The 56,744-nt window shown below is 69.4% G+C and carries 54 protein-coding genes and 1 pseudogene (1 of these 55 running past the window's edge); 38 read left to right on the plus strand and 17 right to left on the minus strand.

Going from position 1 to position 56,744, the window contains the following annotated elements; all coding sequences use genetic code 11:
- Positions 1-504: hypothetical protein (locus NM1_RS12975; protein WP_068018858.1), on the minus strand; the 504-nt coding region annotated here is incomplete at its 3' end.
- Positions 505-790: 286 nt separating this feature from the next.
- On the opposite strand from NM1_RS12975, the gene NM1_RS12980 reads away from it, so the two are divergent.
- Positions 791-1,246: an SRPBCC family protein gene (locus NM1_RS12980; protein WP_068018860.1), complete on the plus strand. Its 456-nt coding sequence runs from the start codon at positions 791-793 to the stop codon at positions 1,244-1,246.
- 29 nt (positions 1,247-1,275) lie between these two features.
- Here the strand turns inward: NM1_RS12980 and NM1_RS12985 are convergent, their stop codons facing one another.
- From NM1_RS12985 to NM1_RS12995, 3 genes are all read right to left on the minus strand, one after another.
- Positions 1,276-2,499 carry a PucR family transcriptional regulator gene (locus NM1_RS12985; protein WP_068018863.1) on the minus strand — a complete coding sequence of 408 codons (1,224 nt, stop codon included), beginning with the start codon at positions 2,497-2,499 and terminating at the stop codon, positions 1,276-1,278.
- 168 nt (positions 2,500-2,667) lie between these two features.
- Positions 2,668-3,057 carry a VOC family protein gene (locus NM1_RS12990; RefSeq protein WP_068018868.1) on the minus strand — a complete coding sequence of 130 codons (390 nt, stop codon included), beginning with the start codon at positions 3,055-3,057 and terminating at the stop codon, positions 2,668-2,670.
- Between the two features lie 3 nt (positions 3,058-3,060).
- On the minus strand, positions 3,061-3,384 hold the full coding sequence (locus NM1_RS12995) for an ArsR/SmtB family transcription factor (protein ID WP_068018872.1): 324 nt from the start codon (positions 3,382-3,384) through the stop codon (positions 3,061-3,063).
- A gap of 104 nt (positions 3,385-3,488) precedes the next feature.
- Here NM1_RS12995 and NM1_RS13000 point away from each other — a divergent pair, with 104 nt between their 5' ends.
- From NM1_RS13000 to NM1_RS13030, 7 genes are all read left to right on the plus strand, one after another.
- Positions 3,489-4,454, plus strand: a complete 966-nt coding sequence (locus NM1_RS13000; RefSeq protein ID WP_068018874.1) for an SDR family NAD(P)-dependent oxidoreductase — start codon at positions 3,489-3,491, stop codon at positions 4,452-4,454.
- Positions 4,455-4,530: 76 nt separating this feature from the next.
- On the plus strand, positions 4,531-5,907 hold the full coding sequence (locus tag NM1_RS13005) for a HupE/UreJ family protein (protein WP_147289177.1): 1,377 nt from the start codon (positions 4,531-4,533) through the stop codon (positions 5,905-5,907).
- 80 nt (positions 5,908-5,987) lie between these two features.
- Complete coding sequence (locus NM1_RS13010) at positions 5,988-7,211, plus strand: acyl-CoA dehydrogenase family protein (RefSeq protein ID WP_068018880.1); 1,224 nt, start codon at positions 5,988-5,990, stop codon at positions 7,209-7,211.
- Complete coding sequence (locus NM1_RS13015) at positions 7,208-8,641, plus strand: LLM class flavin-dependent oxidoreductase (RefSeq protein ID WP_068018883.1); 1,434 nt, start codon at positions 7,208-7,210, stop codon at positions 8,639-8,641. The genes NM1_RS13010 and NM1_RS13015 overlap by 4 nt, the downstream gene beginning before the upstream one ends.
- Positions 8,642-8,704: 63 nt before the next feature.
- Positions 8,705-10,093: a styrene monooxygenase/indole monooxygenase family protein gene (locus NM1_RS13020; RefSeq protein WP_068018886.1), complete on the plus strand. Its 1,389-nt coding sequence runs from the start codon at positions 8,705-8,707 to the stop codon at positions 10,091-10,093.
- A gap of 193 nt (positions 10,094-10,286) precedes the next feature.
- Positions 10,287-11,420, plus strand: a complete 1,134-nt coding sequence (gene sfnG / locus NM1_RS13025; RefSeq protein ID WP_068018890.1) for a dimethylsulfone monooxygenase SfnG — start codon at positions 10,287-10,289, stop codon at positions 11,418-11,420.
- Complete coding sequence (locus NM1_RS13030) at positions 11,417-12,829, plus strand: acyl-CoA dehydrogenase family protein (protein WP_084519535.1); 1,413 nt, start codon at positions 11,417-11,419, stop codon at positions 12,827-12,829. Before sfnG ends, NM1_RS13030 begins: the two co-directional genes overlap by 4 nt.
- A gap of 15 nt (positions 12,830-12,844) precedes the next feature.
- On the opposite strand, the gene NM1_RS13035 is transcribed toward NM1_RS13030, so the two are convergent.
- A complete protein-coding gene (locus NM1_RS13035; protein WP_068018893.1) occupies positions 12,845-13,222 on the minus strand; it encodes a DUF5313 family protein in 378 nt (125 codons plus the stop codon).
- Between the two features lie 58 nt (positions 13,223-13,280).
- The gene (locus tag NM1_RS13040; RefSeq protein ID WP_068018896.1) at positions 13,281-13,748 is read right to left on the minus strand and encodes a MarR family winged helix-turn-helix transcriptional regulator; all 468 of its coding nucleotides are present in this window, start codon (positions 13,746-13,748) and stop codon (positions 13,281-13,283) included.
- Positions 13,749-14,015: 267 nt separating this feature from the next.
- Here NM1_RS13040 and NM1_RS13045 point away from each other — a divergent pair, with 267 nt between their 5' ends.
- Together NM1_RS13045 and NM1_RS13050 are read left to right on the plus strand one after the other, a co-directional pair.
- Positions 14,016-15,263 (plus strand): MFS transporter, encoded by a 1,248-nt coding sequence (locus tag NM1_RS13045; protein WP_068019077.1) that lies wholly within the window; start codon positions 14,016-14,018, stop codon positions 15,261-15,263.
- Positions 15,260-16,621, plus strand: a complete 1,362-nt coding sequence (locus tag NM1_RS13050) for an LLM class flavin-dependent oxidoreductase (protein ID WP_068018898.1) — start codon at positions 15,260-15,262, stop codon at positions 16,619-16,621. Before NM1_RS13045 ends, NM1_RS13050 begins: the two co-directional genes overlap by 4 nt.
- Positions 16,622-16,643: 22 nt before the next feature.
- On the opposite strand, the gene NM1_RS13055 is transcribed toward NM1_RS13050, so the two are convergent.
- Positions 16,644-17,930 (minus strand): beta-ketoacyl [acyl carrier protein] synthase domain-containing protein, encoded by a 1,287-nt coding sequence (locus NM1_RS13055; protein WP_068018901.1) that lies wholly within the window; start codon positions 17,928-17,930, stop codon positions 16,644-16,646.
- A 143-nt stretch (positions 17,931-18,073) separates the two neighbouring features.
- Here NM1_RS13055 and NM1_RS13060 point away from each other — a divergent pair, with 143 nt between their 5' ends.
- From NM1_RS13060 to NM1_RS13070, 3 genes are read left to right on the plus strand one after another with little or no spacing between them, the layout of a single operon-like run.
- Positions 18,074-19,111, plus strand: a complete 1,038-nt coding sequence (locus NM1_RS13060) for a GlxA family transcriptional regulator (RefSeq protein ID WP_068019080.1) — start codon at positions 18,074-18,076, stop codon at positions 19,109-19,111.
- Positions 19,108-19,344 carry an RNA polymerase sigma factor gene (locus tag NM1_RS13065; RefSeq protein WP_068018904.1) on the plus strand — a complete coding sequence of 79 codons (237 nt, stop codon included), beginning with the start codon at positions 19,108-19,110 and terminating at the stop codon, positions 19,342-19,344. Before NM1_RS13060 ends, NM1_RS13065 begins: the two co-directional genes overlap by 4 nt.
- Positions 19,345-19,379: 35 nt before the next feature.
- Entirely contained in the window at positions 19,380-20,396 is a 1,017-nt protein-coding gene (locus NM1_RS13070; RefSeq protein WP_068018907.1) for an NADP-dependent oxidoreductase, read from the plus strand.
- 11 nt (positions 20,397-20,407) lie between these two features.
- On the opposite strand, the gene NM1_RS13075 is transcribed toward NM1_RS13070, so the two are convergent.
- A complete protein-coding gene (locus NM1_RS13075; protein ID WP_068018910.1) occupies positions 20,408-21,196 on the minus strand; it encodes a carbon-nitrogen hydrolase family protein in 789 nt (262 codons plus the stop codon).
- A gap of 32 nt (positions 21,197-21,228) precedes the next feature.
- Between NM1_RS13075 and NM1_RS13080 the strand changes: the two genes are divergently transcribed.
- Entirely contained in the window at positions 21,229-21,888 is a 660-nt protein-coding gene (locus NM1_RS13080; RefSeq protein ID WP_068018912.1) for a GntR family transcriptional regulator, read from the plus strand.
- Here the strand turns inward: NM1_RS13080 and NM1_RS13085 are convergent.
- Positions 21,860-23,227, minus strand: a complete 1,368-nt coding sequence (locus NM1_RS13085; RefSeq protein ID WP_068018914.1) for an MFS transporter — start codon at positions 23,225-23,227, stop codon at positions 21,860-21,862. The genes NM1_RS13080 and NM1_RS13085 overlap by 29 nt on opposite strands.
- 168 nt (positions 23,228-23,395) lie before the next feature.
- On the opposite strand from NM1_RS13085, the gene NM1_RS13090 reads away from it, so the two are divergent.
- A complete protein-coding gene (locus NM1_RS13090; RefSeq protein ID WP_068018917.1) occupies positions 23,396-24,079 on the plus strand; it encodes a DUF2848 domain-containing protein in 684 nt (227 codons plus the stop codon).
- A 120-nt stretch (positions 24,080-24,199) separates the two neighbouring features.
- A complete protein-coding gene (locus NM1_RS13095) occupies positions 24,200-25,678 on the plus strand; it encodes an FGGY-family carbohydrate kinase (RefSeq protein ID WP_068018920.1) in 1,479 nt (492 codons plus the stop codon).
- A gap of 21 nt (positions 25,679-25,699) precedes the next feature.
- Here the strand turns inward: NM1_RS13095 and NM1_RS13100 are convergent, their stop codons facing one another.
- Positions 25,700-26,461 (minus strand): SDR family NAD(P)-dependent oxidoreductase, encoded by a 762-nt coding sequence (locus NM1_RS13100; protein ID WP_246011784.1) that lies wholly within the window; start codon positions 26,459-26,461, stop codon positions 25,700-25,702.
- Positions 26,462-26,615: 154 nt separating this feature from the next.
- A complete protein-coding gene (locus NM1_RS13105; protein ID WP_068019082.1) occupies positions 26,616-27,605 on the minus strand; it encodes a sugar-binding transcriptional regulator in 990 nt (329 codons plus the stop codon).
- Positions 27,606-27,723: 118 nt separating this feature from the next.
- On the opposite strand from NM1_RS13105, the gene eltD reads away from it, so the two are divergent.
- The 9 genes and pseudogenes from eltD (at position 27,724) to NM1_RS13150 (ending at position 37,644) form a co-directional block, all read left to right on the plus strand.
- Positions 27,724-28,800, plus strand: coding sequence for an erythritol/L-threitol dehyrogenase (gene eltD / locus NM1_RS13110; protein WP_373864038.1), 1,077 nt, complete (start codon positions 27,724-27,726; stop codon positions 28,798-28,800).
- Positions 28,801-28,874: 74 nt separating this feature from the next.
- Positions 28,875-30,296, plus strand: a complete 1,422-nt coding sequence (locus NM1_RS13115; protein ID WP_246011783.1) for an ABC transporter substrate-binding protein — start codon at positions 28,875-28,877, stop codon at positions 30,294-30,296.
- Between the two features lie 31 nt (positions 30,297-30,327).
- Positions 30,328-31,287, plus strand: coding sequence for a carbohydrate ABC transporter permease (locus tag NM1_RS13120; protein WP_068018927.1), 960 nt, complete (start codon positions 30,328-30,330; stop codon positions 31,285-31,287).
- Positions 31,288-31,290: 3 nt separating this feature from the next.
- On the plus strand, positions 31,291-32,157 hold the full coding sequence (locus NM1_RS13125; protein WP_068018930.1) for a carbohydrate ABC transporter permease: 867 nt from the start codon (positions 31,291-31,293) through the stop codon (positions 32,155-32,157).
- Positions 32,157-33,287, plus strand: coding sequence for an ABC transporter ATP-binding protein (locus NM1_RS13130; protein WP_068018933.1), 1,131 nt, complete (start codon positions 32,157-32,159; stop codon positions 33,285-33,287). The genes NM1_RS13125 and NM1_RS13130 overlap by 1 nt, the downstream gene beginning before the upstream one ends.
- The gene (locus tag NM1_RS13135) at positions 33,284-34,441 is read left to right on the plus strand and encodes an ABC transporter ATP-binding protein (RefSeq protein ID WP_084519539.1); all 1,158 of its coding nucleotides are present in this window, start codon (positions 33,284-33,286) and stop codon (positions 34,439-34,441) included. Before NM1_RS13130 ends, NM1_RS13135 begins: the two co-directional genes overlap by 4 nt.
- A 10-nt stretch (positions 34,442-34,451) precedes the next feature.
- Positions 34,452-36,320, plus strand: a pseudogene (locus NM1_RS13140) (dihydroxyacetone kinase family protein); the annotation flags it as partial.
- A gap of 158 nt (positions 36,321-36,478) precedes the next feature.
- Complete coding sequence (locus NM1_RS13145; protein ID WP_068018939.1) at positions 36,479-36,940, plus strand: ribose-5-phosphate isomerase; 462 nt, start codon at positions 36,479-36,481, stop codon at positions 36,938-36,940.
- Positions 36,941-36,957: 17 nt separating this feature from the next.
- Positions 36,958-37,644: a GOLPH3/VPS74 family protein gene (locus tag NM1_RS13150; protein ID WP_068018942.1), complete on the plus strand. Its 687-nt coding sequence runs from the start codon at positions 36,958-36,960 to the stop codon at positions 37,642-37,644.
- An 82-nt stretch (positions 37,645-37,726) separates the two neighbouring features.
- Here NM1_RS13150 and NM1_RS13155 read toward each other — a convergent pair whose 3' ends face one another.
- A complete protein-coding gene (locus tag NM1_RS13155) occupies positions 37,727-38,404 on the minus strand; it encodes a TetR/AcrR family transcriptional regulator (protein WP_068018945.1) in 678 nt (225 codons plus the stop codon).
- Between the two features lie 93 nt (positions 38,405-38,497).
- On the opposite strand from NM1_RS13155, the gene NM1_RS13160 reads away from it, so the two are divergent.
- The 3 genes from NM1_RS13160 to NM1_RS13170 are packed head-to-tail and all read left to right on the plus strand — an operon-like array spanning position 38,498 to position 41,312.
- Positions 38,498-39,928 carry an MFS transporter gene (locus NM1_RS13160; RefSeq protein ID WP_246011782.1) on the plus strand — a complete coding sequence of 477 codons (1,431 nt, stop codon included), beginning with the start codon at positions 38,498-38,500 and terminating at the stop codon, positions 39,926-39,928.
- Between the two features lie 44 nt (positions 39,929-39,972).
- The gene (locus NM1_RS13165; protein WP_068018951.1) at positions 39,973-40,827 is read left to right on the plus strand and encodes an alpha/beta fold hydrolase; all 855 of its coding nucleotides are present in this window, start codon (positions 39,973-39,975) and stop codon (positions 40,825-40,827) included.
- 53 nt (positions 40,828-40,880) lie between these two features.
- A complete protein-coding gene (locus NM1_RS13170) occupies positions 40,881-41,312 on the plus strand; it encodes a pyridoxamine 5'-phosphate oxidase family protein (protein ID WP_068018954.1) in 432 nt (143 codons plus the stop codon).
- Between the two features lie 13 nt (positions 41,313-41,325).
- On the opposite strand, the gene NM1_RS13175 is transcribed toward NM1_RS13170, so the two are convergent.
- Entirely contained in the window at positions 41,326-42,210 is an 885-nt protein-coding gene (locus tag NM1_RS13175; protein ID WP_068018957.1) for an NAD(P)H-binding protein, read from the minus strand.
- 68 nt (positions 42,211-42,278) lie between these two features.
- On the opposite strand from NM1_RS13175, the gene NM1_RS13180 reads away from it, so the two are divergent.
- Together NM1_RS13180 and NM1_RS13185 are read left to right on the plus strand one after the other, a co-directional pair.
- A complete protein-coding gene (locus NM1_RS13180; RefSeq protein ID WP_068018960.1) occupies positions 42,279-43,085 on the plus strand; it encodes a LysR family transcriptional regulator in 807 nt (268 codons plus the stop codon).
- A 105-nt stretch (positions 43,086-43,190) separates the two neighbouring features.
- Positions 43,191-44,696 carry an alpha/beta hydrolase gene (locus NM1_RS13185; protein ID WP_068018963.1) on the plus strand — a complete coding sequence of 502 codons (1,506 nt, stop codon included), beginning with the start codon at positions 43,191-43,193 and terminating at the stop codon, positions 44,694-44,696.
- Between the two features lie 101 nt (positions 44,697-44,797).
- Here NM1_RS13185 and NM1_RS13190 read toward each other — a convergent pair whose 3' ends face one another.
- The 3 genes from NM1_RS13190 to NM1_RS13200 form a co-directional block, all read right to left on the minus strand.
- Positions 44,798-45,637, minus strand: a complete 840-nt coding sequence (locus NM1_RS13190) for an AraC family transcriptional regulator (protein ID WP_068018966.1) — start codon at positions 45,635-45,637, stop codon at positions 44,798-44,800.
- A 34-nt stretch (positions 45,638-45,671) separates the two neighbouring features.
- Positions 45,672-46,484 carry an alpha/beta fold hydrolase gene (locus NM1_RS13195; protein WP_211339605.1) on the minus strand — a complete coding sequence of 271 codons (813 nt, stop codon included), beginning with the start codon at positions 46,482-46,484 and terminating at the stop codon, positions 45,672-45,674.
- A 99-nt stretch (positions 46,485-46,583) separates the two neighbouring features.
- Complete coding sequence (locus tag NM1_RS13200; protein ID WP_068018969.1) at positions 46,584-47,897, minus strand: PucR family transcriptional regulator; 1,314 nt, start codon at positions 47,895-47,897, stop codon at positions 46,584-46,586.
- Positions 47,898-48,195: 298 nt separating this feature from the next.
- On the opposite strand from NM1_RS13200, the gene NM1_RS13205 reads away from it, so the two are divergent.
- From NM1_RS13205 to aztD, 7 genes are all read left to right on the plus strand, one after another.
- Positions 48,196-48,588, plus strand: a complete 393-nt coding sequence (locus tag NM1_RS13205) for an RsbRD N-terminal domain-containing protein (protein ID WP_068018972.1) — start codon at positions 48,196-48,198, stop codon at positions 48,586-48,588.
- An 82-nt stretch (positions 48,589-48,670) separates the two neighbouring features.
- Complete coding sequence (locus NM1_RS13210; RefSeq protein WP_246011595.1) at positions 48,671-49,630, plus strand: alpha/beta hydrolase; 960 nt, start codon at positions 48,671-48,673, stop codon at positions 49,628-49,630.
- Between the two features lie 2 nt (positions 49,631-49,632).
- Entirely contained in the window at positions 49,633-50,553 is a 921-nt protein-coding gene (locus NM1_RS13215; RefSeq protein WP_068018976.1) for an SDR family NAD(P)-dependent oxidoreductase, read from the plus strand.
- Between the two features lies 1 nt (position 50,554).
- Complete coding sequence (locus NM1_RS13220; RefSeq protein ID WP_068018979.1) at positions 50,555-51,475, plus strand: ferritin family protein; 921 nt, start codon at positions 50,555-50,557, stop codon at positions 51,473-51,475.
- Complete coding sequence (locus NM1_RS13225; RefSeq protein WP_068018982.1) at positions 51,472-52,989, plus strand: flavin-containing monooxygenase; 1,518 nt, start codon at positions 51,472-51,474, stop codon at positions 52,987-52,989. Before NM1_RS13220 ends, NM1_RS13225 begins: the two co-directional genes overlap by 4 nt.
- Before the next feature lie 189 nt (positions 52,990-53,178).
- On the plus strand, positions 53,179-53,937 hold the full coding sequence (locus tag NM1_RS13230; RefSeq protein ID WP_068018985.1) for a MerR family transcriptional regulator: 759 nt from the start codon (positions 53,179-53,181) through the stop codon (positions 53,935-53,937).
- Positions 53,938-53,946: 9 nt separating this feature from the next.
- A complete protein-coding gene (gene aztD / locus NM1_RS13235) occupies positions 53,947-55,119 on the plus strand; it encodes a zinc metallochaperone AztD (RefSeq protein WP_084519541.1) in 1,173 nt (390 codons plus the stop codon).
- A gap of 7 nt (positions 55,120-55,126) precedes the next feature.
- Here aztD and NM1_RS13240 read toward each other — a convergent pair whose 3' ends face one another.
- Complete coding sequence (locus tag NM1_RS13240; protein ID WP_147289103.1) at positions 55,127-55,444, minus strand: hypothetical protein; 318 nt, start codon at positions 55,442-55,444, stop codon at positions 55,127-55,129.
- 287 nt (positions 55,445-55,731) lie between these two features.
- On the opposite strand from NM1_RS13240, the gene NM1_RS41035 reads away from it, so the two are divergent.
- Positions 55,732-56,744: the 5' portion of a sensor histidine kinase gene (locus NM1_RS41035; RefSeq protein ID WP_246011597.1), read on the plus strand. 619 nt of this gene lie beyond the right edge of the window; only the first 1,013 of its 1,632 coding nucleotides appear in the window; it begins with the start codon at positions 55,732-55,734; the stop codon falls past the right edge of the window.

Here is a 56,744-nt window from a genome sequence, read left to right on the forward strand (position 1 = left end):
TGCGCGGGCCCAAATCTCGCGGACGGCGACTGCCGCGAGGGTGAGTATCAGGGCGGGGATCGGGCTGAGGTCGACGTTCCAGCCGCCGGAGGTGGCGAAGGTGATCCCGGCCGCGGCGATCACCGGTGCTCCGACCGTGAGCAGTCCGGCGGGGATCCGTCGCACCGTGAACGCCTCGATGACGGCCGCGAGTACGACGGCGACGAGCGTGAGCGCGCCGTAGAAGGCGGGGGAGACCAGCACATCGGAGCTGCCGTCGGTGAGGACGTAGTCGGCGTAGTGGCGGTATTCCGCCAGGTCGTTGTAGGCGACCCAGCCGAAATCGCCTCTCCCGTAACCGGTTCCCGCTCCGAAGCGCCACCCGCCGGAGTCGAATCGATACACCCCTCCGGCCATCACGGTGGCGATCACGAACACCCACCAGCACACGTGCTCGCTCACCCGGGCTATGCGGAACAGCCGGTATCGACGCCCGGGAGTGGTCTGCTCGTCGTGTGTGTCCATATCCACCTTCGCTGTCGAACGAGCTGTCAGGAATCCAACGTGGCGGGGAAACCGCACTGCCGCGTCAGGTTCGCGTCGGCGGCCAGGTCATGACCATACGACTGCACTCGCGGCCCGCACTCGGTGATCCTCGCCGCACACTCGGCTGCCTCAGGTCCAGCCGTACGCGGATCCGGCCCGGACGGACACAATCCGGTCCGAGACGGCGAATTCGACCGCGAAGCGGCGAACGGTGTCCGCGCAGGCCGGGTGGCGCCACCCTGCGGCCGGATGCTTCGATCGGGGTATGACCGCGGAACAGCACATCGTCACTGCCAGCCGGGAAATCGCCGCCGGGGCGGACCGGATCTTCGATCTGATCGCCGACCCGTCCCAGCAGCCGCGCTGGGACGGCAACGACAATCTGGCGGAATCGGCTGCGGGACAACGGCCGACAGCCGTCGGTGACGTCTTCACCATGACGCTGACCAACGGTCACGTCCGGGAGAACCACGTGGTGGAGTTCGACGAGGGCCGCCGGATCGCCTGGCGGCCTTCGGAACCCGGCGCCGAGCCGCCCGGGCACCTGTGGCGCTGGGAGCTCGAGCCGGTGGACGACACGCGCACCCGGGTCACCCACACCTACGACTGGTCGCAGTTGACCGACGAGAAGCGCCTTGTTCGCGCCCGCGCCACCACGGCCGACAAGTTGCAGGCGTCGGTCGACCGGCTGACCGCTATCGCCGAAGGGTCGGTTTCCTGAAGGTGGCCCGCCGAAAACTCTTCGGCCCGTTAGCGATTGGTGCGGTAGCTGCTCGCGACCAGGGCGGAGCGCAGGTACCACAGCCCGGCCGGTTGGGTGGGGTCGAGGCCGGTCAGCTGGGCGACGCGCTTGAGCCGGTAGTCGACGGTGTTGGTGTGCACGTGCAGGGCCCGCGCGGTCTGCTGGCGATTGAGGTTGGTGCCGATGTGCCTGCGGAGGGTGTCGAGCAGTTCGGGGTGCGTGTCGAGCGCGTCCAGCAGCGCGCCGAGGTGTTCGCGGCCCGGCCCCGGCCGGGTGAGCTGGTATTCGAGCGCGAGCTCGTCGAAGCGGTACAGCCCGGGGCTGCACTGCAGGCGCTGCACCATGTCGAGCAGCTCGTGCGCGCGGCGGGCGGCCGTGGGAATGTCGGCGGCGTCGGCGTCGACCACGGCCGCGGTGACCGGCACCTGCGCATTGCGGGAGACGAACGCCACGAATTCGTCGAGATCGCCGTCGGCGAGCGTCTCGGCGGGAATGAGCAGGGTGCCGCCGTCGACGCTGAGCAGCGACAGCGCGGTATCGGCGCAGCGGTCGGCCAGCGCCGCCTGCACCCGGCGGAGTTTGCGCCGCGCGACCACCTGCCCGTTGATCGCCGGATTGCGTTCGTCGGGATGCTGCGGAAGCGCAACGGCCACAACGTGGTACGCCTCCGCGATCTCGATCCCGGATTCGCGGGCCATCACCGAGGTGGGATGCCCGGCGAGCAGGGCCGAGGTGAGCGTGTGCACTGCGGTGTGGTGTTCGCCCACGACGCCGCGCAATTCGCGAACGTAGGCGCGCGACACCGTGGCGTTGATGGTGTCGAGCACGTCGAGCAGCCGCCGTGACGCCCCCTTGACGCTGTCGATGTCGTCGGGGGTGGCGCGGTCGAGGATGAGATCGAAGCCGATCTTGAAGCCCTCGTGCAGGGCGTGCTGGATGGTGTCGATCGGGATCCCCTCGCGGGCCCAGTTGGCGGCGGCGTGCTCGAGCCGGGCCGTCTTGTCGGGGACGTCGGTGCCGTCGAGCATGCTGATGGCCAGCTCCAGGCAGGCGCGGGTGACGGCCGTGATGTCGCCGCGCAGCGCGTCGCCGGGCAGCGTCCGGCACGGTGCGACCGTATCGACGAAGTGGCCCACCATCTTTCGCGCGAGTGCCCGCACGTCCTTGAGCGGCGAGGTGACCGGCTGCCCCGACATCGTGAGGTCCCGGTGGGCGGTGCTGATGGCCGTCATCGTCGATTCCCTTCCGCTGCCGCGGCATTCGCGTAGCACCTCACGGTAACGCTTCGGTCACGGTTCGAAACACCGACCGATGAAGGTTCTGTGACCAGGGCGGGACCCCGGTGACGCGGGGTTGTGAGCCGTCACTAGCGGCGGGAATGTTTGTGAGAGTTCACAATGTCAGGCCTTGTGCTGGGCGATCTGGATGAGGTTGCCGCAGGTGTCGTCCAGGACGGCGGTGACGACGACGCCGTGGTCGAGCGGCTGCTGGGTGAACTGCACGCCCAGCCCGGACAGCCGCTCGTATTCGGCCTGGATGTCGTCGACGGCGAAGGAGGTGTACGGGATGCCGTCCTCCACCAGCGCCTGTTTGAACGGCCCCGCCGCGGGATGGCCGTCGGGCTCGAGCAGCAGTTCGACGCCGTCCGGATCCTGCGGGGACACGACGGTGAGCCACTTGTATTCCCCGACCGGGACGTCGGTCTTCTTCACGAAACCGAGCACCTCGGTATAGAAGCGCAGGGCCCTGTCCTGGTCGTCGACCAGCACGCTGGTCACGTTGATGCGCATGTTCTACTCCTTCAGCCAGCGGTCGGTGAGATTCCGCAGTGGTTCGCGATTCAGGTGATGGAATTTGTACCGGCCCTCCCGGCGGGCGGTGATCAGCCCGGCGGCGGCGAGCACGTCCAAGTGCTGCGAGATGGCCTGCCGTGTGGACGACAGTTGATGCTTCATGGTCAGTCTGCCGCACAGCTCGAACAGGGTCTGTCCGTCGCGCTCGGCGAGTTCGTCGAGAATCACCCGCCGCGTGCTGTCGGCCAGCGCCTTGAACACCTCGCCGGTATCGAGGTCGTTGTCCACGAGGCCAGTATAGGCAAGTCGATACTTGCCTGTCATGTCGTGGTGATTCCGCGCCGGGAGAGGCGCACAATCGTCCCGGTCGGCGCTGCATGCCGGAGTACTCTGGGTGCGTCTCGGTTCGGCGCTTCCGAGGAGGCGGCATGTCAACGATCGTGATGACCGGCGGCACTTCGGGATTCGGGGCCGTGGCCGCAACGCGGATGCTGGAGGCGGGGGAGGTCCGGCTGATCCTGGGTGCGCGTCGTCCGGGCGCTGCCGGAGCGACGTTCGTGCCCGAGGCGACGCCGACCGATGTGCCACCGTCCGATACGGTCCGGCCCGAGCCGATACCGGTCGATCTGTCCGAGCTCGACTCGGTCCGGGAGTTCGCGGCGGTGACCCGGGAACGGCTGGGCGACAATATGATCGATGCCTTGGTGCTCAACGGCGGCATGATCCGTCCCGATGTCGCGGGCCGGACCGCCGAGGGGTTCGAGACGACCTTCGCCGTCAACCACCTCGCGCACTATCTGCTGCTGCGCCTGCTGCTGCCCGTCCTGGCCGATCGCGCGATCGTGGTGCTGACCACCAGCGGCACCCACGATCCGGCCACCGGTGCCGGCCTGGTGCCGCCGCGCCACGCCGACGCGCAACTGCTGGCGCATCCGGATCGCGATCCGGACCTGGACTCCCGGGCGAGCAAGGCGGGCCAGCATGCCTACACCGCCTCCAAGCTGTGTGCCGTACTCGTCGTCCGGTCCTTGTCGGAGCATCCCGACGCGCAGGGCGGGCGGCTCACGGTCATCGCCTACGACCCGGGCCAGGTGTTCGGCACCGGGCTGGCCAAGGATCTGTCGCTGCCCCTGCGGGTGGCCTGGTCGCTGTTCGGCACGCCCCTGGGGTGGCCGCTGCGCCGCTTCAGCCCCACCCTCAACTCCCGGACGGATGCGGGAAATACGTTGGCCGACTTGGCCCTCGGCCGCAGCGCACCCCCGCCCGGCCGGACCTACGCCGCCCTCCGCCGGGGTCGGCTGACCTGGATCGAACCGTCCGAACTGGCCCGGAAACCCGAAGTGGCGCAAGCGCTCTGGAACGACAGCGCCAAGCTGGTCGGGCTGCCCGCCTGAACCGCACGCGAGCCGTCGCGAAAGATAGGTTGATCGACCGATTCGGGCATGCCCGTGCGCTGTGCATCATCGACCGGTGATACGAACCCTCCGGCGAGCGCTGGTCGCGCTGGGCTGCGTCGTTGTCGTCGTGCTGTGCAACCCGATTGCCGCATCGGCGCATCCGATGCCCGGCACCACCGTGCTGCTCGATGTGGGCGAATCGGCGATCGAAGCCGAATTGTCGATCCCCACGGCCGATCTCGCGGAGGCCAGCGGTATAGATGTCGACACGCGACCGCAGCTGTCGGCCGACGCCTCCGCCGGGCTGGCGAGCTACCTGCGCGAGCATATGCGGCCCGCCACGCCGGACGGCGTCCCGTGGACCGTCGAGATCGGCGATATGCGCCTGGACTATGCGGACCGGTCGGTCACCGGTTCGTACCGGGAACTCGTCGTCCATGCGACGCTGACCCCGCCGGCCGGGGCCGATATGCGCCGTTTCGTCTTGGGCTACGACGCCGTCGTGCACAAGGTCGTCACGCATATCGCCCTGGTCTCGGTCCGGCAGGACTGGGGCGCCGGGCGCGTGGATGCCGGGAACGAGGCCGGGCAGGTCGGTGTCGTCCGTATCGACGCCGAGTCCCTGACCGTGCCGCCGCTGTCGGTGGATCTGACCGACGGCAGCGCGTGGCGGGGATTCGCCGGGATGGTGGTGCTCGGTGTCCATCACATCCTGGAGGGCACCGACCACCTCCTGTTTCTGTTCACCCTCCTGCTACCGGCGGTGTTGAGAGCCAGGGCGGGTCGCTGGTATCCCGACAACGACTGGCGGCGCGCCGTGCGGCACATCCTCGCTGTCACGATCGCATTCACCGTGGGGCATTCCGTCGCGCTGGTGGTCAGCGCCCTGAGTCGGCTGGAGATCCCCGCGCGCCCGGTCGAGACGCTCATCGCCGCGACGATCCTGGTGGGCGGTGCGCACGCCGTCCGGCCGCTGTTCCCGGGCCGGGAGGCCGTCGTGGCCGGGACATTCGGGCTCGTCCACGGCATGGCGTTCTCGTTCACCCTGGCCGAACTGAAGTTGTCCACCGGCCAGCTGGCGCTCAGCGTGCTCGGGTTCAATCTCGGTATCGAGGCCGTCCAGCTGCTGCTGGTCGCGCTCGCCCTGCCGCCGCTGCTGGTACTGGCCACCACCCGGGCGCAGCCGGTCCTCCGTGTCGGCGGTTCCCTCCTGGTGATCATCGCCGCCCTCGGCTGGGCCTTCGATCGACTCGGAGTCGCCAACCCGATCGCCCGTGCCGCGGACCTGGGCGGCACGATGATTCTGCCGACCGTCGTCGCCGCGGCGGTTGTCGCCGCAGGGGCGCTGGCAGCCCGGGCGCTGAGACGGCGGCCACGTCGACTGGAACCGCTGGGGCCGCCTGTCGAGGGCCTGGTCGCGAGCCAGTCCGCCGCGAATCCAGGCCGGTGAGCAGCACGGGACGAGGCGTGGTTTCGATCGTGGTGCGCTTAAGGGGTGAATGAGGTCGGCGGTCGGGGGATCGTCTGCGCATGACCTCCACCGCTGTGCCCGCCCGCTCCGACAGCGAACTCGACGAGATCTTCGCGCCGCTGTTCGAACAGATCGCCGCCGGCGCCGTCGACCGCGAGATCGATCGGCAACTCCCGTACGAGGAGGTGAACAGGCTGCGCAAGGCCCGGTTCGGCGCGCTACGGGTACCCGTGGAGTTCGGCGGGTACGGCGTCGGCGTGCGGCAGTTGTTCCGGCTGCTCATCGAGCTGGCGGCGGCGGAATCCAATATCCCGCAGGCATTGCGGGTGCACTTCTCGTTCGTCGAGGATCAGCTGCTCGCCGAGCCCGGACCGGTGCGGGAGCGGTGGCTGCGCGCGGCCGGTGACGGCGCGCTGGTCGGCAATGCGATCTCCGAGCCGGGTGTCGGTGCGGCCGACCGGTATCGCACGCGCCTGACCCGCGACGGGGACCGCTGGCTGCTGAACGGGGTCAAGTACTACAGCACCGGGTCGCTGTACGCCGATCACATCCTGGCGGCGGCCGACCGGGACGGCGAGCGGATCGGGGTGCTCGTCGACGCCCACGCGGAAGGCGTGCGGCAGCACGACGACTGGGACGGGTTCGGTCAGCGGCTCACGGCCAGTGGCACAACGGAATTCACCGATGTGGTGGTGCCCGACGACCGCGTACTCGGTCCCGGCTACGGTGTGCCCGGACCGACCTATTCGACCGCGTATCTGCAATTGGTACAACTGGCGGTGCTCGCGGGCATCGCCCAGCGCGCCGAACGCGACGCCCGCGAATGGGTCGCGCAGCGCACCCGCACCTACACCCACGCGCCCGCCGACCTGCCGCGCCACGATCCGCTGGTGCAGCAGGTGATCGGCCGGCTGTCCGCGGCGGCGTTCACCGCGCGGGCGAGCGTGCTCGCGGTCGCCGACATTCTCGACGAGGTGCTGGACGCCGGCGCCGGCGACGAAAAGGCGCTGGTGGCAGCGGAATTGGCCGCAGCTCGCGCGCAGCTTGGCATCATCGATACGGTGTTGCCCGCGACCAGCCTGCTGTTCGAGGTCGGTGGCGCGTCGGCGACCTCGGAACGGCTACGGCTGGACCGGCACTGGCGCAATGCCCGCACCGTGTCCGTGCACAATCCCGCGATCTACAAGGCCCGCGCCATCGGCGACCACCTGCTCAACGGCGCCGAACTGCCGTTCGCGTGGAGCGCCGGTGAACGCGCCGCCACCGCCGGAGGTGCCCGGTGACGCGCCGAATTCGGTTCAACGCCTTCGATATGAACTGCGTCGCCCACCAGTCGCCGGGGTTGTGGCGCCATCCCGACGACCGGTCGCACCGGTACACCGACCTGAACTATTGGACGGATCTGGCAATCCTGTTGGAACAGGGGCGTTTCGACGGCCTCTTCATCGCCGACGTGCTGGGCACCTACGACGTGTACGGCGGCAACGACACCGCCGCGCTGCGCCACGGCGCCCAGATTCCGGTGGCCGATCCGCTGCTGCTGGTCTCGGCGATGGCCGCGGCGACAAGGCATCTCGGGTTCGGTATCACCACGGGTACCGGATTCGAGCATCCGTATCCGTTCGCGCGCCGCCTGTCCACCCTGGACCACCTCACCAACGGCCGCATCGGCTGGAACGTGGTGACCGGCTATCTGCCCTCCGCCGCACGCAATTTCGGCGCCGACGACCAGCTCGGCCACGACGAGCGCTACAACCAGGCCGACGAGTACCTGGAGGTGCTGTACAAGCTGTGGGAGGGCTCCTGGGAGGACGACGCGGTGATTCGCGATGCCGCCCGGGGCATTTACGCGGACCCGTCGAAGGTCCATCACATCGGGCACCGCGGCCGCCACTACACCGTTCCGGGCGTGCACCTGTCGGAGCCGTCCCCGCAGCGCACCCCGGTGATCTACCAGGCGGGCGCCTCACCGCGCGGGGTCCGGTTCGCGGCCGAGAACGCGGAGGCCATCTTCGTGGCCGCGCCGTCGAAACGAGTGCTCGCACAAACGGTGTCGAGAATTCGCGACGCGCTGCAGGAGGCCGGGCGCGATCGTTACGCCGCCCGCGTGTACGCGCTGTCCACCATCGTCACCGCGGGCACCGACGCCGAGGCGCGGCGCAAGCACGAGGAGTACCTGTCCTACGCCAGCGTCGAGGGCGGGCTGGTGTTCATGTCGGGGTGGATGGGCATCGACCTGTCCCGCTACGACCTGGACGATCCGATCGGGCAGGTGGAGAGCAACGCCATCCAGTCGGCCGTGGCCGCGTTCCAGGAGGCCGACGACGACGGCCGCGAATGGACGGTGCGCGATATCGGCCGGTGGGCCGGGATCGGCGGGATGGGGCCCGTCTTCGTCGGATCGGGGCAGACGATCGCCGACCGGCTGCAGGAATGGGCGGACGACACCGACGTGGACGGCTTCAATCTCGCCTACGCGGTGACGCCGGGAACCTTCGAAGACGTTGTGCGGCATGTGGTTCCGGTGCTGACCGAACGCGGAGCGTATCCGGCGGAGTATGCGCCGGGAACATTGCGCAACGCGTTGTTCGGTGCCGGTGATCGACTCCCGCAGGAGCATCGCGGCGCCCGGTATCGACTCGGCGGACCGGGATCGACCGCCCTGCCCGATGCGGTCTCCAGGCCGGGCATTTCCCTCGCGGGCCGGTCGTAGGACTATCGATTCCCGCTGATCGCAACACTCGAAAGCGGCTCGTGCGCAACGGAGTATTCCGTTATGACGACACAGAATTCCCGCTCCGGTTCCACCCGCTCGGCCGCGATCGTGGGCGCCGGCCAGACCGGCGCCACCGCGGCGCTCGGCCTGCTCGACGCCGGGTTCGATGTCACCGTGTACAGCGATCGCGATCAGCGTTCCCTGCGCGACGACGTACCCGCGACCGGCACCGCCCTGATCTTCGGTGAGGCGCAGGCCGCCGAGTCGGCGCTGGGCTTGTCCACCTATACCGATCGGGCGCCGCTGCACAGCGGGCTCACCGTCCGTATCGCCGGTCCCGACCGCGCCGAACTCATCGAATTCGACGGCGCCTTCGACGATTACAGCGGCGTCGCCGTCGACACCCGGTTGAAGGCCGACGAACGGCTGACCGCCTTCCGGGAACGCGGCGGCCGCTTCGTCGTCGAGGCCGTGACGCCGGAAAAGCTCGATTCCATTGCCGCCGCACACGATCTCACGCTTGTTGCCACGGGCAAGGGCGGACTGTCCGAACTGTTCCCGATCGACGACGAGCGCACGGTGTACGACGCCCCGCAGCGAACCTTGTTGACGCTCACCGTCACCGGGCTCGGTCACGACGCGAATGTCTTCGCGCACCGCAGCCCCGCGGGCGGCGGGCGCAGCGGCTTCTCGATCCTCGGCGATCAGGGCGAGGGTTGGTGGGGGCCGTACCTGCACAAGGACGCCGGGCCGAGCTGGGCCTTCCTCGGCTGGGCGAAACCCGGCAGCGAGTGGGAAAAGCGTTTCACCGCAGCCGAATCCGCGGAATCCGCGCACCGGATCGTGGTGGACCTCTACCGCGACCACCTGGACTGGGATCTGCCCGAGGTGCTCGCCACCCGCGTGATCGCGGAGGACGAGCATTCCTGGCTGCGCGGCGCGGTGCGGCCGGTGTTCCGGGCGGGGCTGGGGCACACCGCCGGCGGGCACCCGGTCGCCTCGCTCGGCGATACGGCCGTCGCCTACGACCCGATCGCGGGCCAGGGCGCACAGAGCGGGCTCATCCAGGCGCAGCGGCTGGTCGCTGCCGCCGCGGCCCACGAGGGCGCCTTCGACGGCGCCTGGATCACCGCGCAGCACAACGGTTTTCTGGCGGCGCGCGCGGAAGCCGCCGCACACGTCACCCGCCTGTTCCTGAGCGATCCGGCGCTGGGCGAGATCGGCGGAAGGTTCTTCTCCGCGGCCGCGGTCGATCCGCGCTTCGCCTCGGCCCTGGTGGGCCTGCTGCATCGGCCGCAGCCGTTCGCCGGGATCGAAACCTTGGACGCGGCCGACGAGTACATCACCGCGGTCACGGGCACGGCGGCCGCCGAACTACTGGCGCGCTTCGAGCCCGCCGGACGGTTCTCCCGTTCTACGTACCTCACTCCCACGGCTTCCCGGCCGTAATGCCCGCATATCGAGTCGCTGCAGCGGCACGGTGGACGGTGGGCGGGATGGCAGCTGCCTCCCGGGATCGGATCGGACCGATTCAAACCCTCGCAGGCCGCCGCGCCCGGTGGTGGAGTGGGGCGCACACCGGGCGCAGGTTGCCGCGCCCGGTGTGTCACCACCGGTCGCCGACCATTGCCGGGAGCAGCGTATGACCACCGAAAACATCGCCGAGCAGATCCGGTTCGCGTACTGGGTGCCCAATGTCAGCGGGGGACTGGTCACCAGTGACATCGAGCAGCGGACCAGCTGGGACTTCGAATACAACAGGAAACTGGCGCAGACCGCGGAGCGCAACGGCTTCGAGTACGCGCTGTCGCAGGTGCGCTACACCGCGTCGTACGGGGCCGAGTATCAGCACGAGTCCACCTCCTTCAGTCTCGCGCTGCTGGGCGCGACCGAACGGCTGAAGGTCATCGCGGCGGTGCATCCGGGACTGTGGCATCCGGCGGTGCTGGCCAAGTTCGGCGCCACCGCGGATCACCTGTCGGGCGGACGGTTCGCGGTCAATGTCGTATCCGGTTGGTTCGCAGGAGAATTCACCGCCCTCGGAGAGCCGTGGCTCGAACACGACGAACGCTACCGCCGGAGCGCGGAATTCCTCGAGGTGCTGCGCCGGATCTGGACCGAGGACGAGGTGAACTTCGGCGGCGACTTCTATCGGATCCGCGACTTCACGCTGAAGCCGAAGCCGCTCAACACCGCGCGGCGGCCGAATCCCGAACTGTTCCAAGGCGGTAACTCCACCGCCGCCCGCCGCAACGGCGGCCGCTTCGCCGACTGGTACTTCTCCAACGGCAAGGATTTCGACGGCGTCACCGAGCAACTGGACGATCTGCGCGCGGTCGCCCGGGCCCACGATCGCGAGGTGAAGTTCGGCCTGAACGGATTCATCATCGCCCGCGACACCGAGAAGGAGGCGCGCGACACCCTCCGCGAGATCATCGACAAGGCGAACCGCCCTGCGGTGGAAGGCTTCCGGGACGCGGTACAGCAGGCCGGGGCCGCCACCCGCGACCGCACCGGCATGTGGGCCGACTCCACATTCGAGGATCTCGTCCAATACAACGACGGCTTCCGGACCCAGCTGATCGGCACCCCGGAGCAGATCGCGGAGCGCATCGTCGCCTATCGCGATCTCGGGGTCGACCTGATCCTGGGCGGGTTCCTGCACTTCCAGGAGGAGATCGAGTACTTCGGCGCGAAGGTGCTGCCGCTGGTGCGGGAACTGGAGGCCGCGCGCACCCCGGCCCCACCCATTCCGGCCGCGGTCGCGGGCCGATGACCGCCGTCGCGGCCGACCGGATCGCCTCGGCGGCGCATGCGTACGAGGTGGCCCGGCGCTTGGCTGACGGTTTCGCGACCGGGGCGGCACGACGCGACCGCGATCGTGAACTGCCGCACCGGGAGATCGACGAACTGGCGGCCAGCGGGCTGCTGGCGATCACCGTACCGGCCCATCTGGGCGGTCCCGACCTGCCGCCGAGCGCGGTGGCGGAGGTGGTGCGCATCCTGGCGGCGGCCGATCCGAATATCGCGCAGATTCCGCACAGCCACTTCGTCTACGTGAACCTGTTGCGGCTGGCGGGATCCGCCGACCAGCGGCGGCGGTATCTCGGGCAGGTCCTCGACGGCGGGCGGATCGCCAACGCCCAGTCCGAGCGGTCCGGCGCCACCGTCGCCGAGATCAGCACCACGGTGCGTCCGGCGGGTGGCCGACTACGCATCGACGGCGTCAAATACTATTGCACCGGTTCGCTTTTCGCGGATGTACTGGCCGTACTGACCAGGCTCGACGACCCCGAGGAGAGCAGCGGCCTGGAGCCGGGCGAGTACATCGCGTACCTGCCCGCCGAAACTCCCGGCGTGCGAATCATCGACGACTGGAACGGAATCGGGCAGCGCACCACCGGCAGCGGGACCGTCTCGTTCGACGGCGTGGTGGTCGAGCCCGGGCAGCTGGTCCCGCGCTCACCCGCGGTCCGCGCGCCGACCGGTTACGGCGCCTTCGCACAGCTGCTGCACGTCGCCGTCGATGCCGGGATCGCCCGCGGGGCACTCACTGCCGCAACGGATTTCGTGCGCGCCAAGAGCCGCCCGTGGTTCGAGGCGGGAGTGGAACGCGCCGTGGACGACCCGCTGCTGATCCAGCGCTTCGGTGAACTGGCTGTCGCCGTGACGGCCGCCGAGGCGACCTTGGCGGCGGCGGGGGCGGCTGTCGATCGCGCCGTCGGTGCGGGGCCCGGCGTGGGTACCACGACCGGCCCGGAGGTCGCAGCGGATTCGCGGTCGTCCGAACGTGATCCGGCGCGTCCCGCCGACCGAGATGGTGCGTCGGGCGCTGCTCGGAATCGAGCAGGGCGCCTTGTGTCGGACGAGCCGTACGGGCGGGCAGCCGACGAATCGGCCGGTCTTGCCGACAGAGCCGCTGTCAGGGCTGTGGACGAGCCCGTGGCTGCAGCGTCGCTGGCCGTGGCGGCGGCCAAGATCCTTGCCGACGGCGCCGCCAACGAGGTGTCGTCCGCCCTGTTCGAGGTCGGCGGAACCCGCAGCGCCGCAGCAGATCTCAACCTGCACCATTTCTGGCGCAACGCCCGCACCCACACCCTGCACGATCCGGTGCGCTGGAAATATCAGCACATCGGGCGCACCCTGTTGCACGACACCCCGCCGCCCCTGCACGGTGTCATCTGAGCGCAGCGGCTCGGATTACCCCCGCCCGTGCCGCTGTTCGTAGGCGGCGTGCTCGGCCTCGGCGCGGCGGCGCTGGCGGACGTCGGCGAGTGCGGGGTCGAGGCCGTGCTTGCTCAGGCGGTGGCGGCGGTAGACGTACATCAGGGCGATGGTGAAGTAGATCAGCGGGATGTACAGCAGCGCCATCATCGACAGGCCCATCCACAGCGGCCCCGGGACCAGCAGGAACAGGCACAGCGGGAGTAGCACGGGGATGAGGAAACGCACCAGGTAGCGGCGCGCGGCGCCCGCTCCGGTGAGGTCCTCGAGCACCCATTCCCGCATCGAGGGCGGCAGTGTCGCGCCGCAGATGTAGCGCACGCGCTGGATGGGATTCGGGGTCTGCCTGCTCACTTGTACTCCCTGCGTCGTGCGCCCGGATCGCGAGGGGCGCAGGTGTATTCGGCCGCGTTCATGCGCCTGCGGCCGCCGCGTGTCCGGCGCGGCGAGCGGCCTCGTTGACCCGGGTGAGGATGTCGCGCAGCTCCTCGAGATCGGCGAGGCTCACGCCGAGCCGTTCCACGACCGCGGGCGGGATCCGCTCCGCGTCGCGGCGCAGGGCCCGCCCGGCGTCGGTGAGATCGATCAGCAGGGTGCGTTCGTCGTGCGGGTCGCGGCGGCGGGTGATGAGCCCGGCGGTCTCGAGCCGCTTGAGCAGCGGCGACAGCGTGGGGGAGTCCAGTTGCACCGCGTCGGCGATGGCCCGCACCGACATCGGTGCCTCACCCCACAGGGCCAGCATCACCAGGTACTGCGGATGCGTGAGCCCCATGGGTTCCAGCAGCGGCCGATACACGGCCAGCACCGATCGGTTGGCCACGGCCAGCGCGAAACACACCTGCCGGTCCAGCCGCAGCGGATCGTCCCTCTCGACGGCCATCCATCACCTCCGCGGCCGTACATTACCGCGCCAATAGTTAATGCACAAACTATTCGTGCGAACAGGGTGATCGTGCTGCGGTTGGGGGCTCGATCCGGTAGTTCCAATCAGAAGGACGGTAACCCTCGTGGATCGTCCCGGTGTTGCCTAGCGTTCGCCGACGTGATCTTCACCCAACGGACGCCGACGCCCGCGGCCGGCCCGGTCGATGGGGCGACGGGGTCGTCCACGTCCGAAACCCCGCCGCGATCAGTGGCTTTGGGCAGCGTGATCGGCACGACCATCGAGTGGTACGACTTCTACCTGTACGCGACCGCCGCGGCGCTGGTGTTCAAACCGCTGTTCTTCCCGAATATTTCGCCCACCGCCGGAACGCTGGCCTCGTTCGCCACCTATGCGGCCGGGTTCGGCGCGCGTCCCCTCGGCGCCGTCATCTCGGGTCATCTGGGAGATCGCCTGGGCCGCAAGGCCGTTCTGGTCGGCGCGCTGCTGCTGATGGGGATCACCACCGCCGCAATAGGCGTGCTGCCGACCTACGCGCAGGTGGGCCTGCTCGCACCCGCGCTACTGGCGACGCTGCGGGTGCTGCAGGGCCTGGCCGTCGGCGCGGAATGGGGTGGTGCGGCGCTGCTTTCGGTCGAGCACGCACCGCCGGGGCGGCGCGGGTGGTACGGCAGCTTCACGCAGCTCGGTTCGCCCGCCGGGATGCTGCTGGCGACGGCGGTCTTCTACCTGGTGCGCGCCGTGCTGGGCGAGGAGGCGTTTCTCGCTGGGGGATGGCGGATTCCGTTCCTGCTGAGCGTCGTGCTCGTGGTTGTCGGGCTGCTGATCCGAGTGCGCCTCACCGATGCCGAGGTCTTCGGCAAGCTGCGGGAGCAGGGGGATATCGCCCGCCTCCCCGTCGTCGAAGTGCTGCGCGAACAACCGCGAAATGTGCTGCTGACCATCGGATTACGGTTATCGCAGATCTCCCTGTTCGTGCTGCTCACCACCTACTCGCTGAGCTACCTGCAGGACGAGTTCGGCAAGGGCAACTCGGTCGGCCTGTTCGCGGTGCTGCTCTCGTCGGTGCTCGGCCTGGTCAGCACGCCGATATGGGCCAGGATCTCGGACCGGGTGGGCCGCAGGCCCCCGTATCTGTTCGGTGCGGTCGGCGGGCTGGTGGCGCTGGCGCTGTTCTTCGTCGCCGCCGAAACCGGTTCGCGGGCAGCGGTGGTCGTGGCGATCGTGGTCGGCGTGAACGTGGCCCACGACGCGATGTACGGGCCGCAGGCCGCCTGGTTCGCGGAACTGTTCGCCACCCGGGTGCGCTACAGCGGCGCCTCCCTCGGCTATCACGTCGGCGCCGTGCTGTCGGGCGGATTCGCCCCGCTGATCGCGGCCGCGCTGCTGACCGCGGGCGGCGGAAACCCCTGGCTGATCGTCGTCTACTTCGCGGTGCTGACCGCACTGACGTTCGCGGCGGCCTGGTCGGCGCGCGACACCTATCGAGACCGAATCGGAGAGGCATCATGAGCCGGATCTACCTGAACGCCTTCGATATGGCCTGCGTCGGGCACCAATCGGCGGGCCTGTGGCGCCATCCCGACGACCAGGGCCACCGCTACCGGAAGCTCGCGTACTGGACCGAACTGGCCCGCACCCTGGAGGCCGGTGGCTTCGACGCGCTGTTCCTGGCCGACGTGCTCGGCGCGTACGACGTGTATGGCGGATCACGTGATGCGGCGGTCGCCGACGCCGCCCAGTTCCCGGTCAACGATCCGGCGATGGCGGTCTCGGCGATGGCCGCGGTGACCGAGACGCTCGGATTCGGCCTCACCCTGTCGCTGACCTACGAACAGCCCTATGCGCTCGCCCGGCGCATATCGACGCTGGATCACCTCACCGACGGCCGGGTGGCGTGGAACATCGTGACCTCCTATCTCGACAGTGCGGCCCGCAATCTCGGTCTGGGCCGGCAGATTCCGCACGACGAACGGTACGAGATCGCCGACGAGTATCTCGAGGTCTGCTACAAACTGTGGGAATCGTCGTGGGAATCCGATGCGGTGGTTCGGGATTCGGCGCGCGGCGTCTACACCGACCCGGCCAAGGTGCACGACATCGAGCACAAGGGGCGGCATTTCACGGTGCCCGGACCGCATCTCAGCGAGCCCTCGCCGCAGCGGACGCCGGTGCTGTTCCAGGCGGGAGCCTCACCGCGGGGGATCCGGTTCGCGGCCGCGCACGCCGAAGCCGTGTTCGTCTCCGGCCCGACCCCGGAGGTGGTGCGCGGCCCGGTCCGTACCTTGCGCGCCGCGGCGGCCGAACTCGGCCGGGATCCCCGCTCCATCAAGGTGTTCACGATGCTCACGCCGATCGTCGCGGAGACCCGCGAGCGGGCCGTCGACAAGCTCCGGTCGTACGAGCGCCTGGTGAGCACCGAGGGCGCGTTCGCGTTGTTCGGCGGCTGGACGGGGGTCGACCTGTCGGAACTGGATCCCGACGAGCCGCTGCGCTACGTCGAAACCGACGCCAACCGCTCGGCTTTGGCGTCGTTCACCACCGCCGACCCGAACCGCACCTGGACGCCCCGGGAACTCGCGCGGACGATCGGCATCGGCGGCCGTGGCCCGGTGGTCACGGGGTCGCCGGGCGAGGTCGCCGACGAACTCGAACGCTGGGTCGACGAGGCCGACATCGACGGCTTCAACCTGGCCTACGTCACCACACCCGGCACCTTCGAGGACTTCGGCCGCCTGGTGGTGCCGGAACTCCGCCGCCGCGGCCGCGTCCCGGAAGCCTCGGCACCGTCCACGCTCCGCGAAAGGCTCGGCGGCAGTGGACCTTTCCTGCCTCGGGACCATCCGGGAGCCGCCTACCGCCGATCGTAGATTCCCACTATCGATACCGGATCTACTCCTCCTGTTCCGGCATGGCCAGGATCGCGTGCGCATTGGTGCCGGCGATTCCGAGCGATGTCACCGCGCCGTATCGGAATCCGTCGATCGGTTTCCAGGGCTGCGGCGCGGACGCGAAGGCGAGACGGGTTCTCGTCCAGTCGAATTCCGTCGTCGGGGGATCGACGTGGAGTGTCGGCGCGATCAGTCCGTGCACGCCGCAGAGCAGCACCTTGATCAGCCCGAGGATGCCCGCCGCCGCCTGCGCGTGACCGAGATTCGACTTCACCGAGCCGAGCAGCGGGCCGACCGTGGTCGCTTCGCCCGGACCGAAAACACTGCACAGCGCGGTCAATTCGGCGAGATCGCCTGCGCGAGTAGCGGCGCCGTGCCCTTCCACGAGCCCGAGATACTCCATCGGGATCCCGGATTCGGCGATCGTGCGGCGGATCAAGCGTTCTTGTGCCCAGGCGTCGGGCATGGTTATGCGGTGGCGGCCGCCGTTGTGGTTGATGCGCGAGGCCAGTAGCCGCCCATAGATTCGGTGACCGAGCCGACGAGCACGAGACTCGAGCTCCAGGACGACGACGCCCGCTCCTTCCGCCCACACCGTGCCGCAGGCGTCGTCGGAAAACGGTCGGCAACGACCGTCGGGCGAGAGCCCCAGAACCATTGCCGACTCCGTGAATACCGATGGTTGCCCCATGACGCAGACCGCGCCCGCCAGCGCCCAGTCGCACTCGCCGTCCCGGACCGCCGCGGCGGCCAGATGGACCGCGGACAGCCCGGACGAGCACGCGGTATCCACGCTCATCGACGGACCGTCCAGCCCCAGACAATGGGATATCCGCCCGGACACTCCGGCCGGTGTCATTCCGGAGCGTCCTTGATGTTCGGTGTAGGAAACGCCGAAATAGCACCCCGCCGATGCCCCGCGCTGGTCCGCCGGATTGACCCCCGAGTGTTCCAACGCGCGCCAAGCGACTCGCAATGCGACCCACTGTTGCGGGTCCATCGCGACACGTGCTTCGGAAATCTTGATGCCGAAGAATTCCGGATCGAACATCGTTGCGTGCGACAGGAAGCCACCGGCATCCGGCACCGTGCCGGGTATGTCCGTTTCGGTCGAAACTATTGTGTCGACCGGCCATCCTCGGTCCCGAGGAAACGGCCCGATAAGTTCTCGCTCGCCCTCGAGGGCCTTCCAGTACGAGAGCGGATGATCGATCCCTCCGGGAGCTTCGACACCGATGCCGACGATCACGACGGGATCGGTTTTCGCTGTTGAGACAGCCTTGCTCATCGAGCGCCTTCCTGTGCAGAGTCGCAAACGCCGCACAGCGTAGAACGGGCCCATACGCCCGGGGAGGCACCGGAAACGACAGATTACGCACGGTCGGCGACACGGGCGTCGCGAATGCGGCCGACGGTGCAACCATGGGCAACATGGACGCCGCTGTACTCATCGTCGACGATGTCGCCGACTTCGGTCTGGCCGCGTTGCTCCATACCTTCGATACCGCGAACCGATTGCGCTCGAAACTGGAATCCGCCCCGCCGCCCTGGAACATCCGGTACGTCGCGGTCGGCGACAGCGCCCGGACCAGCAACGGCTTCACCGTCCCGACGACGCCGGTGAGCGACCTCCCCGACGACGTCGATTTGATGATCGTGCCGTCGGTGCACATCACGGAACCCGAACCGCTGATCGAACTCGTGTCGTCGCCGGTGAGTGTGCCGATCCTCGACGCGATTCGACGGGCACACAGCCACGGCGTCCATGTCGCGGCGGCCTGCGCCGCGACGTTCTACCTGGCCGAGGCGGGAGTGCTGAACGGTTCACCCACAACGACCAGTTGGTGGCTGGGCCCGGCGTTCCGGCGCAGATATCCCGCCGCCGATCTGGACGAAGGCCGAATCCTGTGTCGCGGCAACCGTGTGACCACGGCCGGTGCGGGACTCGCCCACATCGACCTCGCGCTGTCGTTCATCCACGCGCAGAGTCCGACACTCGCCGAACTCGTTCCCAAATACATGACCGTCGGCAACCGCGGTAACCAGGTGGACTTCGCGATACCCGAGGTCGTGGCCCGAGGTGATTCTCTGACCGCCGAATTCGAACGCTGGGTCCGCAGTCACCTCACCGATCAGTTCCAGCTCTCCCGTGCGGCGCGTCACCTCGGGGTCACCGCGCGCAGCCTGCAACGCACGCTGCAGGGCGAGCTGGGAATGTCACCCATGGACTTCGTCGACGAGATCCGGCTCGAGCGCGCAACCCACCTGCTCGGCACCACCTCGCTCACCGTGGATGCGGTCGCAACCCAGGTCGGGTACCTCAGTGCGGCCGCACTGCGCGGCCTGATCCGCCGTCGCCGCGGCATGTCCATCGCCCAGATACGGACCACCCACCGCACCGTGTGCCGTCCCGGATCAGTCCGTTCCGGCGACGAACCGGCAGTATCGACCGCTCGACAGGGCCGGTGACGCCGCCGCGCGCGAAGGAGCCTGCGGCCGATGAGGGCCAATCGGGCGATGAGCCGGTCCGCGCGGCTCTCGCCGCATTGCCCGCCGATCAGCGGCGCACGGTTGTCGCCGCCTACTACGGCAGGCAATCGGTCCGCCAAATCGCCGCCGACCAGGGTGTTTCGGAGGCGACCGTCGCCTCGATCATGCATGTTGCCCTGGCACGGCTGAGGGTCACGCTTCGCGAAAGGTAGGGCGGCAGTGGGCCTAGCATGATGCGGTGCGTCCGATGGGGAAGATGATCAATCGGCAATGGGTGCTGCGGCGGCGTCCGCAGGGCGAGTTGCGGGACAGTGATTTCGAATTGCGGGAGGTGCCGACGGCGGATCTCGCGCCCGGCGAAGCGCTGGTGCGGGTGGAGTGGCTCGGGATCGACCCCACGCAACGGGGCTGGTTGAACGCGGGCGACAACTACCTCGAGCCGGTCCCGCTGGGTGCCGTCATGCGGGGCAGCGGCGTCGGCGAGGTGATCGCGTCGAATTCCGCGGCCTATCCCGTGGGCTGCCGGGTGGCGGGGATGGTCGGGTGGCAGGACTACGCCGTCGCCTCGGAGCAGGGACTGTTCGGGCTCAACGCGGTGCCGCCCGGTATCGAACCGAGGCTGATGCTGAGCCTGTTCGGAACGACCGGGCTGACAGCGTATTTCGGTATCACCGATATCGGGCGGGCCCGGGCCGGAGAGACCGTGCTCGTCTCGGCGGCAGCCGGAGCGACCGGATCCCTGGCCGGTCAGATCGCGAAGGCGCTGGGCTGCACGGTGATCGGGATCGCGGGCGGGCCGGAGAAATGCGACTGGGTGACCGGTAAGGCCGGATTCGACGCCGCGATCGACTACCGGAACGACGATATCGGGGCGCGATTGACCGAGCTGGCGCCGCAGGGGGTGGACGTCTTCTTCGATTGTGTGGGCGGCGCGGTGCTCGAATGCGGCCTGGACCATCTCGCCGAGCGCGCGCGAATCGTGCTGTGCGGAGCCATCGCGTCCGGATACGACGGCACCGTCCCGCCGACCGGACCGCGCAACTACATGCAGATCGCCCTCAAACGCGCGCGCATGGAGGGCTTCATCTTCCTGGACTACGCCGAGCGCTTCCCCGAGGCATTCGGCCGCCTGCTCGGCTGGCACACCGCGGGGAAACTGCTTGTCGCGGAACAGATCAGCGACGGCCTGGAAGCGGCCCCGGCGGCCCTGCGGGGCCTGTTCCGAGGCCACAACCTCGGCAAACAACTGGTCCGAGTCGGCTGATCCGTTGCGGCTCAGTACTTTCGGTTGGCGAGGACCGGGAGCGTCCGCCGCACCGCCTGTACCCGGCCTGGATCGATATCGGTGATCAGCAGGTCGGGCTCCGCGCCCAGGGCAGCGACGATCTGGCCGTCGGGGGCGACCACGAGGCTGTGGCCCACGCCGCGCGGGGCGGGGGAGTCGCTGTCGGTGGTGGGGCGGGCCTGGTCGCAGGCGGCGACGAAGGTGGTGGAGTCGAGGGCCCGGGCGCGGGCGAGCAACTGCCACTGGTCGGCCTTGCCCGGGCCGTCGCCCCACGAGGCCGCGACGACGATCAGGTCGGCGCCGTCGTCGGCCAGCGCCTGGAACAGGCCGGGGAATCGCAGGTCGTAGCAGGTCGTGAAACCCACACGGGTGCCGTCGATATCGAGCACGAGCGGCTTGTCGCCCGGCGCGACGGTATCGGATTCGGTGTAGCCGAACGCGTCGTAGAGATGGATCTTGTCGTAGTGGGCATCGACCCCGCCCCCGGTGACCAGCAGCGTATTGCGCACCCGGTCACCGTCGGGGCTGAACATCCCGGCCGCCACGGTGATGCCCGCCCGCTCGGCGATCAGCCGGACCGCCTCGGCCCACGGCCCGTCGACGGGCTGGGCCACCTCGGCGAGCGAGCCGCCGCCGAAGCAACGCATCATCGCCTCGGGAAACACCACCAGCCGCGCCCCGGCCGCCGCCGCGCGGGCCGTGTACGTCTCGAGGGCGGCGAGGTTCTGTTCCGGGTCCACCGCGCTGGTGACCTGGGCCAGACCGATTCTGGTGAGCATGATTTCGTTCCCTCCTGGTGTATACATTCTGTATGCCGAAAAACGACTCCGTGCCGGTCCTGTCGGGGCGGGAGAAGGCGTACAACTACGTCAAGGATCAGGTGCTGACGGCGCTGCCGGCCACCGGCACGTTCCTGAACGAGCAGGAACTCGCGACCAGCATCGGCGTATCGCGGACACCGGTGCGCGAGGCGCTGCTGATGCTGCAGGCCGAGGGGCTCGTCGAGATGGTGCCCAAGCGCGGCGCCCACGTGCCCGCGATGTCGGGCCGTCAGATCGCCGAGCTGATGGACCTGCGCGGGGTACTGGAGCGGCACGCGGCCAGCCGCGCACTCGCCGAAGGTCATGCGCCGGTCGCCGCGATGCGGGCGGCGCTGACCGAACAGGAGTCCCTCGCCGACGCCGACGACGAGGTCTCGGCGCGCGAATTCATCGCGTGGGACTCGAGATTCCATCAGATCCTCGTCGACTCCGCGGGCAGCGAGCTGCTGTCGAGCACCTACGCGGGCCTGCGCGCGCGGCAGCTGCGGGTCGGCCTGGCGGCGCTGTTCGCCACCGCGAACCGCCAGCAGCGGGTGTGCTGCGAGCATCAGGAGATCGTCGACGCTCTCGACAACGGCGACGAACCCCTGGCGCACGCGAAGATCGACGAGCATCTCGAGATCACACTGCAGATTCTGTTGCGCGCGTGAGGTTCTGGGAGAGCTCGGCGTAGTGCTCGTCCTCGGCGTTGTCCGGATCGGAGCCGAGCGCCAGCCCGCCCAGCGTGAGCGCGGTGACGACGAGCAGATACCCGGTCAGCGGCACCCAGCTGTCGAAACTGCTGAGCAGCGTGGTGAAGATCAGCGGCGCCAGCGCCCCGCCGAACACCCCGCCGATGGTGTAGGCGAGTGAGCACCCCGTGGAGCGCAGCCGCACGGGGAACTGCTCGGTGATGAACGCGGCCTGCGGCCCGTACATGAACGAGTGGAAGGTCAGCCCGACCGTGATGCCGAGGATGAGCATCAGGTGCGAGCTCGCGCCGATCATCGGGAAGAACACGAGCGTCCACACCAGCGCCCCGCCCGCCGCGACGGCGTAGACCAGGCGGCGATTGATCCGGTCGGAGACGGCGCCGGCGAGCGGGATCGTGACCAGCTGGAACGCCGAGGCGATGAGGACCGCGATCAGCACGTCGCTGCGCTCGAAATCGAGCCGGTTGGTGCCGTAGGTGATGGTGAAGACGGTGAACAGGGCGTACACGACGTCCGGCGCCAGGCGCGCGAGCACGGCGGCGATCAGGCGGCGTGTCTGCGTCCGCACCACCTCGCTGATCGGGGCCTCGGGTCGGTCGCCGGACTGCTGTAGCGCCTGGAAGATCGGGGTGTCCTCCAGCCGCAGCCGGATCCAGAGGCCGAATGCCACCAGCACCGCGGAGGCGAGGAAGGCGATCCGCCACCCCCAGGCCTCGAACGCCGCCTCGCTCATCGCGACCGTCAGCAGGGCGAGTGCGCCGTTGGCGAGCAGGTTTCCGGCGGGCGGCCCGATCTGCGCGGCGGAGGCCCAGAACCCGCGTCGGCGCGGGTCGCCGTACTCGCTCGACAGCAGCACCGCCCCGCCCCACTCTCCGCCGACCGCGACGCCCTGGGCGAAACGCAGCGTGACCAGGATGATCGGCGCCGCGATCCCGATCGTCGCGTGGCTGGGGATCAGGCCGATCGCGAATGTGGTCGCACCGATCAGCAGCAGCGTCATGATCAGCAACTGCTTGCGGCCGAGGATGTCGCCGAGCCTGCCGAAGACGAATCCGCCCACCGGGCGCGAGACGTAACCGACGGCGTAGGTGGAGAACGCCAGGATCGTCCCGGTCAGTGGATCCTCGCCGGGGAAGAAGACCTGCGGGAAAACCAGCGCCGCCGCGGTGGAGTAGACGGCGAAGTCGTACCACTCCAGGGCGGTGCCGGTGAGGCTCGCGGAGAAGGCCCTGATCAGGGCCTTGCGGCGCACGGGCGGGGTGTTCGGCTCGGTGATCACCGAAGTATGAACCGACATGGTGCTCCTTGCGAAATCGAACAGCACCGGCGCGGGGGCGGGGTGTGCTCCCGATCACGCCGACCGTTGTACGACACATATACTTGCTGTATACAAGACATATGCGCAAGCCCTCGGCCGTAAACAGTTGATTTCCGGGGGCGGGAACCAGCTTCAGGAGGATTCCGGATGACTCAGCTCAGCTTCGACCTGCCGGACGGCACGACCGAGACCGTGGACGTCACCGCCGTCCTCAACGCCGGATACGCCGGTCGCAATCAGGACGAGGTCGCCGCGCACATCGCCGAGCTGGCGGAGCTGGGAGTTCCCGCGCCGAGCACCACCCCGGCGCTCTATCCGATCTCGCCGTACCTGGCTCAGCAGGCGGACGAGGTCTTCGTGCAGCACGGGCGCACCTCGGGCGAGGCCGAGTGGGCGCTGATCATCACGTCCCACGACGTGCTGCTCACCGTCGCGTGCGATCACACCGACCGGGCGCTGGAGGTGCACGGGGTGGCCTGGAGCAAGAACGCCGGACCCGACGTGCTCGGGACCCGGGCGTGGCGGCTGTCCGAGGTCGCCGACCGTCTCGACGACATCACGCTGAAAGCCTGGGTGGGACATGGTGATTCGGTCCGGCTCATCCAGGAGGGCACGCTCGGCGACCTGCTCGCCCCGGCCTACTGGCTCGACGTGCTGGCCGCCCGCGGCGAGGACAAGCCGGGCACGGTGCTGATCTCGGGAACCATCTCGATGCTGCCCGGGGTCGACCAGTTCGGCGATTCGTGGCGGGTGGAGATGACCGATCCGGCCACCGGGGACACGCTTGCCTGCGCCTACCGCACGGTGGCGATGGCGGAGCCGATCGGCTGACATTCAGGCGAAGGCCGGGCCGTGCGGCGTGACCCGGCACACGCGATCGGCCGGGCGCATCGTGACGAGATTGTCGCGGACCGGCCCGCGAGACCTGACCCAGCGCTTACGCTGACGCTCGTGGATGTGCTGGTTGGAATTGATCTCGGGACGGGGAGTAGCAAGGGGGTTCTCGTCCGGCCGGACGGGGTCGTGGTCGCCGAACATCAGGTCTCGCACGAGATATCGCTGCCGCGGCCGGGCTGGGCCGAGGTCGATCCGGTCGGGATGTGGTGGAGCGAGGTGTGCGAGATCAGCCGGGCGCTGGTCGCGGCCGCGCCGCCGGGAGCGCGGATCGCGGGCATGTGCGTCAGCGGCGTCGGCCCGTGCCTGGTGCTGTGCGACGACGACCTCGACCCGGTGCGCCCGGCCATCCTGTACGGCATCGACTCGCGGGCCTCGGCCGAGATCGTCTCTCTCACAGAGCTGTTCGGCGCCGACGAGATCCTGCGGCGCGCGGGCAAATCGCTGTCCAGCCAGGCGGTCGGGCCCAAGATCGAGTGGGTCCGTGCGAACGAACCCGAGGTGTTCGCGCGCGCCCGCCGCTGGTACGGCTCGAACTCCTTCGTCGTCGCCAAACTGACCGGCGAATACATTCAGGACCATCACACGGCGAGTCAGTGCGATCCGCTGTACGCGATCCGCGACTTCGACTGGAATGCCGAGTGGGCCGGGCGGATCCTGGGCGGGTTGCCGCTGCCGCGGCTGGCGTGGCCGTCCGAGGTGGTCGGAACCGTGCACGCGGAAGCGGCCGCGCAGACCGGGATTCCGGCCGGTACGCCGGTCGCGGCGGGCACCGTGGACGCGTATTCCGAGGCGTTCAGCGTGGGCGTCCGCCAGCCCGGCGACCTGATGCTGATGTACGGCTCGACGATGTTCCTGGTGCAGGTGCTGGAGAAGTTCCACACCAACCCGGCGCTGTGGACGACGACGGGCGTCGAGGAGGGCACCTTCGCGCTCGCCGCGGGTACGTCGACCGCGGGCAGCCTGACCCAGTGGCTGCAGAAGGTCACCGGCGGTGCGCCTTTCGACGAGCTGATGGCCGAGGCGTCGGCGGTGCCGCCGGGGTCCGAGGGGCTGGTGGTGCTGCCCTACCTCGCGGGCGAGCGCACGCCGGTGTTCGATCCGGACGCGCGCGGCGTGGTCGCCGGGCTGACCCTGCGGCACGGGCGCGGGCATCTGTTCCGCGCGTCGTACGAGGGGATTTCGTTCGGGATCCGCCAGATCCTGGAGATGTTCGACGACGCCGATTCGCCGGTCACCCGCGCGGTCGGCGTCGGGGGCGGGCTGCGCAGCCCGGTCTGGACCCAGGCCCTCAGCGATATCACCGGCCTGACCCAGCTGCTGCCCGAACAGGCCATCGGCGCCAGCTACGGAGACGCCTTGCTCGCCGCCATCGGCGTCGGACTCGTTGCCCCCGAGACGGATTGGGCCCGGATCGCCCGCGAGGTCCCCCCGAACCCGGCCAACCGCGAACTGTACGACGACCTGTACAAGACGTGGCTCGAGCTGTACCCGGCCACCCGGGACCAGGTCCACAAACTGGCGGGACTCGGGTAGTCGAGGAGAAGGGTCGCCCGCTCAGCTCACCCCGTAGCCGCCGTCGATGGGGATGTCCGCGCCGTTGATCATCGAGGACATGTCCGAGGCGAGGAACAGGGCGGTGGCGGAGACCTCGGCGGGGACGGCGAAGCGGCCCAGGGGGATTCGGGCCAGCATCGGTGCGGACTTCTCGTCCTCGCCCCAGACCTTGCGGCCCATATCGGTCAGTACGACGGTGGGGCAGAGGGAGTTGGCGCGCACGCCCCGCGGGCCCAGTTCCAGCGCAAGGACCTTGGTGGCCATCACCAGCCCCGCCTTCGACGTGCAGTAGGCGTAGTGCTCGGGCAGGGCGCGCAGCGCGGCGGCCGACGCGACGGTGACGATCGATCCGCCCCCGGCCTCGGCCATGGCGGCGCCGACCTCGGCGGCCAGCAGCGCGGGTGCGCGCAGGTTGACGGTGAGCACCTCGTCGAAGGCGGCCGCGGTCAGGCCCGAGACCGGCTCCGGATGCGAGACCCCGGCGTTGTTGATCAGCACGTCGAGCCCGCCGAAGGCCGCGGCGGCATCCGCGGCCAAGCGCATGGGTGCGTCCGGCTCGGCCAAGTCGGCGGCAACAGCGGCGGCGCGAATGCCATACTGCCGCTCCAATTTTCGCGCCTGCTGGTCGAGCGCACCCGCATCCCGTCCGGACAGCACCAACGTGGCGCCCGCCCCGGCGAAGGTCTCCGCGAGGTCCGCCCCGATCCCGCGGGACGCACCGGTGATCAATACTCGCTTACCGTCGAGCCGAACAGAGTTCACTTGCGCTCCTGCTGTCGAGATGCGGCCGTCGAGTCCGTGATGTGCCGCTCGAGGTGCCGGACTCGCGCGCCTGCGGCCACCGAATTCACTTGCTCTCCAGCAGTTCCGAGGCTGGCAGCGGGCCGGTTGTCGTGCCGTTGCCGGGGCACCGTATTCACTTGGCCTCCAGCAGCTGTCGCGCGGTGGCGGGGTCGGTCACGAGGCGGTTGAAGTATCCGGCTCGGGCCCCGGCGAGGATCGGGGCGACCTTCTCCTCGCCGATCGCCACGGCGATGCCCACCGGGATCTGTTGCAGTACAGGCAGGTCCACCGCGATCAGGCGTTCGCCCCCGGGGAAGTCCACCGCCTCGCCCGCGCGATCGTAGAACCGCGAGCAGACGTCGCCCACCGCGGCACGCAGCGAGGCGGCCGTGGTGGGTACGAACTGCGGGATGTCGTCGCGTAGCAGCGGGGGAGCGCCGACCCCCATCAGCGCGCACCGGGCCTTGGGCCACAGGTCCAGCACGCGCTGGATGGACGGATCGGCGTGCAGCGTGTCGTAGAGGTCGGGACCCGGAAGCGCCGGGGCGAAAAGGTAATTCGGCCGCCCGCCGAGCTTGGTGGAGATCAGCCGGGTGATCTCGTTGGTCTGATACCAGCCCTCGGGCTGATCGTTGCCGCCGACCGTGGGCACGACGAGCACGCCCGGAATGCGCTCGAGATCGAACTGCGCCACCTCGTAGACGGTGCGGCCCGACGACACCAACAGCACATCGCCCGGGACCAGGCCGACCTCGGCCAGCGCGCGCGATACCGCCGGGGCGAGACAGCTGCCCATCACCTCGACCGTGGGCTTTGCCGGGGTCGCGGCGGGCAGCGGCGCCGACAGATAGACCTGTTGCAGCCCAATGGCTTCGGCGAGGGTGGCGGCAAGATCCGCGTCCTCGCCCCCGTGCGGCGCGCGGACCTCGATCCGGACGATGCCCTGGCGCCGCGCCTGCGACAGCAGCCGGCTCACGGTCGCCCGGCTGACCCGCAGTTTCGCGGCGACCTGGGCCTGGGTGGCGTCCTCCTCGTAGTACATCTTCGCGGCCGCGTAGAGCTGCGACGGCGCGAAAGTGCCGCTCTCGGGCGGTGATTGCGCCGGAGTGTCGGGGCTCTGCATGACTTGCAGTATTCCATTGAACAAATGTTCACGCCATAGGTGCCGTGAACATTCGTTCTGGACAGATGTAAACGGGCTGGGTTATTGTGATGGCCGACACACGATGAAGGGCAGTGCGATGACGGAGAAGATGCAGGCGGTGATCTGCCACGGACCAGGCGACTACCGGCTGGAGGAGGTGCCCGTCCCGGTTCCCGGCCCGGGTGAGGCACTGGTTCGCGTCGAGGCGGTCGGAATCTGCGCGAGCGACCTGAAGTGTTACCACGGCGCGACCAAGTTCTGGGGCGACGAGAACCGCGCGGCCTACGCGGAGACCGGAGTGATCCCCGGGCACGAATTCGTCGGCGAGATAGTGCAACTCGATGCCGAGGGCGCCGCGCGATGGAATCTCGCGGTCGGCGACCGGGTGGTCTCCGAGCAGATCGTGCCGTGCTGGGAATGCCGCTACTGCCTGCGCGGCCAGTACCACATGTGCGCGCCGCACGACATCTACGGCTTCAAGCGCCGCACGCCCGGAGCGATGGCGAAGTACATGGTGTATCCGGTCGAGGCGCTGGTGCACAAGGTGTCCAAGAGTCTGCCGCCCGCGCACGCGGCGTTCACCGAACCGCTGTCGTGCTCGCTGCACGCGGTGGAGCGCGCGCAGATCACCTTCGACGATGTCGTGGTGGTGGCGGGCTGCGGCCCGATCGGTCTCGGCATGGTGGCCGGGGCGCGGGCGAAGAGTCCGGCACACGTGATCGCGCTGGATATGGCCCCGGAGAAGCTGGCGCTGGCGCGGGAGTGCGGGGCCGACATCGTGATCGACATCCGCAACGAGGACGCGGAGGCGATCGTCAAGGATCTGACGGGCGGCTACGGCGCCGACGTCTACCTGGAGGGCACCGGGCATCCCTCGGCGGTGCCGCAGGGCCTGAACCTGTTGCGCAAGTTGGGAACCTACGTCGAGTACGGGGTCTTCGGCAGCGATGTGACCGTCGACTGGAGCATCATCAGCGACGACAAGGAGCTCGACGTGCGGGGCGCGCACCTCGGTCCGCACTGCTGGCCCGCGGCCATCCGCATGCTCGAATCGGGCGTGCTCCCGATGGACAAGATCTGCACACATCAGTTGCCGCTCAGCGACTTTCAGAAGGGACTGGACCTGGTGGCGAGCGGGACGGAATCGGTGAAGGTGTCGCTCATTCCGGGGTGACGGGGGTGGCGGAGGTCTGATGAGGGGATGTCCGCCGGAACAACCAGTGGGGACAGGCGATCCGAGGAAGTTCGATGAGGGACAGACAGTATTGCGGCCCGCACATGTCGCGCCGGAACATGTTGCGCGCCATGGGCATTGCCGGTGCGGCGGCCGCCGCGCTACCGGCGTTGTCGGCCTGCGGGGTCGGCGGCGGCGTACAGGCCACCAATGGTGCCGCGGAGGTGAGCGGGCCCTTCGATTGGCGTGCGGCACAGGGCACGACGCTGAACGTGCTGCAGACCCCGCACCCGTACCAGCAGTCGCTGCAACCGCTGCTGGCCGAGTTCACGCAGTTGACCGGTATCACCGTCAATACCGACCTGGTGCCGGAGGCCGACTACTTCACCAAGCTGAACACCGAATTGGCCGGTGGCACAGGTAAACACGACGTGTTCATGCTCGGCGCGTACTTCGTCTGGCAGTACGGCCCGCCGGGCTGGGTGGAGGATCTGGCGCCGTGGCTGGCGAATTCGTCGGCGACCAGCGACGAATACGACTTCGAGGATATCTACGAGGGGCTGCGTACCTCCACGCGCTGGGACTTCTCCCTCGGGGCGCCGCTGGGGACCGGCGGTCAGTGGGCCATTCCATGGGGCTTCGAGAACAACGTGGTCGCCTATAACAAGGCCTACTTCGACCAGCGAAAGATCAAGCTGCCCGACACCTTCGACAACTTCATCCAGCTCGCGGTCGATCTCACCGATCGCTCGCAGAACCGCTACGGCATCGCCACCCGCGGGTCGAAGTCGTGGGCGACCATCCACCCCGGATTCATGACGCAGTTCGTGCGGGAGGGCGCCGCGGACTACGAGTTCTCCGGGGGTGAGCTGCGGGCCGCCATGGACTCCGACGCCGCGGTCGCCTTCACCGAGAAGTGGATCGAGATGCAGCGGCTGGCCGGGCCGACCTCGTGGACCACCTACGACTACCCCAATGCCACAGGCGATCTCGGCGACGGCAAGGCCATGATGGTCTACGACGCCGACAGCGCGACCTATCCGAAGAACAAGCGCGGCGCCAGCGCGCAGGCCGGGAATATCGCCTGGTATCCGGGCCCGGCGGGTCCGGGCGGCAACTACGACACGAACCTGTGGACCTGGTCGCTGGCGATGAACTCGATGTCGAAGCACAAGCTGGCGTCCTGGCTGTTCATCCAGTGGGTCACCGGCAAGGAGGCGCTGTCCAAGGCCGTGCAGGGCGGCATCTTCGCCGATCCGGTGCGGAAGTCGGTATTCGACGGGGTGTTCAAGCGGCAGCTGGGCGAGATGCCCGGCTATCTGGAGGCCTTCGAAACCGTGATCGGCAGCTCGCGGATCCAGTTCACCCCGCAGAAGAAGTTCTTCGACACCACCGAGGACTGGGCCGTCGCGCTGCAGGACATCTACGGCGGCGCGGACGCCCGATCGCGGCTGGCCAGCCTGGCCAAGACCTGCTCGTCGAAGGTCAATCTCTGACCCGCCGCGGGTCGAGGAAAGGGAGGTCGAGATGACCACTCAATCGGTTCGTCCGCCGTCGACCGCGGCCCCGGAGACCGAGGGTCCGCCGAAACCACCGGGCGCCGCGGAGATTCCGCGGTGGCGGCGTTCGCTGCGGCCGTACCTGCTGTCTGTTCCCGCGGTGCTGATCGTGGTGGGCATCCTCTATCCGTTCGTCATCGGCGCGTACTACTCGGTGCTGAATTACGCTGCGGTGAACCCGAATCCGGTGTTCGTCGGGCTGCGCAACTACGCCAGCGTGCTGGGCGACATGGAGTTCTGGACCAGCGTGCGGATCACGGGGATCTTCGCGATCGTGGCCACGGCGGTGGAGACCGTCATCGGCGTCGGACTCGCGTTGCTGCTCAACAGGTCCAGCCTGATCGGGCGGATCTTCGAGAAGGTGCTGATCCTGCCGCTGATGATCGCGCCGGTCATCGCCGGGGTGATCTGGAAACTGATGTTCAACCCCCAATTCGGCATCCTCAACCACATTTTCGGGCTCGGCTCCACCTTCGACTGGCTGTCGAGCAGCAACGCGCTGTGGTCGGTGATCCTGGTCGACCTGTGGATCTTCACCCCGTTCGTGGCGATCCTGGTGCTGGCCGGGATCCGGTCGCTGCCGAAGGAGCCGTTCGAGGCGTCGGCGGTGGACGGGGCGAGCTGGTTCTACATGTTCCGCCGGCTCATGCTGCCGATGCTGTGGCCCTACATCCTGGTGGCGGTCATCTTCCGGTTCATGGACAACCTCAAGGTGTTCGACGCGGTGTACGTGCTCACCGCGGGCGGCCCCGGCGTTTCCACGCGCACGCTGCAGATCGGCGCCTTCGAGGACTCGATCATCAATCTCGACTACTCCCGCGGCAGCACCTACATGTTCCTGCTGTGGGCGATCGTATTCATCACCGCACGCCTGCTGGTGGGCGTGCTCGGCAAGGCGCAGCGTCGCGCCGCTGGAGCGGAGTCGTAGGCCATGGCATCGGAACTTCTTCCCGGACAACGGCGGTTCACCCCCGCGTCGGTGGGCGCGGACCTGGTCCTGCTGGGCTGGTTCGTCTTCTCGCTGTTCCCGATCGTGTGGATGGTATTGCTGGCGTTGAAGACTCCGGCACAGCAGACGACCACCTACTTCCGGTTCAGCCCCACCCTGGAGAACTTCGGGACGGTGCTCAGCCAACGCGGCACCGACCTGACCAGTGTGGACTTCAAGGCGGCGCTGCTGACCAGCCTGCTCAATTGCGGTGGCGCCGTGCTCGTTTCGCTCGCCATCGGCATTCCGGCGGCGTACGCGGCGGGGCGGTGGCAATACCGGGGGTCGAACGATCTCATGTTCACCATGCTGTCGTTCCGGTTCGCGCCGGAGCTGATGGTGATCGTGCCGCTGTTCGTCATCTACAACCAGATCGGGCTGTTCGACACCAAGGTCGGCATGATCTGGGTGCTGCAGCTGGTGACCATGCCGCTGGTGGTGTGGATCCTGCGGTCGTACTTCCAGGACCTGCCCGAGGACCTGGAGCAGGCGGCCCTGCTGGACGGCTACACGCGGCGGCGGGCCTTCGTGATGGTGGCGCTGCCGCTGGTGCGGCCCGGGATCGCGGCCGCGGCGCTGCTGGCGTTCATCTTCGCGTGGAACAACTACGTATTCCCGCTGATCCTGGCCGACAGCAATGCCAGCACGGTCACGGTCGCGATCACCAAGTTCCTCGGTGGCGGCGGCCAGGCGTACTACAACCTCACGGCCGCGGCGGCGGTGATCGCGGCGCTGCCGCCGCTGATCGTCGCGCTGACCATTCAGCGCTATCTGGTGCGCGGCCTGTCGTTCGGGGCGGTGAAATCCTGATGGCACACCTCACGCTCGATGGGCTGACCAAGCGCTACGGCAAAACCACGGGGATCGAGGATATTTCGGTCGACATCGCCGACGGCGAGTTCTTCGTGATCCTCGGACCGTCCGGTGCGGGCAAGACGACGACGCTGAAGTCGATCGCCGGGCTGATCGATGTCGACGGCGGCGCGGTGCGCATCGGCGGCACGGATATGACGAATGTCGAGCCGTACCACCGGAATGTGGCGATGGCGTTCGAGAGCTACGCGCTGTATCCGCAGCAGACCGTGGCGCAGAATCTGGCGTCGCCGCTGCGGTCGGGGCGCACGGGGAAGTATTCCGAGGCCGAACAGCGCGAGCGGGTCGACACGGTGACGCGGACGCTCGGAATCGACCACTTGCACAAGCGTTTTCCTCGGGAGCTGTCCAACGGTCAGCGGCAGCGGGTCGCGCTGGGGCGGGTGCTGATCCGGCCCGCCGACGTGTACCTGCTCGACGAGCCGCTGTCGCACCTGGACGCCAAGCTGCGCGCGGCCATGCGTGCCGAACTGCGGGAGCTCGGGCGGATGTCGAATACGACGACGGTGTACGTCACGCACGACTATCAGGAGGCGCTGGCGCTGGGCGACCGGATCGCCATTCTGCGCGAGGGCCGCCTGGTGCAGGTCGATACGCCGGAGGCGATCTGGCGGCGGCCGCTGGATACGTTCGTCGCGCGGGCGCTGGGACAGCCGGAGATGAATCTCGTCGACGCGGTCGTGGACGACGGGCGACTCCGGTTGCCCGGCACCGGATTACGTGTTCCGATACCGGCCGAGGTCGAGATCGCGGGCGGCCGTGCGCGATTGGGTGTGCGGCCGTGCGATATCGCGGTGACGGAGCCGGGTGCCGAACGACCCGGTCACGTCACGGTGCCGGGCCGAATCACCCTGGCCGAGCGACTGGGTCGCAATGTCGAGGTATCGGTGGACGTGGGCGGGGTATCGCTGATCGCGTTGTCCCCGGGCGGGGCGCACATCCGCGAGGGCGCCGATATCACGCTGGCGGTGCCGCCCGCCGACATCCACATCTTCGCGGCGAGTGCCGACGGCCGTGACAGCCTGCGGCTCGGTGCCGCCGACACGAAACCGGAGGAGCAGCAATGACATCCGAGGCAGCGGTCGTCTCCGGCGTGACTGTGTCCTCCGGCGACGGCCGCCCGTCGGTGGCGCAGCGCCTGACACTGGAGCGGCTCACCAAGACCTATTCGGCACGCGGCCGGGAGAGCTTCCAGGCGGTCAAGGGTATCGAACTCGATATCGAGCCGGGTGAGCTGGTGGCCCTGCTCGGGCCGTCCGGATGCGGGAAGACCACCACGCTGCGCATGATCGCCGGGCTCGAGACGGTCACCGGTGGGGAGATCCGCATCGGCGAGCGCACCATCACCAACCTGCCTGCCGGAAAACGCGGTGTCGGTGTGGGATTCGAGAGTTACGCGCTGTATCCGCCGCTGTCCGTGCGGGAGAACCTGGCCTACGGGCTGAAGGCCCGCAAGGTCGCCGGGGCGGACCGGCTCGTCGCCGAGATCGCGCGGCGGCTGGAACTGGAGGAGCTGCTCGACCTGCGGTCCGCGGGCCTGTCGAGCGGGCAGAAGCAGCGGGTGGCGCTGGCGCGGGCGCTGGTGCGCAACCCGCCGGTGCTGCTGTTGGACGAGCCGCTGTCGCATCTGGACGCGTCGGCGCGGCAGCGGGTGCGGCGCGAACTGAAGGTGCTGCAGCGGGAATTCGGCTACACCACCATCGTCGTCACCCACGACCAGGTGGAGGCGCTGAGCCTGGCCGACCGGCTCGCCGTGATGGACGGCGGGATCATCCAGCAGTTCGGTACGCCGGACGAGGTATTCGATGATCCGGCCAATCTCTTCGTCGCCGGGTTCGTGGGCGAGCCGCAGATCAACATCGTCGACGGCGTGATCGAGCAGGGCGCGAACGGCGCGAGTGTCCGAATGGGCGGCGCCGCACTGCGTGTCGCCGCCACCGGGGTGACCGGCGGGCAGCGGGTGCGAGTGGGAATTCGTCCGCAGGACGCCCGCCTCACCACGGGGTCGGCCGGGAACGGTGAATTGTCCGGCACGGTGCGCTATTTCGAGCATCTGATGGAGTTCGGGCGGGCGGCGCTGGACGTGCCCGGCGTCGCGGAACCCGTTCTGGTGGAGACGCCGGCGCACGAACGCTTCGAGCCGTCGCGGCCGGTGACGCTGTCCGCCCCGCCCGAGCGCATCTACCTGTTCGATCCGGAATCCGGAAACCGAGTGCGATAGAGGACATCTCATGACGTGGCTCTACAACGACCCGGCGGCGTTCACCGAGGACATGCTGACCGGATTCCTCGACGCCAACGCCGGATACGTGACGGGCGTGCCCGGGGGTGTGGTGCGCGCGGCGCCGACGCGGGCCGGGAAGGTCGCGGTGGTGGTCGGCGGGGGTTCGGGGCACTATCCGGCGTTCTGCGGGGTGGTGGGCCCCGGATTCGCCGACGGGGCCGTGGTCGGGAACATCTTCACCTCGCCCTCGGCGGTGGACGCGGCCTCGGTCGCCCGCGCCGCGCACGGTGGTGCGGGCGTGCTGCTCACCACCGGGAACTACGCGGGGGACGTGATGAACTTCGGCCTGGCGGTCGAACAGCTGGCGGCCGAGGGGATTTCGGCCCGATACTTCGCGGTCACCGACGACATCGCGAGCGCACCCGCCGGGGAAGAGGCGAAAAGACGCGGAATCGCAGGCGATTTCACGGTTTTCAAGTGTGCGAGTGCGGCGGCCGAAGCGGGTTACGACCTCGACGGCGTGGAACGAGCGGCGACCCTGGCCAACGACAACACACGCACGCTCGGCGTCGCCTTCGACGGATGCACGCTGCCGGGGGCGGCCGGGCCCCTGTTCACGGTCGAGCGGGGCACCATGGGCCTCGGCCTCGGAATCCACGGTGAGCCGGGCGTGGCCTCGCATGACATGCCGACCGCCGCCGAACTCGGCGAACTGCTCGTATCGGGTGTGCTGAAGGAACGGCCGCCGGACGCCGGAACGCGAATCGCGGTGATCCTCAACGGACTCGGCCGCACGAAATACGAGGAGCTGTTCGTGGTCTGGGGCACGGTGGCGCCGCTGCTGCGCGCCGCAGGCTACACCGTCGTCCGCCCCGAGGTCGGCGAACTGGTGACCAGCCTCGACATGGCGGGATGCTCCCTGACGGTGATGTGGCTCGACGAGGAGCTGGAGCGATTGTGGACCGCTCCCGCCGACACCCCGGCCTTCCGCCGCGGGAGCCCGGACGATCCGCGGCGAGGCTCTGGCGGGGCGGGCGCCGAGGCGACGGATTTCGACCGCGCGGGTGCAAACACTGCTGTCGGCCACGGTCGGGAAGATGGTTCGGCCCCCGCACGAGTGGCTGCGGCAGATGCGGGGGAGGCGCCCGCCGTGGAGAATTCCACTGCTGCGCCGGGTGATACACGGTTTGTCGGTGTCGAGGACTCGGCGCCGGGGGCGGATACACGGGGCTCGGTCGAGGCCGGTGCCGTGGGCTCCGTGGACGCGTCGGCAGCTGCCGAGGACGCGCGGGAGTGCGGCGCCGCCATTGCGCGGGCGCTGCATTCGGTTGCGGCGGAAATGCTTGCGGCAGAGGAGGAATTGGGCCGGATCGACGCGGTGGCGGGCGACGGCGACCACGGCCGCGGGATGGTTCGCGGCACGTCGGCGGCGACGGCGGCGGCCGATGCCGCTGTAGCGCAGGGTTCGGGGCCGAACGGAGTGCTGCGGTCGGCCGGGGACGCCTGGGCCGCCCAGGCGGGCGGCACGTCGGGCGTGCTCTGGGGTGCGGCGCTCGCCGCGGTGGGTGCCCGGCTCGGCGAGACGGGCGATCCGTCCGCCACGGAAATCGTTGCGGCGCTGCGCGAGGGCTACAACGCGCTCACCCGCCTCGGCAAGGCACAACCGGGCGACAAGACGATGCTCGACGCACTGCTACCGTTCCTCGAGGCCCTGGAACGCGGTGAAACCTGGCGTGTGGCAGCGGATATCGCGGAGACAGCGGCCCAGGGCACCGCATCCCTGCGTCCCCGGATCGGCCGCGCCCGGCCCTTGGCCGACCGGAGTGTCGGCAGCCCGGATGCGGGCGCCGTCTCCCTGGCGATGTGCGTCCGTACGGCGATCGCCGCATTCGAAAGCGATGTTGCGGTAGTGAATTCGGACGCGGCGGTGGGCGCCGCCGCTGTCGAAACCGTTGCTGCGAAAGATGTTGCGGCCGAGGTCAGTTCTGCCGAAGCCGGTATCGCCGGAGCTGATGCTGCGGAAGGAGTGCGGCGATGACCGGAGGACTTCGGATCGTGGTCGGGTGTGACGATGCCGGGCTCGACTACAAGAGCGCGATCAAGGCCGATCTACAGGCCGACGGGAGGGTTGCGGAGGTACTGGATGTCGGAGTCGACGACGGCGAGCACACCGCGTATCCCCACGTCGCGGTGACCGCCGCCCGGATGGTTTCCGAGGGGCGGGCCGACCGCGCGCTGCTGGTGTGCGGTACTGGGCTCGGCGTCGCCATCAGCGCGAACAAGGTGCCCGGGATCCGGGCCGTCACCGCGCACGACAGCTTCTCGGTGGAGCGGTCGGTGCTCAGCAACAACGCCCAGGTGCTGTGCTTCGGGCAACGCGTCGTCGGGCTGGAACTGGCCCGCCGCCTCGCCAAGGAGTGGCTCGGCTACCACTTCGATCCCGATTCGGCCTCGGCCGCGAAGGTGGCCGCGATCGGGAAGTACGAGGACTGCTGAGGGGTAGGGTCGGCGGGGTGACGGTTGCCGAGGACTTTCTCCTGCTCGCCTACAACGACACCGGCAGGCCGCGCGTGGACGGCACCAAGCTGAAGGCGGCGCTCGCGGGCGCGGCCATTCTGGAGCTCACCCTCGCCGGGGCGCTGCGGTTGACCGAGGCGGGCGAGCCGAACCACAAGAAGGGGCGCCTGGTGGCCACCGGCGTGACACCGGACGACCCGCGACTGGCCGAACTCGTCACGGTCGCCGACGGCCGCAGACCCAAGGACGCGGTGGGCAAGGTGGCGGGCTTCAGTGCCTGGCGCAGCCGCTCCCGGGATCTGCGCGAGGCACTGCTGCGCGACCTCGTGGACGCCGGGCAGTTCACCGAATCCCCGACGAAGGTGTTGGGGCTGTTTCCCACCACCCTGTGGCGGCCGAATCCCGCCGGCGAGCAGGCGCGGGTCCAGCGGCAGGTCCGGGCGGCCGTGGTCGAGGGCGCCGAACCCGACGACCGCACAGCGGCATTGGTCTCGATCCTGCACGCCGTCGACATGCTTCCGAAGCTGTTCCCGGACGCGGACAAGCGCGCCGTGAAGCGCCGCGGCAAGGCGATCAGCGAGAGCAACTGGGGCGGCGCGGCGGTCCGCAAGGCGGTCCAGGAGGTGCACGCGGTGACGGCCGCCGTAATCGCCAGCACCGCAGCCGCTTCGAGCGGCAGCTGACCGGCGAGGACGCCGGCCACGACACGTGGATTCCTGCGGACCGCTGCCCGCGCGGATCCGGAATCCACCGCCGCGCCGCGCATCACCGCCGAATGCGGGCCAGCAGACCATCGACGAGGTGTTCGATGGCTGCCTGAGGCTGATAGCCCCCGTGGACGGCGGGCCAGATGGGCAGCACGCGCTGGATCGCCGGGAGATCGGCGAGGTCCTCGGCATCGATCTCCGCGGTCCAGTGCGGCGGCGGATCCTCGCCCGCGGCTGCCGCCCGCCGCTCGTCGTCCGCGTGCTCCGAGACGATGCACCCGACGAGGTACCGCCACACCGTGATGTACATATAACCGGCGTACTCGTCGTCGGCGCCGAGTCGTGTTGCGGTGGCGATGAATTCGTCGAGGATCCAGAGCGCCGCCCGGCCGAACGCCTCCCCGCTCAGCAGGATGTCCACCACCCACGGGAATCGGCGCAGCGCGGCGAGCAGGTGCACCGACAGCGCCACCAGGCGGTCGCGGGGATCCGCCGGTAGCTCGGGGCGTTCCAGCTCGTCGGCCCGGGCGCCGAGCACGGCGATGAACAGCCGCGTCTTGGTGGGGAAGTGGTGGTAGACCGCCGCGGTGCTGACCCCGAGTTCGTCGGCGAGCCTGCGCATGCTGAACGCCCCGGCGCCGCCGGACGCGAGCATGCGCGACGAGGTCGCGACGATGTCGTCGCGACCGGCGCGGACCGGACGGCCGCGGCGGCGGGTGGTCGAACTGTCGGCCATGGCAGCCATTGTGCGCAGACTCCCTCTCGACAACGGAGGTTAGGCTGTGCTAATCATAATAAAAACACGCGTTATTTAATTATGGAGGTCGTGGTGCCCACCCGAACAGTGCCGTCCGCGAGATGGTCGATGATCGTGATCTTCCTGATCATGTTCCTTGTCTCCCTGGACCTTTCGATCGTCAATGTCGCCCTGCCCGATATCGACGCCGATCTGCGGTTCTCCGACTCCGGGCTCAGCTGGGTCGTCAACGCCTACCTGCTGACCTACGCGGGGCTGATGCTGCTCGGCGGCCGCCTCGCGGACTTCACCAGCCGCCGCGTGCTGCTGCTGGCGGGGCTGGGCGTGTTCGCGGCGTTCAGCGCGTGGGGCGCGCTGGCGCACAGCGGCTGGGAACTGCTGGCAGCGCGGGCGATTCAGGGCGTGGCGGCCGCGGTGCTGACACCGATGTCGCTGGCCCTGGTCACCTCGGAGTTCGCGGAGGGGCCCGAGCGGTCCAAGGCGATGGCGGTGTGGGGCGGTGCGGGCGCGGCCGGTGGCGCGGCCGGGGTCGTGCTGAGCGGCGTGCTGACCGAGCAGTTCGGCTGGCGGTCGGTGATGTGGGTGAACGTGCTGTTCGCGGTGGGTTCCGTGGTCGCGGTGCTGCGCGGGGTGACCGACCGCGGCCCCGGGCGGCGCGGCCGGCTCGACCTGCCGGGTGCGGTGCTGGTGACCGGCGGCGTGACCGCGCTCGTGCTGGCCGTCATCTCCACCGAGCAGCACTCGTGGGGGTCGGCGCGGGTGCTGGGCTGGTTCGCGGCGGGCGCCGCGCTGCTGGCCGGGTTCGTGGTCGTGGAGGCGCGCACCTCGGATCCGCTGGTGCCGCTGCGGTTTCTGCGCCGCCGGTCGCTGATCGGCGCCACCGTGTTCGGGTTCATGCTCGCCTCGGGGCAGTTCGCGGCGTTCTTCTTCGTCTCGCTGCTGATGCAGCGGGTGCTGGCCTACAGCCCGACCGTGACCGGCCTGGCATTCCTGCCGTTCTGCGCCGGGGTCGTCATCGGGTTGCGGATAGCGATGAAGTTCGTCGAACGGGTCGGTGCGCGCGTGCTGCTGCTGGTCGGCGGGCTGCTGGGGGCGGCCGGCATGCTGTGGTTCGGATTCGCCGATACGACAACGACATTCGCCGGGGGACTGCTCGGGTCGCAGCTGGTGGCCAGCATCGGGATCGGCGCCTCGATCGTGGCCATGGGCACCGCGGCCACCACCGGCGTCTCGCCCGAGGAGTCCGGCCTCGCCTCCGGAATCCTCAACAGCACAAGGCAGCTCGGCGGTTCACTCGGCCTGGCGATCCTGGTGACCGTCGCCGCCGACGTGACCGGACCGGCCACCGATCGCCAGGCCCTGGCGGACGGATACGGAACCGCCCTCCTGGTCGCGGCGGCACTGCTGGCCGTCGGCGCGATCGCAGCGGCGGTGATCCTGCCCAGGGCCGCCCACACACCCGCGGCCACCCGCCCCCGATCGCCGGAGCCGGTCGGAGCCTAGGCCGAGCCGGTAGCGTGGGAGATTCACGATCGGGGAGGGTGTCGATGGCTGGAAATGTGCCGGTGCTGGAGACCGAAGACCACTGGGTCGACGGTGTGCGCTGCGCCGTATACGACAGTGGGCCAGCGGAATCCGGGGAGGCCGTGGTGTTCGTGCACGGCAATCCCGGACCCATGGACGACTGGGCGGAGCTGGCGCCGGCGATCGCGGGATTCGCGCGCGTGATCGCCATGGACATGCCTGGTTTCGGCCGGGCGCAGCGCCCGCGAACGTTCGATCACAGCGTCGCCGGGTACGCCCGCTACCTCGGCGGGCTGCTCGACCGGCTCGGTGTCGAGCGGGCGCACCTGGTCCTGCACGACTTCGGCGTGCCGTGGGGCCTGCGGTGGGCGCTGGACCATCCGGAGCGGACGGCGAGTCTTTCGCTCGTCAATTGCGGTGTGCTCGACGGCTATCGCTGGCACCGGTACGCCAGGATCTGGCAGCTGCCGGTGCTCGGCGAACTGTTCCAGCTGGCGAGCACGCCGCGCGCCCTGCACGCCGCGCTCAACCACGACAATCCCGTCCCGCTGCCCCGGTCCTACGTCGATCGTGTCGACCGCTACGCGGACTGGGGGCACAAGCGGGCGGTCCTGCGGGTCTACCGCTCCTCGCGCGACCCGGCGGGCGCGTTCCCGGAGAAGGACACGGGCATCGCGGCGGACGGCCTCCCGGTCTGCGTGATCTGGGGTGCGGGCGACCCGTACATCCCCGTGCACTTCGCCGAGCGGCAGCGAAACTACTTCCCCGAGGCCGAGATTCACATCCTCGAGGGTCTGGGGCACTGGCCGTTCATCGACGATCCGCAGGCGGTGCTCGCGCCGCTGGCGGAATTTCTGCGCGGGCACGTCCGGCGCTGAAGCCCGATCCGGGGCGCGGGAACAAGCCCACCGGCCGGAACGTTCGACAGGGCATGCCGAAACCGTTCACAGAGGCCGAACGTCAGGAGTTCCTCGCGGGCAAGCACATCGGTGTGCTGTCGGTCGCGGCGAACGACGGGCGTCCGCCCGCGACCGTCCCGATCTGGTACGACTACACCCCGGGTGGTGGCATCCGGATCAATACCGGCGCCGAGCGCCGCAAGGCCCGGCTCATCCGCGAGGCCGGTGTGGTGACGCTGACCGTCCAGCGCGAGGAGCTGCCGTACCAGTACGTCATCGTCGAGGGCACCGTCGTCGAGGCGACCACCCCCTCGCCGAGGGAAGCGCGGGAGGCCATCGCCGCCCGCTACCTCGGCCCGGAAGGCGGTCGCGAATTCGCCGAGAAAATGGACGGCATCAAGTCCGTCCTGTTCACCATCCGCCCCGACCGCTGGTTCTCCCAGGACTACTCGGGCGACCTCTGACCGGCTCTCGCGCTCATGCCCGGACGGCCGGTGCGAGCACCTCGGTGCACCACTCGCGAAAGGTCGTAGCGCTCGCGGTCTGCGGGGTGCGCCGTACGCCGTTGTCGAGGCCATTGTCCTTGGCGCGCATCATGTCTACGAAGCCCCGCACCAGGTCGCCGCTGGTGCCGCGCGCGGCGAGCGCGGCCGCGAACTCGTCGAGTGACTGCCGCCGATAGCGGACCGGGCGGCCGAGCACCTCGGACATGATGTGCGCCTGGTCGTTCGGCGACAGGTCCTCCGGGCCCAGCACCGGAACCTCGCCCGTCCCGGTCCACGAGCGGTCGAGCAGCAGGCCCGCGGCGGCCGCGGCGATATCACGCGTGGCGACGATCGGCGCGGCGCGATCGGGTGCGCCGGTGCCGGTGAAGACACCGTCGTCGCGAATCGAAATCGCCTGCCACAGTAGGTTGTCCATGAATGTCGGATTGGCGAGCGCGCGATACGCGACACCGGTGCTCGCGATGAGGTCGTCCATGGCCAGCGACGCGGTCACGAGCCCCGCGCGGTCGGCGACCGGGGTGCCGCGGCCGAGGGCCGAGACGCCGACGACATGCTGTATCCCGTGCACCGAGAACGCCTTCGCGGCCGCGCGGGTGAACTCGGAGTAGCCGGCGTCCAGGGTCGGCGTCGCCGGGGGCAGCCAGAAGACCGCGTTCGCGCCGGTGAACGCGCGATCGACGGTCTCGGCGTCACCGTGCGAGCCGGCGACGACGTCGACGCGGCCGCGCACCGCGGCGGAGAGCTTGGCGGGATCGCGCACGATGACGCGCAGCTCCTCGCCGGGTGCGGCCGCGCCGAGCAGGATGTCCAGGAGCCGGCCGCCGATCTGGCCGGTGGGGGTCGTGATGACGATCATGCTTCGAGTCTCGGGCCGCCTACCTGCGGAGGTCCAATACCCTTCCCGCCGATTGATACCTTGAAGGCATGGATCTCGATCTGCGCAAGCTCCGCTACTTCGTCTCGGTGGCCGAGCAGCGGCACTTCGGCCGGGCGGCGGAGCGGCTCTACATAGCCCAGCCGGTGCTCAGCCGTCAGATCAGGGCCTTCGAGCAGGAGCTGGGATGCGATCTGCTCGTCCGCACCACCCGCAGCGTGGAGCTGACCGCCGCCGGGAAACAGCTCTACGACGAGGCACGGGGAATCCTCGCCTCCGTCGACGCCGCGGTGCGGCGGGTGCGCGACGCGGACCAGGACGTGCGGCGGCTCGTGGTCGCCTTCTCCCCGGGATTGCATGTGGCGGACGCGATTCGGGCATTCGCGGTGCGCCATCCCGGCGTCGAGACCGACCTCGTCCCGGCGCGGTGGTGGGAGCAGGACGCGCCGCTGCGGGACGGCCGGGCCCAGATCGGTTATCTGCGAAGGCCTTTCGACGAGTCGGGACTGCGGACCATCCCGGTCGGTGACGAACCCAGGGTCGCCTGCATGCCCGCGACCCATCCGCTGGCCCGCCGAACGGAACTCACCTCCGCGGACCTCGACGGCGAGCGGACGATCGACGCTCCGACGCGCCGGACATCGTCGCTGGAGGAGAAATTCGAGCTCATCGCGTCGGGGCGCGGTATCGCGCTCGTCCCGCTGAGTGTCGCGCGCTCCTATTCCCGCCCCGATCTCGTCTACGTCCCGGTCACCGACGCTCCGCGCGCCGAGGCCTGCCTGGCCGTCGTCGCGGACCGGCGCGACAGACTGGTGCGGGACTTCCTCGAGATCGCCGCGGCGACGCTGCGGCACTGACCGTGCGGTCACCGCGACTGTTGACTGTGCCGCTACGGCACGGAGTGGAATGTCGACGACGCAGGTGAGGTCGTCGACTTCCACACACAGATCGGGGAGACCGGAATGGTTCGAAAAGGCAGGGCGGGCCGAGGATCGGTCCTGCTGGCGATGGTGGCCCTCACGGGGACGCTCGCCGCACCGGCTTCGGCCGATGGAGACACCGGGGCGGGGCTGCACTGGGGTGCGTGTCCCGAGAAGGTCGCGGCCGAATCGCCCGAATTGCAGTGCGCCACAGTGCCGGTGCCCGTGGACTACGCCGTACCGGACGGGCCCGCGATCGACCTCATGGTGTCCAAGCTGGCGAGCAGGAACGCGGCCGAGCGGCGCGGTGTGCTGCTGCTCAACCCGGGCGGGCCCGGTGGATCCGGCTTGAACTTCGGGTCGTTCCTCGCCGCGCACGGACTGCCGCCGGAGGTCACCGACAGCTACGACCTGATCGGCATGGACACCCGGGGCATCGGCTACTCCGCGCCGGTGAGCTGCGGCTTCACCCCGGACATGGCCTACACCGGCAATATCCCGCCGTATGCCGTCGACGACGCGGCGGTCACCGAGCAGGCCGCGGTCGCCGAGGATGTCGCCAACCGGTGCGCGGCGAACGACCGGGAAGGACGGCTGCGCGGGGTTTCGACGGCTAATATGGCCCGCGACCTGGATCGGATCCGGGCCGCACTCGGCGAGGAGAAGGCCAGCTATTACGGGGCCTCCTACGGATCGGCGCTCGGCGCCGCGTACGCGTCGATGTTCCCGGAGCGGTCCGACCGGATCGTGCTCGACAGCAATCTCGCGGACACGCACCTCGACCAGGACGGAATCCGCCGGTTCGGCCTCGGCGCCGAGGACACGTTCCCGGACTTCGCGACATGGGCCGCGGAGCGCGACGGCGACTACCACCTGGGCCGGACGCCGGATGCCGTGCGCGCCAGCTACTTCGAGCTCGCGGAGCGCCTCGACAAGGCCCCGATGCCCGAGCTCGACGGCCGTGCCTTCCGCTTCATGACCTACTTCGGGCTCTACGGTCCGAGCAAATACGCCGCGACCGCGGACATCTGGCGGTCCGTGCGCGACGGCGATGCGGAAGGGGTCAGGCGGGCGGTGACGGGGGACGGCTCGGCGCCGCCTCCGGCCGAGCCGCACACGATCGACAACTCGTGGTCGGTGTTCCTGGCGGTGACGTGCAACGATGTCGCGTGGCCGCGGGGCGTCGAGCCGTACCGCACGGCCGTCGCCGAGGACCGGGCGAAGTATCCGCTCTACGGCGCGGCCGCCGCCAATGTCATGCCGTGCGCCTTCTGGCCCGGCGCACCGGCCGAGCCGCCGGTGCGGGTGGCGGCCGAGGGCCCGAACAACGTCCTGCTCGTGCAGAACCTGCGCGATCCGGTGACACCGCACAGGAACGCGGAACTGCTGCGGGCGAAGTTCGGTGACCGCGCGCGGCTGGTGAGCGTCGACCAGAGCGGCCACGGCGCCTACGTCAACCACGACAACGCCTGTGGGAAGGCCACGACCACGGACTTCCTGGTCAACGGAAAGATGCCGGAGAAAGACACGTTCTGCGCGGCGGACTGACCCAGGGCGGCTCCGGCAGCGCTGGATAGCCGGGGGAGTGGTGCCGGGTCGTTCGCTCGGCAGTGCCGAACCGCCCGGGGTGGAGGTGCTGAAGTAGCTGGTCAGGGGCGTGACCGGGCGGGCCAGGCGACCGGATCGATGGCGAGCCACGGCGCGGCGGCGATTGCCGGAGGCGTGACACCCGCGAGGGCCCTGGTCTCGCGGTGCAGGTGGGATTGGTCGGCGTAGCCGCACGCGGCCGCGACCAGGGCGGTGGAGTGGCCCGTCGCCAGCAGGTGGGCCGCGTGGTCGAAACGGATCAGCTGCGCGGCGCGCTTCGGAGTGATTCCGAGCTGGGACCGATAGCGGGACCACAGCCGCTTGCGGCTCCAGCCGACCTCGTCCGCGAGGCCGTCGACCCGCACGCGTCCACGACCGGTGCGGGTACGCCGCCAGACGTGGGCGACTTCGGGATCGACCCCCGGGGTGGCCAGGCGGGCACGGAGCGTGTCGGCCACGATCGCGAACCGGTCGTCCCACGACGAGGTGGCGCGGAGCCGGTCCCGGAGTCGTTCGGCATCGCGGCCCCAAACCTCTTCCAGGGCAACGCTGTTCCCGCTGAGTTCGGCGGCCGCGCCGAGGACGGCGGCGGCCGTTACCGGTGAGAGGCGGACCTGCAGACAGTCGCCGCCGATCCGTCCGCGGGTGCGGAGCTCACCGGGCAGGATGCCCGCGACGAAGCTGCCGCGCAGGCATCGTCCGCCGGTGTCGCACACGATGTCGCCGCCGTCGCTGAGGTCGAGCAGCACGGTGAGTGCCGGGTGCGGCACCATCGCGATGTCGACGGGCTCCGGTGCGTGGGTGCGGAATCCGGCCATGCGCACACCCGGCAGCCACGCGGACCGACGCGGGACGGCGACGTCGACCCGCGCCCAGTCCATCGTTTCCCCGGCCGGCGGCATGCTCCCAGGATAGGACGCGGGCGGGGCGCGTGGATTACCGTTGTGCGGCAGCGAAATCCCTCAGCAGCCCGCTCGTGGCCTCGGGTGCCTCGAGTATCGGGACGTGGCCGACGCCGGGCAGTATCTCGATCCGCACGCCCGGCACCGTCTCGTAGTCGTGCACCGACGCCGGGCGCCACTTGGGGTCGGCGTCGCCGAAGACCGCCAGCACGGGCAGGCCGAGGACCGCGAGCCGCTCGGGGAGGCTCCGCTCGTCGAGGTAGGCGCCGTTCGCGCGCAGCACCGAGTGGAATGTGCGGAATGTCATGGCGCGGAAGTCGGCGACCGCGTTGTCCGGAATCGGTGCGGGGACGACGAAGGCGGCGCGCATTCCCTTGCGGATCACCTTGTCCGAGCGCAGCCGCCAGACGATCGGTCCCAGCGGCGGTTCGGTGAGCGCCCGCAGCAGGAACGGCTGCGCGGACCGGAGCGCGGCCATGCTCGGCCCGCTGCTGACCAGCGCGACGGCACCGACCAGATCGGGACGCTGCTCGGCCAGTGCCGTGGCCACGTATCCGCCGCTGGAGTGCCCGGCGACGGTGACCGCGCGCAAACCGATCTCGTCGAGCACCGCGGCGACCTCCCGGGCCTGCGCGGGCACCGCAAACGACGAGGTCGGCGGCGACTGCCCGCACCCGGGCAGATCGACCCGGACGACACGGTGGGTGCGGGTCAACAGCGGAACCATCGGGCCCCAGGTCGCGCCCGAGGCACCAGATCCGTGAATCAGCAACAGCGGCTGCGCGTTTCGAGGGCCGTCGTCGACCACGTGCATCCCGTTGGAGCACTTCACGTTGCTATCTCGCATGTACGTGACGATGCCCGGTCCCGGGGCGTAGGTCTTGTACGAATGTTCCCGTGACGTATCACCAGGATGTACCGGGCCCGGTACTCGGGGCCGGTGCTGTCAGACTCCTTCCGACACGCGTTGCGGGACACGGGAATCGGCGGCTTCGCCGACGTAGCTGCGGGCGACGAGTGCGGAGCGGAGGTACCAGAGTCCGCTGGCTTGAGTGGGGTCGAAGCCGGTGAGTTGGCCGATGCGTTTGAGTCGGTAGTCGACGGTGTTGGTGTGCACATGGAGCAGGCGTGCGGTGCGTTGGCGGTTGAGGTTGTGGGCGATGTGGGTTCGGAGGGTGTCGAGGAGTTCGGGGTGCTCGTCGAGCGGGACGAGCAGCGAACGCAGGAACTCCAGCCCGGGACCCGGCCTGGTCAGCTGGTATTCCAGTGCGAGATGGTCGAATCGGTACAGTCCCGGCTCCAGGCGCAGCCGGGAGACCATGTCGAGGAGCTGGTGGGCCTGGTCGGCGGCGGTGGGGATGGTGTCGGTTCCCGCGGTGACGACGGTTGCCGTGACGGGAACCCGCGCCGCGCGCGACAGCGATGCGATCAGCTCGTCGAGGGTGTCGTCCCCGGCCGCCTCGACCGGCAGCAACAGGGTGCCGCCGTCCACGCTGAGCAGTGAGAGGGCGGTGCTGCCGCAGCGGGTGGCGAGTTCGGCCTGTAGTCGGCGGAGTTTGCGGCGGGCAACGACTTTCGCGTCGAGCATGGGGTTGGATTCTTCGGGGTGCGGGGGGATGGCGAGGGCGAGGATGCGGTAGCTGTCGGCGATTTCGATGCCGCATTCGCGGGCCATGGTGGAGGTGGGGTGTCCGCCGAGTAGTGCGGAGGTGAGGGTGTGGACGGCCGTATGGTGTTCGGAGACAACGGCTCTGAGTTCGCGGACGTAGGCCATGGAGACCGCGGTGGTCATGGTGTCGAGCATCTCGACCACGAGCTTCGCGCCGCCCATGTGCGCCTCGAAGTCGGCGAGCGAGAGGGTCAGCGTGGCGTCCTCGCCGGATCCGGCGGCGTGGTGCCTGGTGGTGGCGCTGGTGACGACGAGGTCGAAGCCGATCTTGAAGCCCTCGTGGATGGCGTGGTGAATGGTGTCGATGGGCACGCCCTCGCGGGCCCACCCGGCGGCGGCTTCCTTCAGGCGTTCCGTCTTCTCCGGGATGTTCCTGCCGTCGAGCATGGAGACGGCCAGTTCGAGGCAGGTGCGGGTGATGGTGGTGACGTCGCCGTAGATGGCGTCGCCGGGGAGAGTGCCGCAGGGAGCGACGTTTTCGACGAAGTGGCCGACCATCTGGCGCGACAGTCCCCAGACATCCTTGAGCGGTGACGACATCGGCCGCCCCGAAACGGTCAGACCGGGTCGATCCGGAGTGGTATCGATCATCGGAGAAACTCCCTTCCCATCCCTGCGATCAACGTAGCGCGCGGGTGCCCGCGGCGGCCGCCGTCGTTCGGTGCACTGTCGGATGACGCAACGTCGATCGCGCCGAGTTATGACATGTGACAACGCTGCCGCGTTGTGACTCGTCCCAACCGGGCAGCTGGACACCGGTCTCATTACCCAAAGTTTGCTGGCCGATTCGTGGGCGTCCCGGCACACACCTACCGTCGGCAGCGGCCCGACTTTCGGCGCGGTGACACCACTATCGGCGGCTTGTGTCCTTCGGGGAGGGCGAAACACCATGGATCGGAACCACACGGACGAGGACGACAGCGACCACACCGACGATTCGCGCGACAGTCGGCATCCGCGCCCGTCTACCTCGAAGGACCCCGGAACATTGATACAGATCGGCCTGGAACTGGCCCTGGTGCTGCTCGACGCATCCGATGCCGTGACCTCCGATTTGCTGGATCGGCTCGAGCACGCCGCCGCGGAGTGCGCACGCAGCGCGGTGCCGATCGAAACGGTGCTGCACGCCATCCACGAGAGCATCGCGACCATGATCGAACAGCTCGGCGACGATCCCGTCCGGGCGGGCCGCTCGATCGATGCCTCCGCCGTGGTGCGGGTGCTGGACGTCCTCACCTCGACGGTTTCCCGCGGTTACGTGCACGAACTCCGGCAGGGCTAGTTTCTGCCATTGACAAATGGCACATGCCGGACTGATGCTTGGCGGCATGACGAAGACGAGGTCAATGGCGACCGTCTCGGCAGTGCCGGCGTCACCGTCGCTCACGGCCCGCATCGCGGCCGCGGCGTCGGTGGTGGGACTGCGGCAGCTCAACGCGCTGCTGCCGCAGAACCGGGCGGGCATCTGGGCCGGGCGCGGACTGATCGCCGCCATCATGGCCGCATTCGGCCCGCCCCCACCGGGCACGCACGTGACGACCGTGCGCTCGGGTGGGGTCCGCGGCGAATGGGTCCGGGCGCCCGGGGTCGAACAGGGTGAGCGCGCAATCTATTTCATCCACGGCAGCGGCTACGTGGTCTGCTCGGCGCGCACCCATCGGGGGCTGGCCGCGCGGTTGTCGCGCGACACCGGGCTGCCGGTATTCCTCGTCGACTACCGCCTGGCGCCCGAGCATCGCTTCCCGGCCGCCGCCGCGGACGTCGAGGCGGGCTACCGCTGGCTGCTGGCGCACGGCTACCGGCCCGAGGACCTGGTGATCGGCGGCGATTCCGCGGGCGGGCACCTGGCCCTGGATCTGCTGCTCGAGAATCAGCGGTCGGCGACCGCGCAACCCGCCGGGGTGTTCATGTTCTCTCCGCTGCTGGATCTGTCGCTGACCCTGGCCGAGGGTGAGGACCGGCGCCGCCCCGATCCCATGGCCCCGGCGTGGGTGGGCCGCCGCCTCGTCGCGCTGTACACCGAGGGGCAACCCGAGGATTCGCCGCGGCTGCGGCTGTCGATCCCGCGCGGTGCGGCCCTGCCGCCGCTGTTCGTGCAGGCCAGCGCGGAGGAGATGCTGTCCGGCGACGCCCGGCGGCTGCGGGATATGGCCGAGGCGGCGGGCGCGCGGTGCGAGCTCGAGCTGTGGCCCGGCCGGATTCACGTCTTCCAGGCGCTGCCGCTGCTGGTGCCGGAGGCCCACGCCGCGCTGCGGCACACCGCCGCGTTCGTGGAACGGGCTCTGGCGCAGGCGGATTCGACGGCACGGGAGCGGGTGAGCTGACCATGTGGGTACTCGACAATCTCCGATTCGCACTGGGCGGGCCGCGCCGCTCGCACGGTGCGCGGGCCGTCGTGACCGGCGCGGGCAGCGGAATCGGGCGCGCCTTCGCCCTCGAGCTGGCCGCCCGCGGCGGCGAGGTGATCTGCGCGGATATCGACAAGGACCGCGCGGACGACACCGTCCGGCTGATCGACCGCACGCACGGCCGACAGGCGCACGCGGTGTTCTGCGATGTCTCCCGGCGCGAGGACGTGGAGAGCCTCGCCCTGCACGCCGAGCTGATCTTCGGCCGCGCCCCCACCCTGGTGATCAACAACGCCGGGGTCGGCATCGGCGGAAAACCGGTGGGGGAGATCGGATTCGACGACTGGCAGTGGGCGCTGGGCATCAATCTGTGGGGCGTGGTGCACGGCTGCGAGCTGTTCGCGCCGCAGCTGCGGGCCGCGGGCGGGGGCGGCATCATCAATGTCGCGTCGGCGGCGGGATTCACCGCCGCGCCCACCATGGGCCCCTACAACGTGTCCAAGGCCGGGGTCCTGTCGCTGTCGGAGACGATGGCCGCGGAGCTGTCCGGCAGCGGTGTCGCGGTCACGGTGCTGTGCCCGACGTTCGTGCGGACGAACGTGGCGCGCGACGGCCGGATCACCGCGACGTCCATGCGCCTGGCCGAAAACCTCATGCGCTGGACGGGTTTCACGCCCGAGCACGTCGCCCGGATGACCCTCGACGCACACGATCGCGGGCGGCTGTACGTGCTGCCGCAACTCGACGCCACCGTCATCTGGCATCTCAAGCGACACTTCCCCGCCCTCTATACCCACGGTCTCGGCGTCCTGAATCGGCTACTGCCGCAGGACGATCCGGCGGCGCATGCCCCGGGTACCGGGCCGGATCTCACCGAAGAGAAGAAAACAGGAGTCTGACATGTCTTTCGACTTCGACAGCATGCTGGCCAAGATCAAGGGCCGCCAGTGGGCCCTGGCCGATATCGACTGGGACGCACCGGGCGCCGAGCTCATCGAGCCCGAGCTGCACGCCAAGCTGAAGCCATTCATGGCGGATCTGATGTGGATCGAGAACGTCGGCGCCCGCGGTTTCGCGGCCATGGCGCAGAAGGCGCCGACCGAGACGCTGAAGGAGATCTACCGCTACTTCCACGCCGAGGAGCAGCGCCACGCCAACGCCGAACTGGCCCTGATGCGGCGCTGGGGCATGCTCGACGGTGACGAGATCCCGGAGCCGAACATCAACGTCAAGCTGGTGATCGACTTCCTGGACAAACACTCCGACGAGATGTCGCTGTCGTTCCTGGGCACCGTCATCCCGATGCTCGAGGTGGCGCTGGACGGCGCGCTGATCAAGTTCATCACCGACGAGATCGCCGATCCGGTCGCGCAGGAGGTGTTCAAGAAGATCAACGCCGACGAATCCCGGCATCTGGCCACCGATTACGCGGTCATGGAGCTGCTCGGGCACGCCACGACCCGCAAGCTGTTCATCGACCTGGTCGGCGGCTGGGTGAAGCCGTCGTTCCTCGTCGGCGTGCTCAGCTACGTGCCGCTGCTGAACAAGATGCGCGACAACATCGTCGAGATGGGCGTCGACGAGGAGAAGCTGTACGCCGCGATGCGGCGGTTCAAGGCCGTCGGCGAGCGCACGCCGATCGCCAACCGCGTGCCGATGTACCGGATCGTGAAGATGCACAGCGGCTGGGTGATCAACCGCCGCCACCCCTACCACCTGTTCGCCGACGCCATGGTCAAGCTGACCGCGCGCGTCCCGGACCGCTTCCTGGGACCGCAGCCGACGTGGTCGAAGGAACTGACCTACGAGCCGGTCGCATGAGTACGGCGAACAAGCCGCTGGACGTGGCGATCATCGGCGCCGGGTTCGCCGGTATCGGCGCCGCGATCCGGTTGCGGCAGCGGGGGGTCGGCAACTACGCGATCTTCGAGCGCGGGGATCGGGTCGGCGGCACCTGGCGCGACAACACCTATCCCGGTGCGGCGTGCGATATTCCGTCGCGGCTGTACTCCTACAGCTTCGCGCCCAACCCGGAATGGTCGCAGACCTACTCGGGCAGTGCGGAAATCCTCGGCTACATCGAGTCGATGGTGGACGAGTTCGGCATCCGCCCGCAGATTCGCTTCGGCCACACCGTCACCGGGCTCGTCTACGACGAGGAGAACGGATGGTGGGAGGTCGCCTTCGCCGGTCGTCGCCGAAAGGTGCTGGCGCGCACCGTGGTGCTGGCCGCCGGTCCGCTGGCCAATGCCGGATTCCCCGACATCCCCGGCATCGACGACTACGAGGGCCACAAGATCCACAGTGCCCGTTGGGATCACGACTACGACTTCGCCGGGAAGAAGGTGGCCGTGGTCGGCACCGGTGCGAGCGCGGTGCAGATCATTCCCGAACTGGTGCGGCGGGCCGGGTCGGTGAAGGTGTACCAGCGCACGCCCGGCTGGGTGCTGCCGCGCGTGAACCGGCGCACCAACGCCGTCACCCGGCAGCTGTACCGTCAGGTGCCGCTCACCCAGCGCCTGGCCCGGCAGGCCTGGTTCTGGGGTCACGAGTCGGTGGCGCTCGGGGTGGTGTGGAATTCGCCGCTGACCCGGGTGGTCGAATCGGTCGCGACGATGCATCTGCGCAGCCAGGTCAGCGATCCGTGGCTGCGCCGCCAGCTGACGCCCGACTTCCGGGCGGGCTGCAAGCGGTTGCTGCTGAGCAACGACTACTACCCGGCGCTGCAGCGCGAGAACTGCACCCTGGTGACGTGGCCGATCGCCCGCATCGCCCCGCAGGGGATCCGCACCGCCGAGGGCATCGAACATCGCGCCGACTGCATCGTCTTCGCCACCGGCTTCGAGGTGTCCAAGCAGGGCACCCCGATCCCGGTGACGGGGCGCGACGGCCGGCTGCTCGCCGACGATTGGGCCGGTGGCGCATACGCACACAAGAGCGTCACCGTCGCGGGCTACCCGAATCTGTTCCTCACCTTCGGGCCGAATTCGGGCCCCGGGCACAATTCGGCGCTGGTGTACATGGAGGCGCAGATCGACTATCTCACCGAGGCGATCGGGCTGGTCGTCGACCGCGGGCTGCGGTCGCTCGAGGTGCGCCGCGATCGGCAGGACCGCTACAACCGGCGGCTGCAGCGGCGGCTGACGGCCACCACGTGGAACTCCGGATGCCGCAGCTGGTACCTCACCGAGGACGGCTTCAACCCCACCATGTACCCCGGCTTCGGCACCCAGTACACCCGGCAATTGGCCCGGGTGGACCCGGACGATTTCGTCCTGACGCCGGGCGCTGCCACGGCGGGGGCGGGCAGTCGGACCGCGGCCGCTGTCGGCTGATGCCGTCGGCGATGTCGCGAGCCGATGCCCTTCGACAGGCTCGGCTGGACTAGTGTTCACCGCGATGCGGTACCCGCGCCCGGAGATCGGTTCACCTCCGGGCGCGGGTACTGCGCGTGGTCGGTAGCGGGTGGACGGCCGGGAGTCAGCCGGTCCGATGAGCACAGCGAAGGGACGGGCGAGGCGACGATGACGGAATACCGTATCGACGATCTCGCCCGCGCCGCCGGGACCACCAGCCGCAATGTGCGCGCCTATCAGGAGCGCGGGCTGCTGCCGCCCCCGGCCCGGCGGATCGGCCGTGCGCTCATCTACGACGATTCGCACCTGGAGCGGCTGCAGATCATCGATACGCTGCTGCAGCGCGGGTTCACCACCGCCCATATCGCCGACTTCATCACCAGCTGGGAGACCGGCAAGGATCTCACCGAGGTCCTCGGGCTGCAGCGCGCGGTCACCGCGACGTGGGGGAAAGCCGAAGCGCCGGTCGAGGTTCCGCGCGAGCTGGTCGAGACCTTCCTCGGCGCGGACGCCAACGACCCCGCGCTGCTCGACCGGCTGGCCGACCTGGATCTGCTTCGCCTGCACGAGGATACGGTGGAATTCACCGAACCCCAGCTGCTGGAGACGTTCGCCGAGCTCCACGGCTACGGCTTCGGCCTGCGCGGCGTCGCCGACCTGCACGCCACCGTGGTCGGCCACCTCGACGACATCGCGCACGAGATGGTGGCCGCCGCCCGCAACCACATCGTCGATCGGCACGGGCCGGGCTGGCTGCCCGACACCGGCGCGGAGATCGCCGAAACCACCGCCATGATCAACCATCTGCGTGACCTCGGCGTCACGGCCGTGCACCGCAGCCTCGCCCGGGCGCTGGACCGGGTGCTGCACGACGAACTGGGCGCCTACCTCGCCACCGCGGTGGGGCGGCGCGGCGACAACGGCTGAGCCCGCGCCGTGTTCGCTCCGCTTCGCTCCCTCGCCGTGCGGGCGCTGTCGCTGACCGGCCTGCTGATCTCGGCGAGCGCCCTGAGCGGTTGTGGCACAGACGGTCCGGTGTCCGATCACGAGTCCGACCACGCGGCGATCGGCGACCCCATCGCGGTCACTTTCGACGGCGGGATCTACCTGCTGGACGGGGGGTCTCTCGCGCTGGCCGACGAGGTGAAGCTGGAGGGATTCAACCGCCTGTTTCCGGTCGGCGACGGCCACCACCTGATGGTGTCGACCCGGGACGGCTTCCGGGTCCTCGACGCCGTGCACGGCGAGATGGCCGAGATCGCCTTCCCCGCCGCCGAACCCGGCCACGTGGTGTCGCACGCCGGGCGCGTCACGCTGTTCGCCGACGGCAGCGGCGAGGTCACGATCTTCGATCCGGCGGAGCTCGACGACGGAGCGCCGCGGACCGAGGTGTATCGGGCCGCCGCACCGCACCACGGCGTGGCGGTCCGGCTGTCCACCGGGGAACTGGTCGTCACGCTCGGCGCCGGGGGCCATCGCACCGGTATCGCCGTGCTGGACGCCGACCGCAGGGAGATCGCCCGGAACGAGGACTGCCCGGGCGTGCACGGCGAATCCACGGTTCGGGGTGAGGCCGTGGTCCTCGGGTGTGACAACGGCGCCCTGATCTACCGCGACGGCGTCATCACCAAGGTCGCGGGGCCCGCGCCGGACGGCCGTATCGGCACCCTGGTGGGCACGGACCTCTCGCCGATCGCGCTCGGCGACTACCGGCGGGGTGCGGAAAACGAACGGCCACAGCAGGTTTCACTGATCGACACCCGGGACGGCAGCCTGCGGCCGGTGGACCTGGGCACCGGCTACACCTACCGCTCGCTGGCGCGCGGCCCGCGGGGCGAGGGGCTGGTGCTGGGCACCGACGGGCGCATTCACGTCATCGATCCGGTGGCGGGGGTGGTCGTGGGGCGTATTCCGGTCATCGAGCCCTGGGAGCAGCCGCCGCGGTGGCAGCAGCCGCGCCCGGCGTTGTTCGTGCGCGGCACCGACGCCTACGTCTCCGACTCCACGACCCGCAGGGTGACCCGGGTCGATCTGGTCGCACGGACGGTCGAGGCCGCGGCCACCCTGCCCGGTATCCCGAACGAGCTGATCGGGACGGTCGGGCGGTAGGCCCGCCTCACTGCTGAATGTGGGGCGTTGCGGACCACAGCTCGGCGTTCGGCAGGTCGGCGAGCGTCTCGGTGACATTGTCATCGATGTGCACGTCGATGCCGTGGCGAGCGAGTTCGGTGGCGACGCGGGCCGCGATCGAGGGGGAGGCGCGATAGTTGAGCACCGCACCGCCCTGCGGGAACCGCATCTGCACATGGACTGTGTTGGGTATTTCGGCCATTTGCCGCCACATCACCAGGTCGTCGTTGCGGGGTCGTTGTCGCGTAATCGTCGTGCTGTGGGGTGTCTCGTTGTAGTGCGTCTGCATTATTGCGTCCAGCATCTTTCGAGCAAACTTCAGTGTAGCGGTCGGACGATCCGGCGTCACCCGGCAGTTTCGGATGAATCCGGCATTGTCGCCAAATACCAAGCACTTGTTAGGGTTTCGCTTTCACATGGGAGTTTTCGCACCGGCGTGGCGCGACCGGTCTGTTCGGGTGGCGGCGGCGGACCCGGGCGGTTAAGCTCGTGCCCGAGTTTCGAAAGTGTCTGTCTACCTGGGTGTTTGATGACGCCCGGTGGCGACATGCTGGTAATCCTCCCTGTCGGTTGGGGCGTGAGGTGCGGGAGTTGGCGGACACAGTGAAGTCGGCTGGTGCGGAGTCCGATCCGGGGTTCGATGCAGCGTCCGGTGCGGGTTCCGGCCGGAGTGCCCGCTCCAGCTACTGGGCGCTGGCGGCCTGCGTACTCGTGACCGCGGGCGCCGCGGCCGCCGCGGTGCGCAGCGCGCCCGAGGAATTCCGGATCCCCTTGGCGAGCGGCCTGGCCGTCGTGGCGGTGGTGCTGTGTGCCGCGGTCACCGCGGCCGTCTACTACCGCACGCAGGCCGGACAGCACCGGGACGCGGCGGAGCGGGCGACCGAGGCGAGTTCGGTATCCGCCGCCGAGGCCGCGGCCCGGATCGCCGCCGCCGACGAGGCGATCGCGCGGCACGCGCACGAGGAGCAGCGGAGCGAGGGGCGGCGGGTGGCCGCGTTGTCCGCGTTCGCCGGAGCCGCGGGCCGCATGCAGGCGATGACCACCGGCATGCTGGCCGAACTGCGCGAGATGGAGCACCGGCACGCGGACTCGCGGGTGCTCGCCGATCTGCTCCAGCTGGACCACCGCACCGCCCAGGCGGGACGGCTGGCCGACAGCATCGCCGTGCTCAGCGGCGCCCGGACCGGCCGCCGGTGGGCGAAACCCATTGCCATGGAATCGATCCTGCGCGGCGCGATGGGCCGCGTCGCCGGATATCAGCGGGTGCGGCTGCGGGCGGTCGCCGGTGTCGGCGTCGCCGGGCACGCCGCCGAGGGCGTGATGCACGCGCTGGCGGAACTGCTCGACAACGCGTGCAACTTCTCCCCGCCCACCACCGAGGTGCACGTCTACGCCGCCGAGGTTCCGGCCGGCGTGGTGATCACGATCGAGGACAGCGGCCTGGTGATGAGCGAATCGGCGCTGCGCCGCGCCGAGCGGGCCGTCTCCGGCGCCGACGCCGAAAGCCGTGGGGGAGTGGATCTTTCGTCGCTGACCGGAACCCGGTTCGGGCTCGCGGTGGTCGGGCACCTGGCGCGCAAGCACGGCCTCACCGTGTCCTACCG

It is taken from the genome of Nocardia mexicana NBRC 108244 (assembly GCF_001613165.1).
Taxonomy (GTDB): domain Bacteria; phylum Actinomycetota; class Actinomycetes; order Mycobacteriales; family Mycobacteriaceae; genus Nocardia; species Nocardia mexicana.

Excerpts from the sequence above, each read along its gene's own strand:
- NM1_RS12980 (WP_068018860.1), top strand. The coding sequence starts at position 791 with ATGACCGCGGAACAGCACATCGTCACTGCCAGCCGGGAAATCGCCGCC.
- NM1_RS12985 (WP_068018863.1), bottom strand. The coding sequence starts at position 2,499 with ATGACGGCCATCAGCACCGCCCACCGGGACCTCACGATGTCGGGGCAG.
- NM1_RS12990 (WP_068018868.1), bottom strand. The coding sequence starts at position 3,057 with ATGCGCATCAACGTGACCAGCGTGCTGGTCGACGACCAGGACAGGGCC.
- NM1_RS12995 (WP_068018872.1), bottom strand. The coding sequence starts at position 3,384 with ATGACAGGCAAGTATCGACTTGCCTATACTGGCCTCGTGGACAACGAC.
- NM1_RS13000 (WP_068018874.1), top strand. The coding sequence starts at position 3,489 with ATGTCAACGATCGTGATGACCGGCGGCACTTCGGGATTCGGGGCCGTG.
- NM1_RS13010 (WP_068018880.1), top strand. The coding sequence starts at position 5,988 with ATGACCTCCACCGCTGTGCCCGCCCGCTCCGACAGCGAACTCGACGAG.
- NM1_RS13020 (WP_068018886.1), top strand. The coding sequence starts at position 8,705 with ATGACGACACAGAATTCCCGCTCCGGTTCCACCCGCTCGGCCGCGATC.
- sfnG (WP_068018890.1), top strand. The coding sequence starts at position 10,287 with ATGACCACCGAAAACATCGCCGAGCAGATCCGGTTCGCGTACTGGGTG.
- NM1_RS13030 (WP_084519535.1), top strand. The coding sequence starts at position 11,417 with ATGACCGCCGTCGCGGCCGACCGGATCGCCTCGGCGGCGCATGCGTAC.
- NM1_RS13040 (WP_068018896.1), bottom strand. The coding sequence starts at position 13,748 with ATGGCCGTCGAGAGGGACGATCCGCTGCGGCTGGACCGGCAGGTGTGT.
- NM1_RS13050 (WP_068018898.1), top strand. The coding sequence starts at position 15,260 with ATGAGCCGGATCTACCTGAACGCCTTCGATATGGCCTGCGTCGGGCAC.
- NM1_RS13055 (WP_068018901.1), bottom strand. The coding sequence starts at position 17,930 with ATGAGCAAGGCTGTCTCAACAGCGAAAACCGATCCCGTCGTGATCGTC.
- NM1_RS13060 (WP_068019080.1), top strand. The coding sequence starts at position 18,074 with ATGGACGCCGCTGTACTCATCGTCGACGATGTCGCCGACTTCGGTCTG.
- NM1_RS13070 (WP_068018907.1), top strand. The coding sequence starts at position 19,380 with ATGGGGAAGATGATCAATCGGCAATGGGTGCTGCGGCGGCGTCCGCAG.
- NM1_RS13075 (WP_068018910.1), bottom strand. The coding sequence starts at position 21,196 with ATGCTCACCAGAATCGGTCTGGCCCAGGTCACCAGCGCGGTGGACCCG.
- NM1_RS13080 (WP_068018912.1), top strand. The coding sequence starts at position 21,229 with ATGCCGAAAAACGACTCCGTGCCGGTCCTGTCGGGGCGGGAGAAGGCG.
- NM1_RS13085 (WP_068018914.1), bottom strand. The coding sequence starts at position 23,227 with ATGTCGGTTCATACTTCGGTGATCACCGAGCCGAACACCCCGCCCGTG.
- NM1_RS13090 (WP_068018917.1), top strand. The coding sequence starts at position 23,396 with ATGACTCAGCTCAGCTTCGACCTGCCGGACGGCACGACCGAGACCGTG.
- NM1_RS13105 (WP_068019082.1), bottom strand. The coding sequence starts at position 27,605 with ATGCAGAGCCCCGACACTCCGGCGCAATCACCGCCCGAGAGCGGCACT.
- eltD (WP_373864038.1), top strand. The coding sequence starts at position 27,724 with ATGACGGAGAAGATGCAGGCGGTGATCTGCCACGGACCAGGCGACTAC.
- NM1_RS13115 (WP_246011783.1), top strand. The coding sequence starts at position 28,875 with ATGAGGGACAGACAGTATTGCGGCCCGCACATGTCGCGCCGGAACATG.
- NM1_RS13120 (WP_068018927.1), top strand. The coding sequence starts at position 30,328 with ATGACCACTCAATCGGTTCGTCCGCCGTCGACCGCGGCCCCGGAGACC.
- NM1_RS13125 (WP_068018930.1), top strand. The coding sequence starts at position 31,291 with ATGGCATCGGAACTTCTTCCCGGACAACGGCGGTTCACCCCCGCGTCG.
- NM1_RS13130 (WP_068018933.1), top strand. The coding sequence starts at position 32,157 with ATGGCACACCTCACGCTCGATGGGCTGACCAAGCGCTACGGCAAAACC.
- NM1_RS13135 (WP_084519539.1), top strand. The coding sequence starts at position 33,284 with ATGACATCCGAGGCAGCGGTCGTCTCCGGCGTGACTGTGTCCTCCGGC.
- NM1_RS13145 (WP_068018939.1), top strand. The coding sequence starts at position 36,479 with ATGACCGGAGGACTTCGGATCGTGGTCGGGTGTGACGATGCCGGGCTC.
- NM1_RS13155 (WP_068018945.1), bottom strand. The coding sequence starts at position 38,404 with ATGGCCGACAGTTCGACCACCCGCCGCCGCGGCCGTCCGGTCCGCGCC.
- NM1_RS13165 (WP_068018951.1), top strand. The coding sequence starts at position 39,973 with ATGGCTGGAAATGTGCCGGTGCTGGAGACCGAAGACCACTGGGTCGAC.
- NM1_RS13170 (WP_068018954.1), top strand. The coding sequence starts at position 40,881 with ATGCCGAAACCGTTCACAGAGGCCGAACGTCAGGAGTTCCTCGCGGGC.
- NM1_RS13175 (WP_068018957.1), bottom strand. The coding sequence starts at position 42,210 with ATGATCGTCATCACGACCCCCACCGGCCAGATCGGCGGCCGGCTCCTG.
- NM1_RS13180 (WP_068018960.1), top strand. The coding sequence starts at position 42,279 with ATGGATCTCGATCTGCGCAAGCTCCGCTACTTCGTCTCGGTGGCCGAG.
- NM1_RS13185 (WP_068018963.1), top strand. The coding sequence starts at position 43,191 with ATGGTTCGAAAAGGCAGGGCGGGCCGAGGATCGGTCCTGCTGGCGATG.
- NM1_RS13190 (WP_068018966.1), bottom strand. The coding sequence starts at position 45,637 with ATGCCGCCGGCCGGGGAAACGATGGACTGGGCGCGGGTCGACGTCGCC.
- NM1_RS13195 (WP_211339605.1), bottom strand. The coding sequence starts at position 46,484 with ATGCGAGATAGCAACGTGAAGTGCTCCAACGGGATGCACGTGGTCGAC.
- NM1_RS13200 (WP_068018969.1), bottom strand. The coding sequence starts at position 47,897 with ATGATCGATACCACTCCGGATCGACCCGGTCTGACCGTTTCGGGGCGG.
- NM1_RS13205 (WP_068018972.1), top strand. The coding sequence starts at position 48,196 with ATGGATCGGAACCACACGGACGAGGACGACAGCGACCACACCGACGAT.
- NM1_RS13215 (WP_068018976.1), top strand. The coding sequence starts at position 49,633 with ATGTGGGTACTCGACAATCTCCGATTCGCACTGGGCGGGCCGCGCCGC.
- NM1_RS13220 (WP_068018979.1), top strand. The coding sequence starts at position 50,555 with ATGTCTTTCGACTTCGACAGCATGCTGGCCAAGATCAAGGGCCGCCAG.
- NM1_RS13225 (WP_068018982.1), top strand. The coding sequence starts at position 51,472 with ATGAGTACGGCGAACAAGCCGCTGGACGTGGCGATCATCGGCGCCGGG.
- NM1_RS13230 (WP_068018985.1), top strand. The coding sequence starts at position 53,179 with ATGACGGAATACCGTATCGACGATCTCGCCCGCGCCGCCGGGACCACC.
- NM1_RS13240 (WP_147289103.1), bottom strand. The coding sequence starts at position 55,444 with ATGCTGGACGCAATAATGCAGACGCACTACAACGAGACACCCCACAGC.